Source organism: Lyngbya sp. PCC 8106, from assembly GCF_000169095.1.
Taxonomy (GTDB): Bacteria; Cyanobacteriota; Cyanobacteriia; order Cyanobacteriales; family Microcoleaceae; genus Capilliphycus.
On record NZ_AAVU01000035.1, the window covers coordinates 1 to 57,671 of the forward strand.

Below are 57,671 nucleotides of genomic sequence, written 5' to 3' on the forward strand. Positions count from 1 at the left end.
CTTATGTGTCGTGCAGTACCGAACTTGATCGAGAAGTATTTGCTTCTATCATCAACTCTTGATCATATTCTTTGTTGCCGTCTCCTTCATGCTATATTGGGCGGGGTATTTAGCCTTAATCGATGATTATACATCAATTAAAAGATTTTGGTAGATTTTTTCTAAAATCGGGTTTACTGCTGTCGGCTGACCTCCGGTGTAACGCTTCCCAACCCCCATAAACAGATTGTGGTTAAACTCATCAATACTGTACCCAGGCCAAAGCAGAATCCATAGCCTTGAGTTGCCACTAAAAATACACTTAGCAATGATCCAAAAATCGCAGAACAACCAATAACAGAATTATAAATCCCGATAGCTCCCCCTTCTTGACCTCGCGGAGAAAGTCGGGCTACAGATGTCGTCCCAGAAACCCCAATAACCGCCCAAGTTAAACCTGTTAAGAGGTGAGTCAAGGTAATAATGGCTAAACTATATTGACTAGAATGAAAGACCGCTAATAAGGTTAATATAATAAAAATACCAATCCTAACCCCTGACGCCCAAGCTTGTAAATGAATACTGTTTCGGCTTTGAACTAACCGACCCACACGAAGATAACAATAGGTTTCGACCAAAGAACGGGCGAGAGTAATCCATAAAACTTGATCGTTTGTCGCGCCTAAAATATCAGTTAAAAACAAAGGAAACGGAATATAAATAATTTGAATTGAAAGAAACAATAAAGCCGAAAAAGCATAATACAAACTCAGGGTAGTTTTTAAGTTTTGAACGACCAGCTGAAAAAATTGCGGACGGGTAACAAAATAAATACTTCTAGCCGGATAAAATAACACCCGTCGTTCAATTAATCCCACGGATAAACGACCGAGTAAAGCGGGAGTAAATTGTCGTTGGCGGTTAATTGGTTCACGGGAAGGTTCTTTGATCCACAAAAAACATAAAATTAAACTCAAAATTGTTCCAATTCCGGCTAAAACAAATAAACTTCGCATGGCTTCTGTCATCCCGAAAATTTCTGGGGAAACACTGAGCCAAACTCCGCCAAAAATTAACGCAATAATAAAACTCCAACCGCCGATTAAATAAAATCGCCCAAAATAGTCACCAATTCGTTCTTCAGGTACGGTATCCATAACTAACGCCGTCGCCGAAGGAATCACCGCAGCCATCGAAAACCCGCCCAATGTACACGCTTTCAAAACTTGATTAACATTATCTCCCGAACCCATTCCAAATAAACACAAACAAAACCCCGCAATTCCAATCATTAAAAAAGGGCGACGGCGTTTGACTCGATCTGAAAGATTTCCCCAAAAACTAAAACCAATCACCCCCGCAAAAGCAACTAAAGAGTTAACTTTTCCCACATCAGTCACGGTTCCCCCCGCAACTTGCACGACAAATAACGGCAACAAATTAATCAACAAACCTTCGCTAATTCGATAGGGAACCAGCGCAAAAAACCATCGGGGGGCAAAAGAGGAAATTCTAATTCTAGACACCAGGTTTTACAGTTATCAGTTTTTACAGTGACCAGTTTACAGATTTGAGGTGATTTGTGAAAACCTCGAACAAAAACCCAGTTTTTCCTTCCAGTTTCAGCTTTGTTGTCGGTTTATCCACCAACGTTTAACTAATTTTTCCATTTCTATCCAAACAAACATCAAGCTACTAAACCCGATACAAATAGCCAACTCTGTCCCGCTTAACCAATGGGTGCCGAAAAATTCTCGCAACGGCTCTACATAAATCAGCATTAATTGTAGAATAGTCGTTAGACTGACGGCCGCCAGTAGATAGGGATTAGAAAACGGATTGAGTTCCACGGTCAAACGAGTATCTGAACGCACCGCCCAAGCGTGACCCATCTGAGCCAAACACAAGGTTGTAAACACCATCGTTTTCCAGCGTCCTGAATCCCCTGATGTTTGTGCCGCCCCGTAAGCCCACATCATCAAGATAATCGTGAGAATGGAGAAAATCAAGCCAATTCGCACCATATAAACACCTAACCCGCGTGCAAAAATACTCTCACGGGGACTGTGGGGCGGACGTTTCATCACTCCCGCTTCAGCAGGTTCGAGGGCTAATGCCAAAGCAGGTAAACCGTCTGTAACGAGGTTCATCCATAAAATTTGCAAAGGCGTTAACGGCACTTCTCCCAAACCCAGTAACGGGGCGGCAGCAATGGTTAATACTTCCCCAATATTACTCCCCAAAATATACTTGACAAAGCGGCGAATATTACTATAAACCACCCGTCCTTCTTCGGTGGCTGCAACGATTGTCGCAAAGTTATCATCCAGCAAGATCATATCACTGGCTTCTTTACTGACATCCGTTCCAGTAATCCCCATAGCAATGCCAATATCCGCCTGTTTGAGGGCAGGTGCATCGTTAACGCCGTCCCCCGTCATCGCCACAAATTCCCCTTGTTTCTGCAACGCCTGAACGATTCTCAGCTTATGTTCGGGTGCTACCCTGGCATACACACTCACTTGTTTAACTTCCTGTTCAAGTTCGCTTTGGGTGAGTTGTTGTAATTGCTGACCGATTAAAACCCGATCATCCGAGGCCGAAATCCCCAACTGATGGGCAATAGAGACAGCCGTTAACTGATGATCTCCGGTAATCATTATCGGCCGAATTCCGGCTTCTCGACAGCGTTTAACCGCTTCTTTAACTTCCGGGCGAGGGGCGTCTAACATCCCCACTAAGCCTAACCAAATTAACCGATCTTCTGTGGTTTCTGCGTTAGTTGGTTCTGATGAAAACTTTTCTAAGGGTTTGTAAGCCAAGCCCAAAACTCGCAGTCCTTTAGCGGCTAATTGGTCATTTTGTTCGAGAATTTGTTGACGGTGTTCCGGCTGAAGCGTAATACTTTGACCCGCTGTTTGTACGAGATCACACCGTTGTAAAATCAGTTCAGGTGAACCTTTTGTAAAAATCTGATATTGAGCATTTTCTGTTCTCGATTCTCGGTGAGTATCCTGACAAATCACACTCATCAGCTTGCGTTCAGAAGAAAACGGAATTTCACTAATCCGAGGCAGTTGTTCGTTCCAAGTTGATTTGGAAATCCCCGCTTTTCCCCCTAACGCCAGTAACGCGCCTTCTGTCGGATCGCCGAGTATTGTCCAAGTATCATTTTGATGTTGGAGTTGAGCATCATTACACAACACACTCGCTACACATAACGGTTGTAATTCTTGTTGTTGTTCTGAGGTTAATGTCGGTTTCTCAAGCGGGTTTTCTTCATCTTCTGAAAACTGATGTAGGGGTTGGAATTCTCCCCAGGGCGCGTAACCTTCACCAGTTACCAAAAAAGTATGATTAAGCGTTCGTACCCACTGCACAACCATTTTATTTTGAGTGAGAGTTCCGGTTTTATCGGAACAAATTGTTGTGACTGAACCCAACGTTTCAACGGCAGGAAGTTTCCGAATTAAGGCGTTGCGGCGCACCATGCGTTGAGTCCCTATGGCTAGGGTAACAGTAACAACAGCAGGTAAACCTTCAGGAACTACCGCCACCGCCATACTCAGGGAAATTTCCAGTAAATGTTCAAAATATTCAAACCCCGTGCGAATGATTCCCCCAACCACAACCAACGCCACCAACAGCAGCGAACCCGTTACCAAGACATTTCCCAGTTGCGACATCCGTTGTTGTAGCGGTGTGGGTTCAGTTTCGACAGACTGCAACATCGCGGCAATTTGTCCCAGTTGCGTCTTCATTCCCGTTTCTGTGACTAATACCGTCCCCCGTCCACCGACGACTTCGGTACCTTGAAAGACTAAGTTAATGCGATCGCCGAGGGCTGTGTCTTCGCTGAGTTGGGTTTCGGCGCGTTTGTTGACGGCGGCGGCTTCTCCGGTGAGAGTGGCTTCTCGCACTTGTAAGTTTTGGGCTGCGATCAGACGTCCATCGGCGGCGACTTGCATTCCAGCTTCGAGGAAAATAATATCGCCGGGAACCAGTTGGGGGGATTCAATCTCGCTCATTTCACCCTCTCGCAATACTCGCACTTTCGGAGAAGACAGGGTTTTGAGGGCGGCTAGGGCTTTTTCGGCGCGACTTTCTTGAAAATAACCCAGTAAGCCGTTGAGAATGACAATGGAAAAAATAGCGATCGCATCTTTGGGAAAGTTGTTGTTGCGGAGATCGAGAATCGCTGAAACGATCGCAACGGCGATCAGCATCACTAACATGATATTGGTAAACTGATCCCACAAAATTTCTAAGGGTCGCCGTCCCTCGGTAGTTTCAATTTCATTAAGACCATATTCTTGCTGTTTTTGGGTAACTTGCTGAGAATTTAGCCCTTGTTTGGGGTCAGTGTTGATCAACTGCAATGTTTCCTCAATGGTTTGAGTGTGCCAAGTTGAAGCAGTTTGAACTGAGATGCGATCGCCAGACAGGGGGGAAGGTTGAGTCGATGCCATGAGGAGTTAACGGGTAGTTACTGAAGTCGGAATTGAGGGAGAAATAACTCGGTAAAATCGTTTTTTGGAAGCGATAGTATCAAGTCTTTGTTCTCGTTTAACCGATAATTATAGGTGATTCTGAGTAACGTTTACAGGAACCCTGATCATTCTAGGGCTGAGTAATCGATGATTGATTTGATTCTATTAGTCGAGCTGGAGTGACATCAAAGATCACTTTTAAAGACAGGGCTAACTCTTGCTCAAGAAGTTGTTCGACAATGGCGACTTCTTCAGGTGTGATCTGATTAGCGGTTCTGGCAACGACTAAGACTTCTGGTGTTGTTTTTCGCCAGTTTATACTAATTTTATCAACCTCGATATCGGGTCGATCAACTAAAGAACGAGTGACTAATATTTCGCGGATAGAGTTATTAACTTGGGCATGGTTAACCAGTTGAAAAAAACTAATTCCGAGGGGGATAGTCAGCAGAACAATTAACAAGATGGAAACGCCCCAAGAAATTGTCCGAGCGAGTTCACTACTTCTGGCGTATCCGGCTAAAACATAAACGCCTAAACAAGCTAGATTAATCCCGATTAAGTTAGTAAAATAGAGGAGACTTGATCCAGTCGCTGCATCCCATTCTCCCTGAGAAATTGCAATCCCAATCACACAAAGAGGAGGCATTAAGGCAACGGCAATTGCGGTTCCCGGAATGGCATCTCCAACTTGAGGACGAATTTTAGCATACCCACTGACACCGCCCGCCGCAATCGCAATTAAGAGATCAATTAAAGTGGGTTGGGTTCTTGATAAAATTTCTGATCCAAATTCGGGAATGCGAATAATTAAACCTACTAATCCTGAAAATATTATTGATATTGAGGTTGCCGCGAGGATAGAAGTAAAGCTCAATCGGAGAAGTTTTAAGTCTCCTTCTAAAGTAGCAAAAGGCATTCCTCTCAAGGGCAACATTAGGGGAGCAATAATCATCGCGCCAATAATCACAGCCGCACTATTAATCAGTAAACCCAATGTTGCAATCAAGCAAGAACTAATGGTTAAAACTAAGTAATTCTGGGTAAATTTCGCATCGTTTAGTAAGGATTCCCTTAATTTTAATAAGGGGATTGCTTCTAATCCAAAATCTTTAATCAGTTTATAGGCTTTTAACATAGAAGATTATTGATCCCTGGGTTAATTGAGTGGGTGTATAAAAATTAAATTTATTCTAGACTGAATTTTAGAAATTGACAATAGTGATCAGGATTTTAAATAAAATCAAGATTAGAATAGAATTCAATTTAACTTAATCAGATCTTAAAAGCCTGTTAATTTGGAAATTTGTTAGTTTTCATCTATCTTTTGATATAAATTTTAACCTTGAATTTTGAAATGATCATTTCACCCAATGCGAAAACGATTCTAGATTGTTAACCCTTGTATTTGTGTCTTAAACGGAGAAGATATTCCCATTGATAGCCAGCAGAATAGATAGATAGATAGATAGATAGAGATTGGGTTAAATGAGAGTCTATCTTTAGATCAAGGTCATTCTAGAGCGAGATTTATAAGATAGAGAAGGAGCAAAAACAAAAAATCAAATTTTTGCACTCCAGAATTCATTTATCGTCTTAAATAATCTAGTTGAAAGGAGAACCTAATGTTTTTTCATAAAAAAGAACTAATCGAAAAAGATGTCAAGATTGATGATCCGAATCCTCGTTATGCCGAACTTCTCTTAGAACAATTTGGCGGCGCAACGGGTGAATTATCTGCTGCTTTACAATATTGGGTGCAGTCTTTTCATACCGAAGATCCAGGAATTCGGGATATGTTGCAAGATATCGCCGTTGAGGAATTTAGCCATCTAGAAATGATTGGCCGACTGATTGAAAATCATACTCGAAATGCGGATCAAACTGAAGCTTTTAAGAGTACATTATTTGCAGTACGCGGTAAAGGGCCTCATTTTCTAGACTCTCAAGGACAAGCTTGGACAGCCGCTTATTTAAACGAAGGTGGCGATGTTGTCCGTGACTTGCGGGCAGATATTGCAGCCGAAGCAGGTGCGCGTCAAACCTACGAATCTTTGATTAAAGTTGCACCCGATAACCAAACCAAAGAAACTTTAGTTCACTTGTTAACGCGGGAGATTTCTCATACGAAAATGTTTATGAAGGCATTAGATTCGATGGGTAAACTCACTGATCCGTTCTTCGGAAATATTCAACCCGATGAAACCGTTGATATTTACTACAACTTATCAACAAACGGAGAAGATCATCGCGGCCCGTGGAATTCTGATGAGAATTTTCGCTATATTGCCGATCCGATGAAAGATAAAGTTCAACAATAATAATCAATCCTAAAAAGTGAACTTTGGGGGCGCGACGTTGCCCCCTTTTGTCTTAATTCAAAACTGCCATTTCAGGAGTTTGAACAACTTTATTTTCAGTTAAAGGTTGACGATTTTTGAGATCAAATTTATATCCTTCCGGCAGAATATGAAGTTTAATTCCACACAACGCTAAACCTTCATCTTTTAAAAGTTCTCCGATGTTGTTATGCGTGATTTTACTTAAATCTACAACAGTACAACTTCCATCTCCAACCACTTCAAATTGATGATCTCGCACAACAATAGCCGTATTTTCATCAATCCCTAAACCAATTAAATCTGGATGTCGCGCCACCGCAGTCACTAAACGTCCTAAACGTCCCCGTTGAGCAAAATGTTGGTCAATCACTGCTTCTGGAAGAAAACTCATTCCTGCTTCCATTTCCACAATTTCAATACGCGGATGAGTCTGTCCTTCTCCTTCTAAAATCATGTTCGCAGACATCATGCTTGCACCTGCACTTGTTCCCCCAACAACTAACCCTTCGGTGTATTTTTTTAATAGGGCTTGATGCAAAGCAGTATCTTTGATAATTTCTGTAATTCTGGCTTGATCTCCTCCGGTAAAAAAGACACCTGTAGCTTCATTTATAGACTCTAAGGCTCTTGATGTTTCTGCATCTTCTCGCTCGATTGTATCAACAATATGAACATTTTGAATCCCCAAACGTTCAAAAACTCGAATGTAGTCCTCACCCACTTCTCGGGGTGACTCAGTTGCCACCGTCATCACCACAATTTTGGCATCAATTCCACCCGCACAGCGCACAAATTCTCGTAAAATTTTGCAATCGCCTTCTCGATCTTCAGCGCCGCCAATAATCACCAGTTGTCCCTGATGTTGATTCGATGTCATAAAAAACTCCTGTTCAGCCCAAATGAGGCATAATCTCTTATTTAAGCACAAGTGATATCGTTTATTTCACAACCTAAAGGTAGAAATTAAGATGGTATTTATACCGATTGGGTAAGGGCAGTTTAGGACTCTAAAAAACGGCAGTCAACACCTTGCTGTTTTTAATTCAAGTCAAACTTTTAACTAGAACTTTAGAGACACACAAATTATCACTTTTGTCATCTATCTTGAGAAAATTTTTAAAAGCTTCTGATTCCCCTGAACTGAGTTTGAATGCGAAATTTGGCGATCGCAGTTATATTAACTGATAAAGGCGCATTTCTAGCCTGCTCTAACTCTCATCTCAAATAGGATTCATGTCTCAATCAACCCCAACTCGCAGATACAACTTAACAGAAGGTTCTGTCGGACTCAAACTTATCACCCTAACTTTACCGATGGTTTGGGGGGTTTTCTCAGTGATTGCCTTTAATTTAGCCGATACCTATTTTGTGGGTCAACTAGGAACCACTCAACTCGCGGCGATGAGTTTTACCTTCCCCGTGGTTATGGTGATGGGAAGTTTAGCAATTGGACTAGGAACCGGGGCGGCTTCGGTAATTTCTCGGGCGATTGGTGAAGGGGATCGTGACCGAGTACAACGATTAACCACTAATAGTTTAACATTATCTCTGCTGATTGTGGGGATTTTTATCCTAATTGGATTGGCAACAATTGACCCTTTATTTAAACTTTTGGGGGCAGGTTCTGAAGTCATGCCCTACATTCACGATTATATGCAAATTTGGTATCCAGGCATGATTTTTTTAGTCGTTCCAATGGTGGGAAATAGTGCCATTCGGGCGGCAGGAGATACCAAGATTCCCAGTCTAATTATGACTTTTGCGGCGATTGTAAATATTGTCTTAGATCCTCTGTTTATTTTTGGTTGGGCATTCATTCCTGGTTTAGGGTTAAAAGGGGCGGCGATCGCAACAGTTATTGGTCGTTCTTTAACGTTAATTGCCTCTTTAATCATTCTTCATTTCCGAGAACGAATGATTCTCTGGAGTCTGACCTGTCTGAGAAATTGTTGGGACTATTGGAAAGAGATCTTGTATGTGGGTTTACCTGCGGCATCTACAAATATGATCACTCCGATTTCTATCGGAATAATCACCAGTTTATTAGCAACTTATAGTCCAGAAGCTGTTGCCGGATTTGGGATTTCTTCTCGGGTTGAATCTTTTGCTTTAATTGTATTTATGGCACTTTCGGCGACTATTGGGCCGTTTGTCGGTCAAAACTGGGGGGCTAAACTCTATGGACGAGTACATCGTTCTTTGCACTTATCCTATTTATTTTGTATCGGCTTTGGAATTTTTATCGCGGTTATCCTTTCAGCCACTTCAGCACAGATTATCACTCTATTTGATACGAACTCTGAAGTCGTTAATACTGCCACTCGTTATTTATCAGTTGTACCCATTAGTTACGGAACTTATGGTATTTTTATCGTCGCCAATGCCGCTTTTAACGCCCTCGGCAAACCTTTTCCTGCGGTTATATTAACGTTATCTAGAATGGTAATTTTATATGTACCACTCGCCTATTTAGGGAGTTGGTTATTTGGGTTAAATGGTATTTTTGCAGCCGCTTGTGTCGCCAATCTTATTGTTGGTTTAGCTGCCGTTATCTGGACTCGTCGTTTATGCAGTTTGAAAGCAGATGAACCATTAGATATTTCGGCAATATCCCCCTCAAAACAACCTCCTCTCAATCTCTCAGAGGTTAACGATAAAACTCCCCGATAAAAAATCTCTCCATAGAAAGATATTAGAAACTGTAGTTTTTGTTAGAGTTTTACTGAATCGGAGAACACTGGAGATTAACTAAATTATGAAAAAATACGTGTGTAATACCTGTGGATATATTTACGATCCTGAAGAGGGCGACCCGGACTCAGATATAGCACCAGGAACTGCATTTGAAGATATTCCAGATGACTGGGTTTGTCCGACTTGTGGAGTGAGTAAATCTGACTTTGAACCGATGAGTTAATCTTTCATTCAATTAATAACTAAATCAATTAAAAGGGGGTTGAAAACTATCATTTAATCCCCAAGATTAGTGATCAGTAGGGTTAACTTTCCAGGATAAAATACACTCTCTCCTAAAATTAGATTTTCTTTTGAAGGGATGCCTGCAAAGTATTGATATTCGTTCTTAGGGTAGGAGGTAATAATAAATCCTCATCTTGAATCTCTAAAACGGGCTTTAGTGCTTGAATTAATTGATTTAATTTATGTTTAGGAATTTGACCTTTTTCTACAATTAAATTAAAACTAATTGCCTCTAAAAGAGTGGGGACATAGCTACGAAGTTCTAAATGACTCTGTTGATTTTTCACCACATTAACCAAAACATCAACAACTTCAGATGAATTGTGACCCATTTCTGTTAAAGCAGTTGCTGCATGGCTGCGAATTTCTAAATTATCTTGTTGATCTTTGAGGACATCAATAAAAACGGCAATTGTTTCCGGTGAATCTTTTGCAATTGTTCTCAAAGTAAAGGCAACATTTCGGCGAACTTCCAAGTCATCCTGTTGATTTTCAACGACTTTAATTAAAGGTTGAATTGCTGCGGGTGAACTCTCTTTGATCAGACTCAAAGCAAAAGCGGCAATTCGGCGAACCTTGCTCGTACTATTTTGATCTAATACCGTAACAATTAAAGGTTGAACTGCCTCTTTTTGGCATTGGATGACGTTTCCAAAGGGAGGGTCATAAAGTCTATTAACCGCTTGAAAATTTTCTATATTGGCTTGAATTTCTGCCTCTGTACAGGTTTGTGCGTTGCTAGGACTTGCAGAAAGCAACGGTAACGAACAGCCCAACACAATGAATGCGAGGTTAATTTTCTTCTGGATATTCACAACCATAGAGTTACCTCAGAGGTGAGATGGAGAGCGTTAAATTTTTCTGATATTATAAGTGCTGTTTCGTCGGAAGTTTATTATCTTACAAAAAGGCGTTAAAATATTTACTGATCAATATCAATACAAAAAACATGATTGCCCTGTCTGACCATCATTCCCTAACTCCAGAAGAATACCTCGAACTCGAAACTCAAAGCCCCATCAAACACGAGTATATTGATGGCGAAATCTACGCAATGGCAGGAACCACCGACACCCATAATACAATTGCAGGAAACCTGTTTACTCTGATTCGCACTCACCTACGCGGAACAAACTGTCGTGTTTATTTTGCGGATATAAAAGCTCGTCTCGAACAATGCAACTGTTTTTATTATCCTGATCTTCTCGTTACTTGTGATACCCGAGATCAAGAAACTTCTACCTATAAACGCTTTCCCAAATTAATTATTGAAGTGCTTTCTGAGAGTACCGAAGGTTTTGATAGAGGAGATAAATTCAACGATTACCAAACTCTAGATAGTTTGGAAGAATACGTTTTAGTTAATACTAAACATCAACGAGTCGAAATTTTCCAACGCCACAAGCAAGGAGAGTGGATTTTTAAAACCTATACTCCCAGTCAAGGCAGTTTTCCTCTCGAAAGTTTGAATTTAACGGTGTCTTTGATTGATGTCTATGAAGATGTTAGCTTTGAGAAGGATTCTACAGTTCCCTCAGAACCCTAATTGAAATCTCTCGCTGACAACTCAATTTCTTTCCAGCAGACTCATTCCCAAAATCAATTTCTGAGTAGTAAACTTGAGTTGAAATCAACTTCAGAGATGGATGATGAAAATTGCGATCGCACAACTCAATCCCACTGTCGGCGATATTACCGGAAACGCCCAACGCATTCTTGATGCAGCCAAACAAGCCACAGAAGCGGGTTGTCAACTCCTGTTAACAACAGAATTGGCTTTGGTGGGTTATCCGCCTAGAGATTTGCTCAACCGCCCCAGTTTTATCGAGGCTGCGATCGCCGAATTACAAGTCTTAGCGGCAAAAATTCCCCCTGAACTTACAGTTTTAGTCGGAACGGTACAACCGAATTCTGAGTTTGAAAAACAAGGTGAAAAGCCTTTATTTAATAGTGCCGCATTAATTCAAAATAGCCAAGTTCAGCAGTTTTTTCAGAAGCGTTTGCTGCCCACTTATGATGTATTTGATGAAGATCGTTATTTTGAAGGCGGAAAACAAAGCAAATATTTCACCTTATCTAATTCTACCTCATCTTTAAAAATTGGGGTAACAATTTGCGAAGATTTATGGAATGACGAGGAATTTTGGGGGCGACAAAACTATACTTGTAATCCGATGAAAGCCCTGGCGGAGAAAGAGGTTGATTTGGTGGTAAATTTGTCTGCTTCTCCCTACCAAGCCAGCAAACAAAAACTCCGTCAAGCCATGCTTGGACACAGTGCTAAACGTTATTCTACCCCGATTATTTATGCCAATCAAGTCGGGGGAAATGATGATTTAATTTTTGATGGGTTTAGTTTGGTTTTTAATAAAACAGGTGAATTAGTTCAGTATTTAACCGGATTTGAAACCGATTTTACGGTGGTTGAGTTTGATCTTGAAAAACGAGATGTCATCACTTCGGATTGGGTTAAATCTCTCGATCAACCTCAATCTTCTTTTCCTGAAAGTGAGGATGAAGAAATCTGGTTAGCGTTGGTTTTAGGTGTGCGAGATTATCTGCGAAAATGTGGGTTTTCTCAAGTTGTTTTGGGGTTAAGTGGGGGAATTGATTCGTCATTAGTTGCGGCTATTGCAGCAGAAGCGGTGGGTAAAGAGAATGTTTTGGGGGTGTTAATGCCCTCTCCCTATAGTTCTGAACATTCGGTTACAGATGCGGTAGAATTAGCAGAAAATTTAGGAATTAATACGAAAACTTTAGCGATTGCTGAGGCGATGAAAGCCTTCGATCAGGTCTTAGAACCTGTGTTTGCTGGAACTGAATTTGGCATTGCCGAAGAAAATATTCAATCCCGAATTAGAGGAACGTTATTAATGGCAATTTCTAACAAGTTTGGTCATCTGTTACTCTCAACTGGAAATAAGTCTGAAATGGCGGTGGGATATTGTACGCTGTATGGCGATATGAATGGGGGATTAGCGGTGATTGCGGATGTTCCCAAAATACGAGTTTATTCGATTTGCAAATGGTTAAATCAGCACTCAAATAAAGAGATTATTCCTAATAATATTTTAACAAAACCTGCCAGCGCTGAACTTAAACCGGGTCAAATGGATTCAGATTCACTCCCACCCTATGAGATTTTAGATGATATTTTGCATCGATTAGTGGAAAAGCAGGAATCTGTTTCACAAATTATTGCCGCCGGACATGATTCTGAGATCGTTCAACAAGTCGTTAAATTAGTTATGCGGGCTGAGTTTAAACGCCGTCAAGCCCCTCCCGGTTTGAAAATTAGCGATCGCGCTTTTGGTACCGGGTGGCGGATGCCGATTGCTAAAATCAGTAGTGGGATCTAAATCTGGGCGTTTAGACTGATAAATAAAAATTGATATGAACAGAAACCTATGCTATAACAGACGAGGTGAAAAAATTAATCACAGTTTGCATCTTAATGATTATGCTGGAATCTGTTTATATTCTGGGTGCTGTAGCCACGTTTGTAGTTAGTCTAAGTACGTTTATAGGCGATCAATCGACTCCCAAAACTCACGGTATGTCTTGGTTAATTTTGCTAGAGGCTACATTGTTCTGGCCGATTGTTCTTCCATTTGCTTGTTTGGAACGTCTTTTGAGTTAAAAATTAATCAATTTTTTATTTATTTTAGGATTTAGCATGAACGGCTAAGGCATAATCCCGAAACCGTTCTAGGTCTTCTTGAATCGTTGATTCAACGACTCGTCCCAAAAACAAATTATCCATCAGTTTACCCAAAATCCCCGGAATCGCATAGGAAAACGTTAGTTTAACAATACTACTCCCATGACGATCATAAAAACGAATTGCCCCTTGATTCGGTAAACCATCAACCGATTCCCACTGAATAACTTGATAGGGAACCTGTTTCAAAATCCGAGACAACCAACTAAATTCAAACCGCCCTGCTGCCAATTTCCACCGGGATAATTCTGGATTATCTTCGAGAATTTTAACCGAGTCAATCCACTTCATCCACCGGGGCATTTGTTCTAAATCAGACCAAAGACTCCAGGCTAATTCTATCGGAATTGGAACTTCAACTTGAACACTATGTTCTAACCAGTCTGCCATTATATTTTCGAGTTTATAGAGTAGATTTTTAAAGCAAGAGAGGGAAAGAGACAAGCATTAACAAACGTTAAAGATTCAAACTTTCCCGAACCATTATCAGTTAACCTGTTGTCACCACTGAGGGTTTCATCAAATTAGCTGTATTATTTAAAATCGCTTGTGCGGCTTGAAAACCGGAAATTGTCGCGCCTTCCATGCTATCAATATAATCCTGTTGGGTGTAACTTCCAGCCAAGAAAAAGTTAGCAACAGGAGTCTTTTGAGGCGGACGATAAAGATCCATTCCCGGCGCTTCTCGATAGAGAGATTGAGCCAATTTAACCACACTATACCAGGTCATGTTAAGTTCTCGGGAGGAGGGGAATAAATCATGCACCTGTTTGAGAACGTGTTGGGCAATTTCTTCGTTACTTTGTTTGATAAACGGATCTCCGGGCGTTAATACTAATTGCAACAATGAACCTTCACCTTGACGATAATAATCCCCCGGACTGGTTAAGGCTAAATCAGCAAAACAAGAGAAATCAGCATCGGCAGTATACAACAAATTATCAATGCCAACCGCCCGTTCTAACTGTTGGCGTTGCTGAGGATCTTTGAGTTCTGTGACCCAACCATCAAAGCGCAATTGTACAGTTGCAACCGGCACCGTATCAAGCTTATAAATGTTATCAAACTCCGACCATTTGCGCCAATCTTGCGGTAATACTTTCTGCACTCCCGGAACATCACAAGCACAAACATAAGCATCCGCTGTGATCGTTTCTTGGGTTTCTCCTGAAGCGACAACCATTCCTGTTACATAGGTTTTGCCCTCTATTTCTGTCGATAGAATCTCTTTAATTCGCCGTCGGGTGTAGATTTTTGCGCCTCGTTCTTCGAGATAATTAATAATCGGTTTATGAAGATATTCATGGGGCGAACCTTCCAACATTCGCAACACCGAAGCCTCAGTTTTTGCTGCAAAAAATTGAAAAATAGTCAGCATACACCGGGCGGATATATTTTCCGTATCGATAAAACCCAGTGCATAGGCAATCGGGTTCCACATCCGCTTTAAACTACCTTCTGAACCGCCATGACTGCGGAACCAATCGGCAAAACTAATCCGATCTAATTCTCGAATTATTTTCATCGCCCCCTCAAAGTCTACCAGTCCACGAACGAGAGGACTTGTACCTAAAGCGAGGGCATTTTTAAACTTATCATAAGACGAAAGCTGAGAGGTCGTAAAAAAGGCTTTGAGTCCGTTAAACGGGGCGCCTGTAATAAAGCGAAAATCTAAACTTCCGGTCATTCCCCCACGGTTAATAAAAGTGTGAGAATGCTCTTTTAACCGTAGGTTTTCAAAGGCTCCTACCTTTTTCATTAAATCAAACAGATGGTAATAACAACCAAAAAAGACGTGTAATCCCATCTCAACATGATTGCCATCGGGATCAACCCAACTGCCAACTTTACCGCCTACAAAGGGACGAGATTCAAAAATTTCAACTTGGTGTCCAGCCTCGACAAGATCGACGGCTGTGGCCATACCTGCTAAACCTGCTCCAGCGATCGCAACCCGCATTCTGCCCATCCATAACCTATTGTCTTCACAGATTGTAACAAAAAATGAGAATCTAAACACTCTCGGGCTGGGTCTGGAAAAATCTTTTGTCTGTTCCCCCCAAACCTCCGCGAGAATACTGTTTCTTTGGAACCCCCTTTCTTGGTACAATTAGAGCCGGGCTTACACCGAAGCGGATTTGTTAGCCAACCCCGATCCCATTTTAGCCGCATAACTCTTGATCGTCAGTCAGTTTGAGGTGACTCCGACGCAGTTTACATAAGCATTTGAGCCGATCCGCCTCGTTATTTTTACGGTGGTGTTGCCCTCCAAGAGAATGGTGTGATAGGATTTACTTAAGTAATCAGGGAACAGTAACAGCATTGTTTTGACGCATCTACAGAAGAGCAACTTTAACTGTTTGAGAAATCCAAATTTTGGGATAAAGTTTCACAGCTCCCGTTGGATTGATCATTAATATCTGGGATATAAAAGAGCATCAAACCCGCGCATTAATAGATGGGCAATGGCATTGTTTTAACGCATCTATATATCGGCAATGGCATTGTTAAAGAATCAGACAGTTTGGGACAAATTTACACGATACCCAAGCTAGATCTGTCGTTTTTCTCTGGGATATAAAAGAGCATCAAACCCGCGCACTAATCAATCAGTAGCGGCATTGTTTGACCCGTCTATTAATCGGCAAAACAATGGCATCGCTTGAGAGAACCACGGCTTTTTTTGAAAAGCAATGGTGCTGATTCCTTGTGCTTCAAAAAATTGGCGAGTTATACCATTTCTCTAAAGTTGAGATACCGATGGTTTAGCTGAAACCCCTGGTATATATACTTCTGACTTCTGACTTGGTGACTTTCGCGATCGCGGTATTACCCTTCTTCTGAAAAATTTCTGATTTTTTTTATTCAACGAGAGTGCTACCCATGTCTCAATTCAATATTTTCAACGGTCCGTCTTTACGCTTGGTTCAGACCATTCAGTTTTCTTCGATTTCTCTCAACCTCCGGAAAACTATTGTTTTTATCGATGCCAATGTAGATCGCTATCAATCTCTCTTGGACGAGATCAAATCAGAAATAGAAGTTCAAATCATAGATGGGGATCGAGACGGCAGTCAATTACCCCGACCCGCTAACGCTGAGGTCGGGGCTTGTATCTGGACTCCACCTCAACTCTAAGAATCTTTGCAGATTCTTAGCTTTGGTTTCTTCGTCCGACACATCGGGGGATACTGACAAAATCCCCGTACTTGCCCAGTCTTGCCGAACAAGCAATGTTCTCATGGCTACATTTCGCGCTCCCACCAAATCAGCATGGAGTGTATAGCCACAACACTCACATTTAAAAGTTAGACCCTGATTGGGTCTATTTTTTTTGGAGATATATCCACATCTGGGACACATCTGAGATGTGAACTGGGCTGGTACTTTTACAGCTAAAGACTGATTCAACACCGCCTTGTAGTCAATGAAGGAATGAAGTTCAGCAAAAGACCACTTCGCTTTATTGCGATTAGCCTTGCGCTGCTTCTTACTCGCTTTTTTCCCAGATTTAGAACGAGTTCGTTCTCTAATGTGCAAAAGATCCTCTAATCCAATTAAGCTGTGAGGTTGAGTAATCTGTTTACTGATTTGGTGGTTCACGTCAGAGGTAAACCGTCTCTCTCTGCCAGATAACGCAACTAATCTGCGCGAGGGCTGACCGAGTGCCTTTCCTCTGCAAGGATTTCCTGGTTTTGTGATAGCGATTAGCTTTATGTCTAATCGCTTTACCAGAAAAGAACTGACTGCTGTTGTCTGTTTTGGCGGACACAGCTAAAAAACGTTGCCCGACATCGATACCTTGCACCTGTTTAATGGTGTAGGGGTCGATATCGGGCAAGTCTATTTCTAAGCTGACTAACAAGTAATAGGTTCTCGATCAAGCAGTATAGTAGATTTTGGCGGAACCAATTTTTGCTCCCTGTTTAATCCAGTCAATGTGCTTGTTGTAGCCAGAATATTTAACAACAATGCGACCTGACAGGGTAACTAAACTCACCTGATTATCTTTTTTCCAGGAATAATCTCGTTGGTAATTGAGGGTGCAGGTTCGGGAAGAAAACTTGCAAGGGTGATCTAACCCCTTAAACAGTTTCTTCGTCTTCCCGTCTTTAATCGCTTGCTGGTTTTGTTTGAATTTTGTCCACTGCGTTTTGTAGGTTGCACCGACTTGGCGAGGGACGTTACACGACATCTGGGCAGGAAGCTTAAATAAATCCCTGATGTCGTAATAGACGAGTTTCTGGAGTTTCGTTCCATTACTCAGTTTGTTGTTGGCGTAGGCTACCCGAGAAGCGTAGCTCAGTGCATCCCGATAAGCCAAAGTGACCTGTCTCACAGCTTCTTTTTGCTCTGGAGACAGGTCTAATTTTCACTTGGCGGTCACAACTTGCTTCACAGATAAACCTTCACGAAATGTTTTCTAGCTTAACGAAGGTGAAGCTGAATTGTCAAGTAGCAATTTTCGGGGCATCGAGTCCCTCAATTGCTGCGCTATTCCTCCCCACGCCGTTTCGCTACGCTTCACTGAGCGTGGGGACTCCCGCGCTTTCGTTGAACGGTTCGCCAAACTGACCGCAGCAGAGGTGTACGCATCAAATACCGTCGTGGGTTCGCCCGAACGGGGTGGAAGTTGGCAACTGACAAGCGTTGCAGGAACGGGAAACATCGACCTCTCGCGTTTGGCGTTTTCTTCCAAAGTGTTGGCAGAATATCCAGGTGTGTTCGCGCAAACGATCAATCCAACGGGAGGCGCAGAGGGTAGCGAAGGCTTGGAAATAACGATCAATGACGACGGAACCTTCCAAGTTGTCCGAGACGGTTCAGAACAGATTTCCGCATTTAAGACGAGTGTCGGAATCGCTTTTGCGGTGGGGGACACGACCTATATCGGCAACAACCCAAGCGGGGAAAGCGGCGATTTTAACGATAACCCCTTGCTACGGTTGCTCGATCAATCCGAGGTCTCCGGTGGGGGAACCGCAGATAACCCATACGCGGTGACAACCACCCTGTACACGGATATCAATGAAAACGGCAGCTACGACCCGGCTACAGAGTTTCAGATTGAATGGGTCGCCAGCTACGTCGCTCCCAACGATTTCTTCTCCAACGGGTTTAACGTTACCGCTCCTGCGGGAAACAACCGCGAGATCAAGCTCTATCAACACTTTGATTCGCAACTCGGAGATAACGACGAAGGGCCTGCCTACGGCTTAACAGATTCAAATACTGCGATGGAAAGCCGCAACGAAAATCCGAAGTTCATCGGGGTACGGCAAAACGCAGGAGAAGAAAATGAAATCGTTATGGGATTTGCCGAAAACGAACCCGAATTTTCCCAGTGGTTCTCAGGTGATTATAGCTCGCCTTATGCTCTGATCGACAACGGGGGCAATCTCAACAACAACTTTAATTCAACCTCCGCAACAGATAATGGTGTTGCCATTCAGTACAACCTCGGACGTCTAACCGAAACGGAGACCATCTCCAACTTTGTTACTTTCTCTTCCGGGGGGGCGACGGAACTGGCTTCCAACAACCTCCCGACCATCACCTCGCCAGCAACGGTAAACGTCAGCGAAAATACCACCACCGTCACCACCATCACCGCCACCGATGACGACGGCGACCCCCTCACCTACTCGCTCCGGGGTGCAGATCGCTCCCTATTTAACATTAATTCCACCACCGGACAGATCAGCTTTGTCAACCCTCCCGACTTTGAAAATCCGGGGGATAGAGACGGCGATAACGTTTATACCTTGCGAGTCACCGTCGATGATGGCAGGGGTTCAACCAGTCAAAACTTAGAAATTACCGTCACCGACGTTGATGACGACATCCCCGCCAACAACCTCCCGACCATCACCTCGCCAGCAACGGTAAACGTCAACGAAAATACCACCACCGTCACCACCATCACCGCCACCGATGGCGACGGCGACACTCCCAGCTACTCGCTCACCGGCGGTGCAGATCGCTCCCGGTTTAACATTAATTCCACTACCGGACAGATCAGCTTTGTCAACCCTCCCGACTTTGAAAATCCGGGGGATACAGACGGCGATAACGTTTACCAGTTGGAAGTTAGCGTCGATGATGGCAACGGCGGAAACGTCACTCAACCCTTAGAAATTACCGTCACCGACGTTGATGACGACATCCCCGCCAACAATATCCCGAACATCACCTCGCCAGCAACGGTAAACGTCAACGAAAACAGCAACACGGTGATCACAATTACCGTCACCGATGGCGACGGCGACACTCCCAGCTACTCGCTCACCGGCGGTGCAGATCGCTCCCGGTTTAACATTAATTCCACTACCGGACAGATCAGCTTTGTCAACCCTCCCGACTTTGAAAATCCGGGGGATACAGACGGCGATAACGTTTACCAGTTGGAAGTTAGCGTCGATGATGGCAACGGCGGAAACGTCACTCAACCCTTAGAAATTACCGTCACCGACGTTGATGACGACATCCCCGCCAACAATATCCCGACCATCACCTCGCCAGCAACGGTAAACGTCAACGAAAACAGCAACACGGTGATCACAATTACCGCCACCGATGGCGACGGCGACACTCCCAGCTACTCGCTCACCGGCGGTGCAGATCGCTCCCGGTTTAACATTAATTCCACTACCGGACAGATCAGCTTTGTCAACCCTCCCGACTTTGAAAATCCGGGGGATACAGACGGCGATAACGTTTACCAGTTGGAAGTTAGCGTCGATGATGGCAACGGCGGAAACGTCACTCAACCCTTAGAAATTACCGTCACCGACGTTGATGACGACATCCCCGCCAACAATATCCCGAACATCACCTCGCCAGCAACGGTAAACGTCAACGAAAACAGCAACACGGTGATCACAATTACCGTCACCGATGGCGACGGCGACACTCCCAGCTACTCGCTCACCGGCGGTGCAGATCGCTCCCGGTTTAACATTAATTCCACTACCGGACAGATCAGCTTTGTCAACCCTCCCGACTTTGAAAATCCGGGGGATACAGACGGCGATAACGTTTACCAGTTGGAAGTTAGCGTCGATGATGGCAACGGCGGAAACGTCACTCAACCCTTAGAAATTACCGTCACCGACGTTGATGAAGCTCCCACAATTTCCGGTACTCCGGCTATCAGCGTCGATGAGGATAGTCCTTACACCTTTACACCCGTTTTTAGCGATCCAGACGGCGATACTCCCAGTTTTTCCATCGCCAACCAACCCAATTGGGCTATCTTTAACAGTACAACCGGAGAACTATCGGGAACCCCAACCGACGGCGATGTGGGTATCACCGAAAATATCATCATCAGCGTTACCGACGGAAGCACAAGCGTTGCACTGCCTCCGTTCAACCTGACCGTCAATGATATTCGCGAACCCGAACCCGTTCAACCCCCGCAACAAAACCAGTCCCCAACCGCAACCGATGAAAATGTAAATGCTCCTTTTGAAACCCCGATCGAGTTTAACCTCACTGATAACATTACCGATCCGGATGAAAACGTTGACCTGACCCAAATAGACCTCGATCCGGCAACTCCGGAACTCGACCGGGAGATCGTTTTACCCGGGGGAACCTTTGCCGTTAACGATCAAGGTCAATTGACATACTCCCCGCTCGTTTACGAGCGGGGATTCTTGACACTTCAACGAGTCCTGCTACCAAGGTAGTCTTACAGTCCCTCTATGTCCGTTTAGAGTCTCCCAATGCCCTATGGCGACTAATATGTATCGTTTTTTTTTGAAATATTAACAATACTTTTCGCTTTGCTTCCAGGTTGGATTTTTAACCATTGCCCTTCGGTCTTTCCCTATTACTGGAGCAGTCCCGGTTTCAACTCTGATCTGATGAGTATATATCGCTGCACTCTTAGGTGGGGATTTCAACCACTTAAATTATCGCACAAGCCGTCCTAAAAGAACGGGGCTTGTATCCCAATTTCTCGGTCACCTTTAACCCGGCCAATAACTTTAGCGGTGTTGTCACCCTTCCCTACACCGTAGCCGACCGGTCGGGAGCAACTTCTCAACCCGCCAATATTTCCGTTACCGTCAGTCCCGACTCCAACCAACCGCCTACAGCCGAGGACGTTGAAAATACATCCATTCTCAACAACAGCCCCGCCATTCCTTTACCGTTGTCTGCGGCGAACTTTGCCGACCCCGATGGTACAGTAGAACGGATTAACTTTTCAATACCCAACTCCGGACAAGGTACACTGTTGCTCGATGGTGTGGCGGTAACAGACCCCGCTGGGGTTCAACGGTTAACCCCAGATCAACTCGATAACCTCAGCTTCCAACCCAATAGCGGGTTTGTCGGAAACGTCACCTTTACTTACACCGTGACAGACGATGATGGCGCTAATTCTAACGTAGCTAATATCACCATTCCCGTTAGCGCCTTCTCCGTTCCCACCCTTCCCCCAACTCCCTCTATTCCCCCAACCACCCCTGAACCTTTTGAACCCCCCGCTAATTTACCGCCTGTCGTCGAAGATCAAATCACGACTGTTCCCAATGACGGAAATCGTTTTCCAGTCCCCCCGTTAAAAGGGAATGACCGAGATGGTCGGGTTAATTTCTACACCATCACCGAATTACCCCCGAATGGTACTCTGTTTCTCAATGGCGAAGAAATCACCAGCTTAGAACAAGTTCGGCGTCTAACCCCCTCTCAAGCTGAACAACTGAGCTTTGAACCCAATCCGAATTTTACAGGAGAAATTCGCTTCTCTTACACCGCCACCGATGATGACGATACGGTTTCTAACGTGGGGACTGTACGCCTGACGTTGGAAGAGGACAGTTCAATTCCTCGGGGTGAACCCATTGATGATGGCGGTTGTGACTGTCCTCCTTTGCCTGAGTTTGGTACTGTTCCCCTACCCGAACGTTTAAATTTGACTCCGAGTCTGTTTAATGCCTTCGATAACGTTATTGATGGCAGTGATAACGCTGATGATATCGTCGCCGGTTCGCTCGGTAGTGATGTGGTGTTTGCCTTTGGGGGAGATGACCGCATTGAAGCTTTTGACGGCAACGATACGATGTATGGCGGTGTTGGTAATGACCTCCAATTTGGCAACCAAGGTAACGATTTTATCCTGGGAGGAGACGGTCGGGACACCCTGATCGGTACTGAAGGCAATAACGGCTTGGCAGCGTCGGCTAATGTTGAGGATAATGATACCCTTCACGGTCACGGCAATGATGATTTAATGCAAGGTGGCCCCGGTGCTGACCTGATGTTTAGCGGCAAGCAAGATGACTTCGCCTTCGGGGGCAAAAACGATGATATGATTTTCGGAGATCAAGGTAATGACACCCTGCACGGCGATCAGGGCAATGACACTCTTATTGGTGATACCCTTGATGAAAGCGAGATCGAATCTGAACGCGGTCTGAGTGGGATGATTGATTTGCTCTGGGGGGGGGCCGGTGATGATTTCATCAATGGCGGTCGCAGTAATGATACCCTCAGCGGTGGGGTTGGAAATGATACCGTTCGCGGCGGGAAAGAGGATGATCTCATCTACGGTGAAGCCGGCGATGACCTGATGTACGGGGATTTGGGCAATGACCAACTCTGCGGCAACGAGGGCAACGACACCCTCTACGGCGATATCAACGATAACCAAACCATTAGTGATGCCCCCGGGCGGGATACCATTTGTGGCGGTAGCGGCAATGATATGTTGTTTGGCGATCGAGACCAAGATCGCCTTTGCGGGGGAGAAGACGGCGATACTCTCTACGGCGGTTCCGGGGAAGATACCCTCGCCGGAGAACAGGGGGATGATTGGTTGTTCGGCGATGAAGGCGATGACCTGATTTCTGGCGGAACGGGTCGCGATCGCTTTATTCTCTTCTCCGGTGGCGGTACGGACACCATCCAGGATTTCCAACTCGCTCAGGACTCGATCGCTTTGGGCGGCGGTTTAAGCTTTGAAGCGTTAACCCTGACTCAAGATGGAACCTCAACTGTGATCGGTCTCGACGGCCAGCAGTTGGCGATTCTCAACGATGTACAGGCGAGCGCTTTGAGCGAAACTAACTTTACAGCTTTTGTCGGCTAGTCTGTTGTGCCATCTTTGATCTCTAAACGGCGACCGTCAGATCAAAGGCGATCGCCGTTGTCTTGGAATTTCATCCGCTTCTTAATTGAATTCTGTCTTGATTTTCAGCCGTATATAAAAATATTTAGATCGCCCGTCAAAACCATCGCCAACTTCTCCGTGAAAATACTGAAATTAAAATGCGCGGAGATACAAACAAAATAGTGACCAGTTTGACAGTGACCAGTTTTTCAGTGACCCGTGACCCGTGAAGAGTACACACTGATAACTGATAACTGATAACTGATAACTAACTGCCTGTTGCCTCTTTCCTCCCTACTCCCTGCATCTTCTCAACTGTCGAGTCGGGGAAGTTCGAGGGTAAAGGTAGAACCCACTCCGACGATACTTGTGGCCCGCACATAGCCTTGATGGGCTTCGACAATTTGTTTAACGATCGCCAACCCCAAGCCAAAGCCGCCTGTTTTGCGGGTTCGGGCTTGATCGACCCGATAAAAGCGATCAAAAATATGGGGTAAATCTTTGGGCGGAATACCCATTCCGGTGTCTGTTACCGTAATCATTACCCAACGGGATTCATAGATTAATTTTAGGCTGATTGTTCCTCCCGAATTTGTATATTTAAAAGCATTATTGAGAAGATTTTCAATGGCTTGACGCAGTAACTCGGGTTCGGCGCGAATTAAAATAGACTGTTGGGGAAGTTGAGTCAAAAAGATGAAATTTTGGTCTAAGGCTAAGTCTTGATAAAATGTTGCTAAATCCGTCAAAATTTGAACGATATTAACGGTTGGCAATAACTCGGGATTGAGTTTACCTTCGTGACGGGCTAACAGCAATAAATGACCGATTAAAACTGTCATTGATTTGGTTAAATTAACGATTTTTTCTAGGCGTTGGCGGGGAATTTCATCGCAAGTTGGGGCGAGTAAACCGACTTGGGCGTTGCTGAGAATGGCGGCTAAAGGGGCGCGTAATTCGTGGGAAGCATCGGCGGTAAATCGGCTTTGGGCTTCGTAAGATTGACGAATGGGTTGCATTGCCATTCCGCCCAACAACCAACCGGTTAAACCAATAATTCCCAACGTGATCGGCACTCCAATACTTAAAAATAAACGCAGGGTGTTTATGGTGTTTTCTAAGGGTTCTAGGGAGGTTGCGACTTGCAAATAGCCGATCAGTATTTGATTGTGTATGACAGCGAGGGTTAATTCTCTGACTTGAATATTTTGATAAATCGTTAAGCTTTTAAAGCCGGAATTTAAGCGGATAGTTTCGGTGGGTGTTTCTCCAACAAACTGAACCAGTTTCCCTTCTCGATTGTACCAGCGAACATATTTTAATTCATTGCCAAACCCGGAATTATTCCGCAACATTAATAGGTTTTCAAATTCTAGTTTGGGTTGGGCTTGGCGGGTGTTCAATTCAACCGTTGAAGCGAGGGCGTTGGTTCGATCATATAACGCACTATCGAGCGATCGCAGTTGGTGGCGAGTTTCGATATAATAAATAAAATGGGCAAATAGAATTAAAATTCCCCCCATTGACCAAGTAAACCAACGGGCTAAATTCCGACGACTTTGACTAAACATTGGGCTGATTAATTCGGTATCCTAAACCGTAGACTGTTTCTATCCAGTTGGCTGCATCCACTTGTCCTAAACGCTGTCTTAAACGTCTGACGAGGGTACTGACTGCATTACTTTCGGGGGGGTTATCCCATTCCCATAAAGATTGTTCGATTTGATCTCGGCTTAAAACTTGGTTGGGATGGCGGAGAAAATATTCTAAAAGTTGCGATTCTCTAACCGAAAGTTGAACCTGTTTTTCTTCTCTTTGTACGCACAAACGGGCTAAATTTAATTCTAAATCCCCCAATTTTAAACTATCTCCCAACCAGTGGGGAGAACGTCTCCCCAAAGCGCGAATTCGGGCGAGAAGTTCGAGTAAATCTATCGGTTTAACCAGGTAATCATCCGCCCCGCTATCTAACCCAATTACTTTGTCAGCAGTGGTATCTTTAGCGGTTAAAAGCAAAACGGGTGCTGTTTTTCCCATACTTCGATAGGTGCGACATAGTTCAACTCCAGAAACAGCGGGTAACATCCAATCAAAAATCAGTAAATCATAATCGGTTTCGCCCATTAACCATTGGGCGGTGTCTCCCGTTTCAACTCCATCCACAATATGTCCGGCTTGGGAAAGGGCGGTGCGGATGGGTTCTAATTGTTCTATATCGTCTTCAACTAATAGGATTCTCATCAGTTGTTTATCTCGTTACTCTAGTTTATCAGACAATTGACCGACAATAAAAAATTGTCTTTTGTCCTGAATCTCCCCCGATAAATATCAATTTATCTTGTTAGATTAGAATTAGAGAAACACCTGTTGAGCCTTGCCAAAGCTACTGTCCAAACTGGACGGAAAAAGTGCATAATAATTAAAAGTAGCACAAAAATTTCAGAGATGATTATGAAATTGAGAGATTGGCGAAAAATAGCCTATTCAGTGGGTTTAGAATTTTGGTTTCCCTTACCGTTAATTGGTTTAATCTTCTGGGTGGGAACGGGTTGGACAACCGCTGCTGTGTTGGGTGAAGCCCCCCAAATTGAGCGGATATCTGTGGAAGGGGAAACATTACCAGAAGTTGAACTGGTGGTGAAAGGACAACTGATTTCTATTGAAGCTAAAATTTACGAACAAAGAGGTTATACCAAAGTCGATATTGATACCGATAGTCCCACCTTAAAAGAGTTAGAATTTGAGTTTCCGGTGACAGATGTGGCGGGTGTGGAAGCGGAACTTTCTCACACCCTAAACTTATCTCCCGCACAGCTTCGGACTTTAGTTCGTTATCAAATTTACGACTAATTTTTTCTAAGATCAACCCCCTGTCATCTTCCTGTCATTTTTAATTTTTAAAGTAACATCATCGAGTTCAGAAAGGCAGGACAAGAGATGATTGAACCCAATCCCTTAGCAGGTTTATTTCCCGGAGCAACTGTTACCGGAGTTGTGGGGGGTTTTGTAGACAATGGAGACGATTTTACTTTAAATTGGTCGGGCGGTACTACCATTGTCGATCCCAACCCAATAGACGCCGATCAATTGGGTTTAATGATCGGGGAAAGCGTTAACGTTTTTGTGGGGGAATTTGACGGTTTAGAAATCGATAGCCCCTCCATTACTCGCCCCGATGGTTCTGTCGTTTTGGGCGGAAATCAACCCGTACTTCCCCCAGAAATTCCCGCCGATCCTTTGATTGGAAATCCTCCAACTGTTCCTGTGGGTATTCCTCCAATGGTGGCTACAACGGTGACAGGAACGGTAATTAATTTAGTTGATAATGATGAATTTCTGCTTGATATTAATGGCAGTCCATTATTAGTTGATGCCAATTTACCCGATGCACAATTTTTACAATTAGTTCCCGGTGAAGTTGTCAATGTTGCGGGTGTATTGGATGATGAAGACTTCGATACCTTTTCAGTAACTCGTGCTGATGGTTCGCCCGTAATTCCGACTGCGGTTGTTCCTCCAACTGTTCCTGTGGGTATTCCTCCAATGGTGGCTACAACGGTGACAGGAACGGTAATTAATTTAGTTGATAATGATGAATTTCTGCTTGATATTAATGGCAGTCCATTATTAGTTGATGCCAATTTACCCGATTCACAATTTTTACAATTAGTTCCCGGTGAAGTTGTCAATGTTGCGGGTGTATTGGATGATGAAGACTTCGATGCGTTTTCAGTAACTCGTGCTGATGGTTCGCCTGTAATTCCGACTGCGGTGATACCTCCGGTTGCTCCGACGGTTGTTCCTCCAACTGTTCCTATGGGTGTTCCTCCAATAGTTCCCGGTTCAACTGTTACCGGAACGGTAATTAATTTAGTTGATAATGATGAATTTTTGCTTGATATTAATGGCAGTCCATTATTAGTTGATGCCAATTTACCCGATGCACAATTTTTACAATTAGTTCCCGGTGAAGTTGTCAATGTTGCGGGTATACTCGATGATGAAGATTTCGATGCGTTTTCAGTAACTCGTGCTGATGGTTCGCCTGTAATTCCGACTGCGGTGATACCTCCGGTTGCTCCGACGGTTGTTCCTCCAACTGTTCCTATGGGTGTTCCTCCAATAGTTCCCGGTTCAACTGTTACCGGAACGGTGATTAATTTAGTTGATAATGATGAATTTCTGCTTGATATTAATGGCAGTCCATTATTAGTTGATGCCAATTTACCCGATGCACAATTTTTACAATTAGTTCCCGGTGAAGTTGTCAATGTTGCGGGTATACTCGATGATGAAGATTTCGATGCGTTTTCAGTAACTCGTGCTGATGGTTCGCCTGTAATTCCGACTGCGGTTGTTCCTCCAACTGTTCCTATGGGTGTTCCTCCAACTGTTCCCGGTTCAACTGTTACCGGAACGGTGATTAATTTAGTTGATAATGATGAATTTCTGCTTGATATTAATGGCAGTCCATTATTAGTTGATGCCAATTTACCCGATGCACAATTTTTACAATTAGTTCCCGGTGAAGTTGTCAATGTTGCGGGTATACTCGATGATGAAGATTTCGATGCGTTTTCAGTAACTCGTGCTGATGGTTCGCCCGTAATTCCGACTGGAGTAGCTGGACGCGGTGTAAATTACGACTGGGATGATGACTGGGATGATGATGACGACTGGGATGATGACTGGGATGATGATGACGACTGGGATGACGACTGGGATGACGACTGGGATGACGACTGGGATGACGACTGGGATGACGACTAAAACTTTTAATTAGGTTTGATTGATTGGCAAAAAAACCCAGTTTTTCGGTTATTATAAAGATTTGACATCCTCTCCGTCGTAAACAACGGAGATTCCAAACATCACTGTCTGGGCTTCCTCTTTCCACGAGCTGACTTACTAGGTTGAGTTTCCCCAACAGAGCAGAGGACGTTCTCTCGGGAGGCGTTAATTTCCGTCTGCCCGACGGTATTTTAAAAACAGATATTAAGCGGAAGAACGGATTAAGTTATCTGTAGGACAGCATAAATCTCTGATACTCGCAGTTAAATTAATCCGTTAATCGATTTCTTATCCGTTTCTTTATTTGATAGTTGTTTTAATGCAGATTTCAGTATATTTCTGGCGGCATTTTCATCTCGGTCAGCAATATACCCACAGTGAGGACATTTGTGAGTCCGTGTGGCAAGAGTTTTTACAACTTTCTCGCCACAATTTGAACAGTTTTGAGAAGTATACGCGGGTTCAACAGCAATAACTGGAACCCCATAAACCCTCCCAAAATATTCTAACCATTCTCGAAACCTGTACCAAGCTGCATCGCTAATTGACTTGGCTAGATGATGGTTTTTAACCATGTTGCGAATCCGTAGGTTTTCAACCGCTACCAAGTCGTTAGACTGTATGACGTGTTGGGCTAGTTTACAAGCCCAATCGTTACGCCTGCGTGAAACCTTGAGATGCGCTCTACCTAATTTGTTTCTGGCTTTTTGGCGATTTTGACTTCCTTTTTTAGTTCGAGATAATCGACGTTGCAGCTTTTTCAGCTTGCGTTCATCTTTTCTCAAAAACCGAGGATTGTCTATTTGATTACCAGAACAATCTGTGTAGAAATAGTTTAAACCTACATCTAATCCTGTTTGTTTTCCTGTTAGTTCTTTTTTCTCCTCTCGTTCATGGTCTATCAGAAATTGAGCATAATACCCGTCATGTCTTCTAATTACCCTCACTCGTTTGATTTGTTCGAGTTGATGAAAGTGCAGGTTTCGGCTTCCCCAAAGCTTAAATGTACCCGTTTGAAACTTGTCAGTAAACGTTAAATAACGCCTATCTTCCGAAAGTTTCCATCCTGATGTTTTGTATTCAACAGACGCTCTAACTTGATACTTTTTAAACTTTGGGAATCCTTTGGAGCCTGGTATTTTCTGCTTACAATTCCGATAAAATCTTTCAATTGATGCCCAAGCTCTTTCTGCGTGTGCTTGTCGTGCCATTGAGTTTAACCTTGATGCCCAAGGAAACTCTGGATTGTCTGACAACAGTTTGCAGTGCTTGTAGGCATCGTTGCGGCTTTTAACTTGACCATCTAACCATGCTCTGATGACGCTGTTGCGAACAAATAGACCTGTCCGAATGGCTTCATCCAAGCTTCGGTACTGGCAATATGTTCCTTGCAGCTTCATTTCATATACGAGCATAATTTATCTTCGTCGCTTACGATAAGCCATCATAGCACAAACATAATCCGTCGTGAACGACGGGGCTTTTGACCCGCTTTTTTTGGTAAAATCTTGAAATAACCTACAGAAAACTGGGTTAATCTGTTGGGAAATTGGAAGTCAAAAACGTTTCTAAATTTGTTCAATTTACACTAGAACGAAGTCGGCACCAATTGTAACGGCCCGAGTCCTAACTCTTGAGGAGAGAGCGATCGCACTTCTAAGAGTGCCATCATATCTTTAAACCCAGGCTGACCCCGTGAGGCCCCGGTTAATCCCATCGCAATAATTAAACCACACCAGCCCTGAGTGTTCTGACATCGTTGTTCCCATTTTTGACGGGCTTGTTGATGGGTGGGGTCATCTTCCATAAATTCACCCAAGAGGTGTAGATCTCCATTTTCCGTTCTCAAAATCCCTAGATCGTAATTACAACCTGCCATCGGATCTTCGCCGGGATTAAAACAAATTCCAGTCAATCCTCCGGCTGCTTTTAACGTCTGAATCAAGGTTTGGGCTTTCGGTTTAGAAGTTTGAATTAAAATCACGGGTAAACCCTCACCGTCTTGGGGAATATCGATTTCTGAGGCTTGATGAAACTGGATGTGATTTCGCAAATATTCTGCGGTGTCCCAAGGCATTACACCCAAACTCAAGAAAGACTTTGGTGGCACCAGATCATCGTGCAAAATCGGCATTTCTAAATCTAATTCGTCTTCATCCTCACTGTCGGATGTGCTTGCCATGTCTAACAGTTCGCTCGCGACTTCTGGCAGAGTTGCCACTGTTACCATGATTTGCTTTTTCTGGGCATCAGACTTGAGAAAAGGGATGCGATAGCGACGAGAAAGGGCTGGAAACTGGTGAGACTTGAATTTTTGCCGAAAGTCTCGCAGAAAGCGATGCAAGGCTTCTAGGGTAACTAATACTGTTGCGGCTTCTTCTTCGTAGAGAATAGAACGTAACCCTTCTAGCGGATGTAAATTGCCAAAGCTGGGTTGAATTTCGGAAACGGACAGATCGGCAAAATTCTCGTCATCCTCATCTTCATCGTCTTCAAAGTCCAACATGGACTCATAGGTGACAAATAAACAGTCTTGAGTTAGGAAGGCTTCTTCGAGGTTATCGTGCGGTTGATGTTGCACCACTCGCTCCCGAAACTGTTTTAAGGAGTCCAAAGAGCGATACATCAATATGCCATAATCCATCCCTAATTTACCCAAGGTGGAAATATAGAGGGTGGTGACATCAAATTCATTGAGTTCGATGGAGATGATTTGGTGTTCGCCGAGTTTTTCCCAGGGAGCATCCTGCCAAATGGTGTAGGCTTTTTCTTGCAGAGCAGAAGCGTGTTGAGGCGGTAACTGAGGCGGACGGTTTTCTGCGACTTCTTGAAGTCCGCGAAAGATTTCATCAATTAGGGGTAAATCCGGGACATATTCAATCGTGATCTCAAGATCTTGGAGAACCCCCCGCAAGAAAAATTGAATTTCGCGATCTTTGACCACAATTTTTTGAGGACGAGCCGCAGGAGTCGGGCTTTGAGGATGTTCCATCGCTCGCAGTAAGGTTCGCACGGTTACTTCTGGCCCCAGGTCAGAACCGACCATATCCATCGCTCGTACCATTCCTTGAGAGCCATCGACCCAAATAATACATTCGCTACTACTGCCTGAGTCCTCTCCTTCGAGCTTAGAACTGGACTCCGAAGACACCGAACGGCGATCACCTTCCCACACACTAGGAATTTGAGGTAAGTTTTGTAGCCGACGTAGAGTTGTGAGATTGAGACGTGCCATCTAATACAATGTTCCCATTGGCAATATTAATCTTTGGGGGCTTCCTCATCAGGAAGGGTTCCACCCAGTTAGACTTTTAACATTTATTGTAAGCTTAGGCTTTGACACTCTCGTTGACAAGCTTGATGCTGGTCTGGAGATTTTTGATTTTTACCCGGTTGACTCAACTCGGATGAGCGAGAAGTCTAATGCTCGCTACGACTGAGTTCACAAAGATTTGAGAAGGATTTGAGTTTGACCGAAAAAATTGGGATACAAGCCCCGTCCTTTAGGACGGCTTGATGCTAAACTTTCTTTTGTGGAAAGGGTAATCAACCACACTAAAAACCCAGTCGCCGAAAAGGCAGCGCACCTTGACGCACTGAAGTTATGGGGTTCCGTACAGGAAAGCTTGTACGGGTAAAAGGCGCAACGCAACAAGTACAGAGAAACCAAGATTTTAGGTTTTGAACTGTAGGGTAGGGCATACCCAAACAGGCTGCTGAAATGGAGCAAAACGCTTGAGGAGAGTCCATCTCTGGTATAGATAGGTCGCCCTATCTGTATTAAGTGGACTCGCTGAACCAAGAATCCCCGCCGTTTACGGCGTGGGAGTGTCAATTCTACAGACATCGAGACCTCAGAAAGATTTCTAGATTTGACTTTGTTGTTTTTTTACTATCAACAGACAACAATTGGTTTGATTGAGATCGAGTCAGCCTGACCCGCAATTAGGGGTCGAGGGGGGCTTTACAACCTCCGACTCCCATTCAAAACCGTGCTTGCTACTTTCACAGCACACGGCTCCTAGTACAAGTTATCTGTTATCATCAGAACATCCGGTTTCTTTTGAGTTATAAGACCCATCGGTTGCCGTTTTAATGTCGTGACAATGGCGATGTAATAATTGCAGATTTTTGTATTCATCTTTACCGCCTATTGACGTTGGGATGATATGATCGATTTCTACAATATCATCTGGGGTGAAATATTGTCCAGATGATTTACATTTGCCTTTTTGCTTTTTGAGCAAATTTGCTACTCGTTTGGGAACATCGTAGGATGTACCTTTTCTTGTACTCCAGTAAGTCCAGTTTCCGTCGTAGGGTGATGCTTTAGGTCTTATAGTTACGTGACGTTTAATAGTTGTTTCAGCATGGCTTAGTAGTTTATAACCATCTTTGGTTTCAAAACTCCATGCCCTATTACCGTTTTTCCTGAAGTATTTCCTCAGTTTATCGTAACTAGCTTTACCGCATCTGCTAACTGTCCATGCTCTTAATCTTTGCCATGTAATATGGTCTAAAGAGGAGAATGTCTCTTTGGAGGCAATCTTGGAATGGTAATTGCACCATCCTCTAATTACAGGGTTTAGGCGTTTGATTAGTGCGTATTGGGGTGCAGTTTTGTAAGTTTTAATAACTTCCTTAACCTTATCCGCGTGAGCTTTAATTGCCTTCTTGCTAGGTTTTATTATGGTTTTGAACCCTAATAATTTTGAGTTCGCACTACCAGTCTTACCGGAGTGGTGTTTCCCCACTGGGTATTGTCTGAAGTTCCACCCTAGAAAGTCGAATCCTGGTTTAACCTTTATGCCTTTTACCTCAATTTCTCTTAGTGTGTGGCATATACGGGTTTTGGCTGTTTTCAGTTCTAACCCAATAGGTTTTAACCATTCTTCGATGGCGATTTGGCACTGTTGAATAACTTCTAAATGTGGGCTAATTACCACAAAGTCATCTGCATACCTAATGATTTTTGCGTAGTTTTTATTGTTGTTTGTTCTTTTTGGAAAGAATTTCTCAACAAGCCTACTCATTCCATCCAGTGCGATGTTAGCAAGTAGAGGACTAATAACACCTCCTTGTGGGGTTCCTGCCTCTGTTGCTTCAAATATGCAGTTATCCATAACTCCAGCTTTTAACCATTGTCTGATTTGGGCTTTTATTGTTGATGGACAATCGATTTTGGACAGTAGGTGTTCATGGTTAATCTGGTCGAAACACTTTGCGATGTCAGCATCTAAGATGTAATATTCACCTTTGTTGATACTTTGGAAGATTCGTGACATTACGTCATGGGCTGAACGTCCGGGTCTAAACCCGTAGCTTTCCCCCTCAAATCTGGCTTCCCATTGTGGTTCCAATGCAGATTTTACCAAAGCTTGCCTTACTCTATCGTGTATAGTCGGGATTCCTAAAGGGCGTTTTTCATCCTTGGATTTGGGTATCCATTTCCTTCGGAGTGGTGCCTTCTGGTATTTGCTTAGATTTTTGGCAAGTTCTGACCGTTGTTTGGGTGTAATGGATTTAATTCCATCTACCCCGGCTGTTTTCTTACCCTGGTTATCTTGAGTAACCCTTCTTATTGCTAAGAGTTTGGCGTAATACGACTTAACTAGGAGCTTTTGAAGCTTTCGAGCTTTCGCATTTTGACCCGATATTGATGCCTGGTAAATTCTCTTTTGCAGCTTAAATACTATCCGTTGAACTTTCGCCCAATTGATTGTATTCCATGCAGTCGTAGTCTTGGTTATACTCGTTTTCACCGTTTTAACTGCTAATTGAAACTTTACCTAACAACTTGACCGGAATCTATCAGCGTATCCTAAACATTACATCTAGGCTTTAGCTTCTGACTCCATCTTTCGCCCTCATAACATTCGCCTTAGATTTGTGGCTACCTATCAGTATTCGACCTCTGTAGGAGTAGATGAGGGGTTTTAACGTTCCTTGAAAACGGGGTTATTGCCTTTAGAATCGTCCTGTCCGCCGGGGTACTTTTGGGAGTCTGTGTAAGTGCAGTAATAAATTCTTACCTCTTTGTATAAGTATTACAAAACTTATACCTTTTCCCCTTGTTCTTTTGAACGCAGCGTAATCAAGTCAGTTTCGCTACTTAATAATCACGACGGTTCTAGCCAGACGTTCACTTTCGTTATTCTTGGGCAATTGGCTAGAGAACTCCTTTGGTATTTGACTTATACCTGATTTCCCGTTATTCCCAGCTTCAGTGTTTTGATAATCAGTCTGACACTGTGGAAATTGCCTTAACTCTTTTGGATTTGTTTATTACTTCCTGTTGGGGTTCATATCCAATTCCATTGACTCCGAGTTTGACCTTCCTTTAAGGTCACATTTTCAAAGTTAAAGTGGATTATGTTTTTCAATAACCACTTCCCTGCTTACGTTTCGGGTTTTATTCCTCAACTTTGGCAGGAACGTCTCGCACTAATTCAAATAGTTTAACATCTGATGCACTTTTCGGTGATCCTGTATCATCAGGATTCTTTTGGAGGTGGGGAGATAGGGCGGAGGGGAGATGGGGTGATGGGGAGAGGAGTTTTTTCCGAGGAAAAATAGCTTTTTATTAATAAAAATCCTCCCGACCTCCCGACCTCCCGACCTCCCGACCTCCCCAGGGCTGTTTCATTCTAAGTTAAAAATTGCCGGGGTTGATGGGGTGAAAGGGTGATGGGGTGATGGGGAGAGGAGTTTTTTCCGAGGAAAAATAGCTTTTTATTAATAAAAATCCTCCCTACCTCCCTACCTCCCGCGCACGGGTTCGCCACTCCCCTCAACGCGGGGAACCCGCGCACGGGGGTGGACTCACTACCTCCCCACCTCCCCACAAATCAAGTTTTCGGGCAACGAAACGGCCCTGCCGACCTCCCGACCTCCCCACTTCCCAACCTCACGACCTCACGACTTTTGACTTCATTATGCTCGGCTTCTTCAAGAATTGGTAAAATACAAGCATATAGAGAAGAATGACCACTGTAAATTAAGGAGTCGGGACAATCCATGACACAAACCGCTCAGTCTCAAACTCAAGGAATTCAGATGACCGATACTGCGGTCAAACAAGTTCTCATGCTCCGTGAAAAGCAAGATAAAGATCTTTGCTTGCGCGTCGGTGTCCGTCAGGGAGGATGTTCTGGAATGTCTTATGTGATGGACTTCTGTGATGTTAGCACTATTCGAGATGATGATGATATCTTTGATTATCAAGGGTTCAAAGTGGTTTGCGATCGCAAGAGCATTCTCTACATCTATGGTTTAGTGCTTGACTATAGCGAGGCTTTAATTGGTGGAGGATTCCAATTTACTAATCCTAATGCTGCTCAAACTTGTGGCTGTGGAAAATCCTTTACAACTTAGAACGGTTGGAAAATTCCCCAAACCTTCCCAATTGTAAACTTTTGTTTGCAACTTCTAAGAACTGCACAGTTTGAGTGACGATAGGTAATTGGCAAGATCACATCAGCCTGATGCTTGCCTTTTGCCTATTGTTGTCTAACTGGGCTGAAATGATTAATGATTATTGTGTGCAAGATTGTTGTATAGCACTACGCAAATTGGTTAGGACATTTCTAAATTCTGAAACCCTTTCATAGTCTGCTGATCCGGCGTTCCCTGTTCCCTATTCCCTAGCGCGTAGCGCTATATGTTTGATCTTATGAAAACTCCTGAAGAACTCTTTAAAGAAGGTTTTGACCGTTATCAAGCTGGGGAAGATCCTCAAACTATTATTCCTATATTTCAGGAAGTTTGTGATCGCGCTCCCAAAAATAGTAATGCTTTGACCAGTTTAGCTTGGTTATATTTACTCACCAATAAACCCTCATCCGCCTATAAAGCGGCGAAGTCAGCCGTTAAACTCAATCCCCACGATCCTCAAGCTCGGATTAACTTAGCGGTGGCGATGCTTGATCTCGAGAAAAAAGGCGTTCGTCCTCATATCGAAATTGTACAACAAATGATTATGGCGGACTCAGAATGGCTCGATGAAGTGAAGAAAAATTTTGATGACGGTTTGACTCGAAAACCGGAGTGGAAAAGCCTGGTTCGCGTTCAAAAATGGTTACTAGAAGTTTAAAGATTGCAAGTAAGTATATTTACCTTTTTTCGCGTTGAGGAGTACAATGAATTTTAGGGCGAAATTGATATCAATAGATCAGAGTTCAAAGCTTGACTGAACTAGGGTTGAAAGATGATTGATGGTTTAAGGATAATGTCGAGTTGTTTAGGTTTTGTAACAATTAATAACATAAATTCACCCAAAATTCAGTCAACCAATGATAAGATTTGGAAACTTCAGATATTAACAATCTTGATTCACGGTTGACAGTAATTTTAGATAAAGCAAGGAGTTGTGAAAGCTATGACTATCGATAATCAAGTCCACGTTAAAGCAGAAACCCGTAACCATAAAGGTTTTTTTGTACAGCAAGCCGCTTACCAGCTCAAGAGTATTGATGATTCAGGCTGGGCGCTGATTTGTTTAGATGATGCGGTTTGCTACTATGTTGATCCCGATAACTTAGAAGCAGACTCAGACGATGATTCAGAAGAATCTGAGAGTTAAATAACATTTCACTGATAAATACTCATTAAAAGAGATTTACTTTTGACATATAGACTGGGTTGGGATAGCTGTACTGAAATCAGGTATGGCTATTTTTTTGCGAAACCGAAAAGGTGTAACATAGTATTAAGATAGTCAAATTTCAAAATACAGTTTTCCCCAGTGCAGAATACTGCTTCTTCCTCCGCTCTGATACCCGTCGCTGAATACTTTAAACTGCTTTCTGAAGTGAGTCGCCTGCAAATCTTAAACTGTTTGAGATCTAGAGCGATGAATGTTACCGAGATTTCCGAAGCCACGGGTTTAGGACAAGCTAACCTTTCAAAACATCTGAAAATTCTGACTCAAGCGGGGATTTTGTCGCGTCAACCCGTTGGAGTCAGCGTTTACTATGAAATTAATGATCCCCTCATTTTTGAACTGTGCGAACTGGTTTGCGATCGCTTAAGTGATCGTATCCAACAGCAAGCTAAAGAAATTCAGCAACTCAAAACCCTACATTCTAGCTAGCCGCGCGCGATCGCCCGAGTTGATGAAATTAGGATTTGATCTGTTGGTTGTAAGGTAATTTTGCTAATAACAACGCTAAACCACAAGTATTCGTAATTCCCGCAAACATTAACCCCGCACCGACAAAACCACTCAACACTAAAAACCCAGGAGAAACAAATGCACCTAATAAGGTTCCCGTCAACACCAACGAACCTGCAACAATTTGCACCTGACGCATAAGACTCAGGGGTGCTTTTTTGTTAACTTTTGTTTGATAACCCTCAGCTTTCCAAGCATTGAGTCCCCCTTCTAAAGTGGCAAGATTTTCAACTTCAAAGCCACTGGCGGCTAACTGTTGAGCGGCTTGAGTCGAACGACGTCCACTCAGACAATAAACCACGACCTTTTTACTGTCATTGGGAATTTGACTGGGATCGAATTTGGATAACGGGACTAAAATTGACCCCGCAATATGTTCGCCTGCGTATTCGACAGGTTCACGCACGTCTACTAACGTTACCGCTTGTTGATCGAGCCACTGCTTAACGATAGCGGCTTCTACCGCTTCGCCTTGATGAATTTTTGTTGTGCTACTGGTCATCATCTGAAGTTCTCCACGTTGTTTTTTCAAGCCAGATTACAAGTTATTATATTTTCATATTACCATATAGTAAAATAATGACACCATTTGCAGGTCAGTTCCCATGGTCAGAAAACAACAGCTAATTTTCTCGGGCTTTTTAATCTTGATTTTGTTATTAACGCTTAACTTGAGTGACTCTCAATCTGCTGAAGCTGTAATCAGACAACAACAAGAAACACCTGAACAGGTTCTTTATCAATCTCGCCATACTTTACGGGATAATACGGGAAACTCCTGGCAAGTTATCCTGTTTAAACGAGTAAAATCTGGTGAATTGCGTGAGATTAACTTACGTTTAGTAGGGTTTCCGGGTGAGGTTGAATTTGCTCATGTCAAACCTTTGAAAATTAAGGATGCTGACAAGATTTTACAGGCGAGTGATGTGTTTACCGAAAAATCTCCGGCTCCAAACGTGGGTCAATATGATTTAAAACCAATTTTATCTCAACTGTCAAGTAAACGTTTAATTGAATTGGAATTACCATTAGAAAAAGAGCGAACCATTAAAGTTCCTCCTGCTGTTATTTTAGAATGGCAAAGCATTTAACAGCTCATCTGGCAAAGAGGCAAAACTGTAAACTCTAACCTGTAAAAGATGGGTTAAAAATTGCGCTAACCCATCTTATAAATTAGTTTTTGGGGCGTACTCAGAAACAAGATTGCTAAACTCGCCCCTTCTTTGCTGATGCTAACTAACTTTTGCCATTAGATTTCGCTTTAGAATTCGCCTGAGTTTTGGCTTCTAGACTTTCTAAGCGACTCTTTAATTCTTGATTGTCTTTTTTAACCTTATCGAGTTCTTGACGCAGTTGTTTGAGTGCTTGATCAGAACCGACATTTTTCTGCACCTTTTGAACCGCTTCTTCTGCTTTCCGGCGAACTCGTCCATCAAGGGTTTGATCGGCTAAATCATTTAAAACTGCAATCGCTTTTGGCGTTTCCATCTGTTGTAAGGCGACAACAACCGCAACTTGAGTCAGGAAAAAATCTTCTTTTGAGAGTTCTTCCAATCGCTGTAAAATGCGTTCAAGGTTAATGTTGTTTTGACCGGATGAAATCGTCCCTAAAGCTCGAATAGCAGCCAAACGTAAGGCTTGATGAACCGTAGGATCAGTATATTTTAAGATTAAATTCAGAGCAGGTTCTGAGGTTTTCATCCGACTTAAACCGGAAATCGCTGCTGAACGTAATACCTCATTCCACCCTTCTCGTTCTTGCAATACCGATTCTAACAGTTTGATTCCCCCTTCTTCGGTGAGTGTTTCATCAGGATTTCCAGCTACCATTTCACCAATAGCGGCAATGGCTGAAGCTTCAACGTAGTAACTCGCATCTCCGTTGTCAACGATGGATTTTACCGCTTGATAGCTGGCGGGTATTTTGATTTTAGCTAAGGCGTTAACAACCGCCCGACGCACTCTCGGTTCAGAATCTTCTAAGCCAACAATTAACCCCGCAAAGGATTGATCCAGTTTAATTTTATTGAGTTGTTTGGCGACTTCAACCCGTACCCCCCAAAAAGGTTCGTCTTTGATGGCTTTGGAGAGGGCTTTTACAACTTCTAATCCCCCTTTTCTCGCTAATGATTCCGCCGCAAAAATACGAGAAATCGGATCAGGATCAAATTGTAATTGGGCTTTGAGTTCAGCAACAGGATATTCTAAACTCACCGTTTTTAGAGTATTATTTCCCGCATCAAAACTAATGAATTTTGGTTTTTCAGTTAGGGGAAAATAGAAGCTTTGTTCGGCTTCATGGATACGAACTGTAAAGATCTGAAACTGCGGTGCAGGTTGATCTGGAGATTTAGATAAATAGCCGAATGCTATCGGAATTTTTAAGTCAAATAAATTGCGTTCACTGACTTTTTCACTGTTTTTAGCTTGCTTTTGCTTAACGGTAATTTTAGCCAGTTTATTTTCGCCATCCCAACTATAAGATACTTTATAATCTGGATGACCACCCCGATATACATATTGATCAAATAAAAACAGTAAATTCCGTCCAGTCGATTGGAGAATAGCTCGCAGTATATCAACGGTTTCTACCGTTTTGTGAGCATTATTCTGAACAAAGGTATGAATCGCTTTGGTAAACAATTCATCGCCGAGTTCAGTGCGAATCATGTGATAAACACAAGCCCCTTTTTCGTACAGATGACGATCATAAAGTTCAATGGCTTCTCGATAAATATGAGTGACAATGGGGCGACGATACCGAGAACGATCTTCTGATAAGTAATTCCGGGTTTCATTCAGTCGATAATAAGCGGCTTCCTCTTTTCCATATTCCTGTTCTGTCCACAAGACTTCTGAATAAGTCGCCATTCCTTCCTTGATCCAAGCATGAGACCAATGTTCAATGACCACTAAATCACCAAACCATTGATGAGCGAGTTCGTGAGCGACTAAACTTTCCGTATTGCGGTTATCAATTGCTGCTTTTTCATCGAGTAAACAGCGATCTGTTAACAAAGTTGTTGAGGTGTTTTCCATCCCGCCAAAGATGAAATCATCGACACAAACTTGAGCATATTTCGGATAGGGATAGGTGTAGCCAAAAGCTTGAGAGAAAAACTCAATCATTTGAGGGGTTTTTCCCATGCTACGACGAGCATCTGCTTCCCGGTTTTTTTCAACGTAATAAATCACAGGAATATTATTCCAGTGATCTTGAATTTCCGCAAAATCACCCACCGCTAATGTCATTAAATAGGTGGGATGAACTTGTTTTTGTAACCAATGATAGATGATCTTTTCACCCTGAGTTTCACGGCTGAGAAGTTCGCCGTTAGAAATAGCGATAAAAGGCGGAGTTACTTGCACCCGAATTTCTGATGTAGCGAGTTGTCCGGGATAGTCGAAGCAAGGAAACCAAAAACGGGAGTCTTCGTCTTCGCCTTGCGTCCAAACTTGAGTCGGTTTATGGGGATAATGGGCGTTTGGACTGATAAAATAGAGTCCCCGCTGAGGTTCATCAACACCGTAGGTGATGGCAATCTTAATGGGTTTGTCCGCTTCTGTCGGCTGATTGAGATAAATCTCAAGTTGTTCACCATCATAGTCGAAGGATTGATCAACTTGATCAAGTTTCACCGCCTCAATTTCTAAGTCAACCGCATCGAGCCTCAGTGTTTCAATTCCACTTTGCACGGGTTTTAAGGTAATGGTACAATCCCCGTGAAAGGATTTGTTGGGAATATCTAACACCAGGTCAAGAAAAATGTGTTCAACTTGTCCAGGGCGGTCAGGGTTGTAGTGTGGACGAGCGCCAGGTAGCTCAAAGGATTTTTGGCTGTCGGTCTCGGTATCAAAATAAGAGTGCAACATTTAGTAACTCTGAAGCTACAGTAAAAAAACAAACAAAACACCTATGTTTGTTGCTCTATTATAGATGAAATATTGCAGTTTATGTTTTAATTTGTTGTTGCCATCTGAGTCGGTGAACGGTCGGGTCGCTGCTGGTGATTTTAGCCTGGATGATCACCGGAGATCTCTTTGAGATTGATGGGGTCTGAACTCTATACCGTTTTGAGGATTTGATCCTATTTTTGTCAAGATCGAAAAACCCAGGTTTAAATGATTTGAGGTTGATTTATTGGAAAAAAAGAAAGAGAAAATGAGCTATTTTTTATTCTGATCAAAAGAAAATCTAGGGACGGGAAACAAATTTGATCGGATTCTCTGATTTTTTTAAAGGTTCTAAAAACTTATGGTTTTCCACAGTCAAGGTCGATTTCGATAAAATTTAGACCCAAAAAACTTGACAAAAAAGTTATTTTATAGTAAAAAAATGTCAACAATATTTGATAATTAGGTTGCAACTAAGCCAAACCCCGCTTAAAATTTAAACTTTAAAAGCTCAAATCAAGGTTCACAAAGGATGAAGCTGGCAGCACGAGTCGAGCAGGTTACACCGTCCCTGACGTTAGCAATCTCAGCCAAAGCTAAAGCGATGAAGGCTGAGGGAATAGATGTCCTCAATTTTAGTGTGGGAGAACCTGACTTCGACACACCTAAACACATTGTCGCTGCGGCTAAGGAGGCGTTAGACGAGGGCAAAACCCGTTATGGGCCAGCAGCCGGGGAACAGAAGCTAAGACAGTTAATCGCAAAATCCCTCAGCCAACAGACAAGCCTATCCTATCAAGCCGAGAACATCATTGTCACCAATGGCGGTAAACAGTCGCTGTACAACCTGATGATGGCGACGATAGAAGCCGGAGATGAGGTGATTATTCCGGCGCCGTATTGGGTGAGCTATCCTGAAATGGTGAAACTCGCAGAAGGAAATCCTGTCATTGTTCCGACTTATGGAGATACCGGATACAAAATTACCCCCGAACTTTTGCGTCAGTCAATTACCTCAAAAACGAAACTATTTATCCTGAATTCTCCTTCTAATCCGACGGGAATGGTGTATTCTCCCGATGAAATTCGAGCCTTAGCAAAAGTTATTGTCGAAGCAGGAATTTATGTGGTAGCCGATGAGATTTATTGTAAAATAATCTACGATGATGCTAAACATCTGAGTATTGCTGCCGCTCATCCTGAGAGTTATAAATACACTTTTATTAGTAGTGGTTTTGCCAAAGCTTACGCAATGACGGGGTGGAGATTAGGATATTTAGCGGGCGATACCCAAGTCATTAAAAGCTTAACTCGCATTCAAGGTCATAGCACTTCCAATGTGTGTACATTTGCTCAATATGGGGCTATAGCTGCTTTAGAAAATTCCCAAGAATGCGTTGAAGAAATGCGATTAGCTTTTGCAAAACGGCGAGAAGTTATGTATGAAATGCTCAGTAATATTTCAGGAATTAGCTGTATTAAACCCGATGGTGCATTTTATATGTATGTGAATATTGGCAAGTTAGGCATCACTTCAGTTGATTTTTGTAATGCCTTATTAGAAGATAAACAGATTGCAGGTGTTCCGGGAATTGCTTTTGGAAATGATGATCATATTCGCTTATCTTATGCGACTGATTTAGGAACGATTGAGACGGGAATGAAACGCTTAGAAGAATTTGTGCGTTCACATCTTTAAGAAATAGGAAATAGGGAATAGGCAAAAGGCACTCATGCAAAAGGCACTCATGCAAAAGGCAACAGAGAAGATTCATAATTCATAACTGTTCCCCGTTCCCCGTTCCCTGTTCCCTCTTTCCTAACGCGAAATCTCAAAATCCTGTAAACCTTTGGGAGACTCCTGATGAACAGACACCTGTTGAACAACAGCCGCAGGTGGGCCTTGATGACACCATTCGATCATTGATTTTACATCAGGTTGTGAGCCTTCCAATACCGCTTCGACGCGACCATCTGACAAATTCCTCACCCAACCGTTAACGTTGCGTTGTATCGCCGCTTCACGAGTCGAAAACCGAAAGCCGACCCCTTGGACTCGTCCCGAGATGATCAGGCGAACACGTTGAGTTGATGAGGGTGATGAGTTTGGCATTAATGATATAATCAATTAGCTTTCTTCTAGGTCTTCTAATAAAATGGTGTTGAGTAAATTCAACTCGGAAGATGCCATAAAATAGCAGTTATTAAACGCTGATTCTAACGAAGAAATTGACGGACGGCCAGCCACCGCAGCCCAAGGAAAATCCCGGTATTTAGCAATCACAGGCATGACTGACCCTTGAGGGGTTAATGTCCGTCCCAAGGCATTTCGCCAGGTTTCCGAATCTTCTAATTCCTGTTTTCTTTTAAACCCATCATTAGCAGAATCTTCTCGCCAAAATTGGGGATAATCTAGGGGTAAGGCAATCATCACATCGTTGGATTGAATCTCTTCTAGTATAGAATATTCTCGCCATTCGGCGTTATTTTCACGCAGTAAAATTTTATAGAGATCGCGAGCGGGGTCACGCAGTTTTCGCGGGATTTTTTGAGACTCTCCTTCTCCTATTTGATTGAGTATACCCATCAATCGCTTTCTAGCTTGACGAATTGAAGCTTGAGACTCAGAGAAACTGTATTTTTGTTGATTTTGGCGATCGCCCCAATCTTCCCACCAAAACGCCCCCAAACAAGTGAGATAATCGGGAATCTTGGTTGTATCATTGACTTTTGGTAACAGGGAACTTGAGGGACGAGAAATTGTTTTAACTAATGCTTCAAGCGTCGGATAATTGGCGAAAGAAACCCGATCAACTTGAGTCGTTCGTCCTGTTAATTTAAAATCTTTAAACAATTCTTCTACCAATTGTTGACCTTTCCTCACAAGTCCTTTTAACTCCGAAGGATAACTTTGATCACACACAAAAACATTAGCCTCTTGCAAAAACTGTTTAATCTCATCAGAAATTAACTGAATTAACTCATCATCCCCAATACTACCAACCGGAACAAAAGCCAACCGTTGTTTTTGCAGTCCTGCATCTCCTTTAATTCGAGTCAAAATCGTCGAACGCAGCATTAATAATAACGTTAATAAATCGCTGGATTGACGCAACCATTGACGTTGTTTATCGACGGTTTCACTGGGAATAAAAAAGTCATTAATCAGTAACACAACCCGCCGAGAAATATTTTCACCCGAACATTTTTCACCCGTTTCTGGATGGGTATATTGTCCGCGTCCGCGATAAATTAACTGGGCAATTTCCATTAATGAAGTTTCTACACTAAAACGGGGAAAAGAGGCAATAATCCAATCAGCTTTTGGAAAAGAAACCCCCCTCGACCCGGAAGAAGTCATTAAAAAGACCTTGACATTATCCCGCTGGGGTTCGGTGACTAACCGCAGGCGTTCACGGGGTAAAACACTTTGGTCTAAAACTTGAACTTCATCTTTTGAAAATAACCGTTTATTTCCCTCGGTTAACATTCCCTTGAGTTGGCGTAAAAATGCTTTATCTTGAGCAAAAAATATAATTTGTTGCGCGTTATTTTCTAACCCTTTTTTAATTTCTTGCCAAGCATTATTTAAAAGAACAGTATCACTCTGTTGACGAATAGCTGTTTTAATACTTTGTTGTTTTCCATCACGGTTTAATTCTGGGGTAATTATCGACAGACGAATACTATAATCAATTGTTAATTCTGTCGCCGGATAACTATTGCTCATAATATGTAAAGCTGAGTGTTTTTTTCCGCCTATTTTTAATTCAGTTCCCGTTACCCGAAACGCTTCATCACCCCGGCTCGGACTAATCAAAACTTTATCGGGAACACGCTTACCCGCTTCCATAAAATTCTTCAGAACAATTTCATTACTTAAAGACGCATCTGCAATAATTAAAATTACCCGAAACGGTGAATTTTCAGGGATTCCAATAAACTGTTGTTGTAACCATCTGGCGATTTCATTAACAAATAATGCTCCGGCTCCATCCCCCGCTACTTCATCGACCATCACAATAATTGTCGGAACCCGTTTGGCAAATTCTAGACGTTCATTAATTCCGGGTCTAGTATCAACAGGATTGCGAAATAAGTTGCTTAACGCTTCAATTGTCGTCCCCTTGCTTAAATTTCGATAACCTTGTGTCGCTACCGTTAAAACAACTTGTTGAACTTGGGGGTTTTCTTTCAATAAATGACGAGTTGCAGTCGCCAAAGTTCTTAAAACTCCAGGACTTATTTTTGTATTAACTCGCTCATCCCGTTCATTTAGAGATTCTTTATAGCGTTGACTGGTAGCAATATCATTATTAATTTCTTGTTCTTCTTCGGGATTAATACAAAGGGTATTAATAGCAGGATCTTTGAAATGCTCAACCCCATTTACAACAACAAGACTATCAATATTTCTCGTGTTTTCTTCTTGAGAGGCTATTTTCTGCTCATAGTAGGTTTTAGCGGAACGAATCAGTAAAGAGTTAGTTGTGACTGTTAATATTCCCGTCTTTTTACCCTGTTCTTCGGCTAAATCTTGGGTAACATTTTGGTTGATCACAACACGAGGACTCGCATATAAAAATAAAAATCCTTCGCTTTGTTCTTTCAAAAAAGAGACAACCGAAGCGGTTTTCCCAATCCCCGGATTTCCTTCCAAAGCGATCACATTTAATTGCCCAGATATTGCCGAAGCTAAACCTGCTTTGATCACCGATTTATGAGCATCTCTAAGCGTTAAACTAGGTTGAGTTAGATAGGGTTTAATCGCGGAACGGGGAGAGGTTTGAAAGTAAGTTTTCAGCTTTTCTGTTTCTTCAATGGCGTCTACAATCTGCTGTTTTTCAAAGGTTTGCATGGGTTGAAAGAAGTCTTCTACCTGCTCACTAAAATCCATGCTTAAATCTTTTTCAAAGCTGGGCGTTTGCTTAAAATAACTTTTCGCTTGCTTCTTTAAAGAAGGAGGGAGAGACTTTAAAAGTCTATTAAAAACGACTTTAATTTCAGCGTTAAAATTTTCTGGACTTTTCTGTTTGATTAGATGTTCATAAGCTTCACCCAAAGATTTCATTAACTGAACTTGGGGATTATTCTCAGAATTAAAATTAGCCGATAAACTTTCAACCCCGTTTGATGTAATCGCCATTGCTCGAGTCATACAAGAGTTTTGTAACCGCTTTTTCCTTTGCAGCAAATCAACTAATTTATGCGTATAGGAAGACGCTTGAGATAATTTATAAAGGGGTTTATCTTTCCCACTAAACACAAAAAGATGTTTTTCTAATTTAGAACTAACTTGCAGTTGATCGCCTTGAACTTCTGCACAAATCCGCGAAAAACTTCCTCTCGCATCTAGATAACGAGTATAACGGTTAATTTCTTGACAATGAGCCGTTTCTAAACGAAAGTCTTCTAATTCTAAAGGAGCATTAAAAGAAAACTCAAAACAGAGAAGAAAATCCTGTGAGGATTGACGTTTTTTGAGTTGTTCTTCTGTGGGAGATAGCCAGAGTAAAAAGTCCGCTCGTCCTGGCTGTCCTTGCTTGACTAAAGACTGATCAATAAAATCCGAAATGTTAAAAGCTTGATGAAATTCTTCAGCCGTTTTCTTGGGTTCCAAATCTCTATTATCCGTTTTTCCGGGTAACGTCAAAGGACACCATAACGCCTCTAATTTCATCCGGCGAGAGGGTTTATAATGATTCAGACATTCTCGTAAGCTACTCCAGCCTAAACCGTACCCTAAAACCAATAAATGGCGTAAATATTCTTGAATCCATTCTTCAATATAAATATCGTGAACAGGTAAAGTTTTTGTCTCTTTTAAAGCTTGAATTAGGTGTTTGCTGAGTTGACTAATTTTAACATTTCGCCAAGGTTCGAGTTGGGGATGTTCTTCGTTTAAGAATTTACTATGCAGTAAATGAGCGAGGACACCCCGTTGAACGGCGATTTCAAAAACTTGTCCCCAAATTGAAGCTTGTTCTAAATTACTGTTCATCGCGTTGTCCTCCGACGAAGTACCTGAGCCATGCGAGTCAGTATCGCTGGATAACTTAATAAGACTTTTCCTTGACGCCGTGAGTGTAAAATTTTTGCTTCTCCTGCGGCTTCAGTGGTATTCGGAGAAATCCAACCAAAGGGGTCAAGAACGGGAATAAATTGTTGATTCTGTATACCCCGTTCGGCTTCAATAAAATGGAGTCCTCGCAGTACAGTTAATAAGCAAGGATGAACGCTAGAATTTTGTTCGGGATCGATTAAATGTTGACGCGATTTTTCCGTCCAATTAATATTACTAATGCGAGAATCGGAGAGCATAAAATAAACACAAAATCCCGATTGTGGTCTTTTTGATTCGTCAATGGCGTGGAGGGTTGCAAAGGTATAAACCGGAATAATATCGCGTAACCCCATTTCATTAATCTGCTCAGAAAAATAGGTGTGATCGCTGGCTCGTAAAATTTCAAAAGCGGCTTCGTTGTTCTTCTGGCGTTGTCGCATTCTGGTTCCGGGAAAGACATCTCGCAGCAGGGTATATATGGTTAAATCGGGGAAATCTTGGTAGAGTTTTTGCAGAAAGTTTTTATCCGCTAAAGGGGTATTATAATCTGCTGTTCTGTTAATTCGACGACTCCGATAACTATGAGCTAATAAAATAATATGTTGACAACCTTGTTTTTCTAGATAGGCGACTTCTTCTTTAATGAGTCGTTGTTCGCGGAGTTCTTCTTCGCTAGAAACAATATCAGATTGCATTCGTTCGGCTTTGAGTTCGTAGCCAACGAGGGGGTTTTCGATAGCGGTAGCGATGTAGCTTTGACTTAAAATTATATCATTTTTCTGGGGATTTTTTGGGCTTTCATCGCAGGGGCGGCTTTTATAGGAAATTAAACCCAGTTTGGAGACGGAGGGTTTTTCAGGAGTAGAAATGGCAATGGGAAATGCACTGAATAAGGCGGTGAATACTCCTTTTTTTACATGGGTTGCATTTTTCTTTTTCAGGTTTTGTAAGACTAGCCCCTGCATTCGGGTGGGATTATCTTGGGCTAACAAGGACTCCAGGGCTTGAGCCGCAGCATAGATATATTGTTCGCCGCTTTGATCATCATTTTCTTGGCTTTCTTGTAGTCGTAAAATTGAGGTTGTAAAGGATAAGTTTTCGGTGTTTTTGAGTTGTTTGACGATACACCACAAACAAGTATAAATCAGAACTGCAAAGGCGGTTACTGCTGCTGAATGTCGTTGCTTTGCTTCATCCTGTTGTTGTTTCTTTTTATTGCTTCTCTGTAATGTTCGGGTTTCGTATTCAATTTGAATGGCTTTGGGTAAAGCCCAGTCACGGGCTTTAATAGCAATTGGACAAGGTTTGTATTTTTTGGGTTGATTTTGCTTCGCTGTTTCCGGTTTACTCTGCTCTTTTTTTTCTGTTTCCTCGGCTTTCCATTCATAGGGAACAAAAATCACCTGTAATAATTTTTCGGGTAAACACCGTTTAATCTTTACAGATTGTCCCTTGTCTTTGATGACCAAATTTCGTTCTAATAATTCAGTTTCTACTTTAATTGAAAACAGGAGATTGGGAATTAATGACGGATTTTCATCGATTTCGATTTGTTGTAGCCAAGCAATTTTGTCCTGTGTGTCTGAGTTTGATGTCACTAATAAATCAGGGGTTCCGGTTTCGGCAATTTCGAGTCTGTCCCAGTTAACAATTCCTTTTTTCAGACCAATAAATTGTGTGGCTGTTTCTCGGTCAACTTGGGAGATAATTTGTTCCCCTTGGCTTTTGAGAATGCTAATTAAAGCTGCTGCTATTTTATTCATTGAGTCATCACGATTGCTCAGTTCTTGAATAAAACCCTCCATTTCTTGTCTCTGAGTTTCTTTGATTTTATCAACTAGTTTTTCCAGTCCTCTTTCAATTTCTTTTTGAGTTAATTTTCGGTCATTACTCGGAACAACAACGGATAGAAAAAATAGTTCCGAAAAGCAATTTCTGAGCCGATAGTGAGAGAGATTCTCCGCTTCTGATAAATCTTCTTGGATTCTCTCTAAGCGGGCTTTAAAGGCTGATTTTCCTCGCTCTGGATTGTTTCCATTGATCCGAAAACGATAACTAATTTCGCGAGTAATATTATTATCGGTTGACTCGGAGTTAGCTTGTCTATTTTCAAAAATTTGGGTTTCCCATTCCGGCCAAACAGCCAGACAAGAGAAGAATCTAGTATTATGAATATAATCGAGAAAATTAATTTCCGCCATGGCTCCATATTTGGCGGTGAGATCGAGTGTTAATCCTTGGTTTTTGACAATTTCAACAAAGTGCTTGATTCGTTGAATATATTCTGCTAAAAGTTGTTTATTCTGGTCTTTACTGTCTTTGGCTTTGTTCGCGATCGCCTCCATAATTCTAAAGGTAATATTTAAACGAACCCTCGATAAAGCCTCATCCTCTAAAAATTCAAGAAAGCGTCTAATTTGACTTTCAACTCGGTTATGTTCGGCTTCTAAACTAGCGATCGCTTCGTCGATTTCATCTTCATCTGCATCTCGATTGGTTTCGAGTTCATCGGCGATCGCATCGCACATTCGCTTAAAATAATTACTACTATCAATCCGTTCTACTGCGGAAATAATTTTCGCAACTTCAACACCGCGATCGCTTTTAGATTGGTTGCGATCGTCAAAAGCTAGGGGAATTAAATTCGCCTGACTGATTCCCGAGGGAAAATAACCACTAACCCGTTTCGCCAGGTTTTCCAACTCTTCTTTGACATTATCAATGAGGAAATCTTCTAACTTCACATCAGGGGGAAGTGCGTTTTTTAAAGCTTCTAAAATGCTCTCTCGCAGTCGATCAACCCCGTTGGGAAGTTGTTGTTCATTTCCTTCGCTCAGTTGACCCCCAATGCGACTCTCAAAGCCATATCCTGGCGGATCGAAATCCTTGACAAAATTACTGTCTTGTGACTTAAATTCTTTGAGGGAAAATAGCCGCAACAATACTCCCGAGGTGCAGATTCTCAATCGTTTTCGGTGTTGATCGTAGTAAAATAGAGGCCGTTGTTGAGGATTGTCAGGAAGTTCTGAACTCTGGGATTTGACGGCGATCGCTTTTTCGAGCAAACTAACTAAAAGCGCAAGATTGAGGGAAGCTTGCTGCTGTGAAGCCTGTAGGGACGCACCCTGATTTGAATCTTTCATTGTTTGGGGTCTCCTGATTATTCTGCCTGTTCAGACAGCTTCATCCTGCTTGAGTTGACCCAACCCCAGAGAATGGTATCTAAGCCCAAATTTTATTACAGTTTTTCTACCTTGTCAATCCCCGGATAGAAGAAAAGGAAAAGACCCAGCCAATTGCCCAAGAGTCAGGGGTTTCAATGGAACTGCTGTTTATGCCTTCACCTGTTTAAGTGAATAAATTGATGCAAAAGTAACGCCAGATTATTATTATAATGACTTATTGTCAACAGGGAGGCAGATATGGAAATTCTCAACCTAGCTATTATGTTAATCGCTGCGGCTTTTGCGGGCTTAGGGGTTGGTTTCTGGTGGTGGGATAAACGGTTAAAAAGGCAAAAACGAGCCTATGAAACCCAAATTCGCCAACAAGTTGAACAGCTTGAGAAAGAACATCAAAATCGGATTAAAGAAACGGTAGAATCTCTACGACTGGAGTATGAAACTGAACTCAGACAACAAAGCGAAGAAACTGAACGCTACTATCAGCAAAAACTCAATGAGGCGAATGAATCTTGGCGAGATCGATTAACGACAGAACAGCGTCAACTCAATGAACAAATTCAAGTCCGAGATGTGGAACTCGATGAGATGAATCAATCTCTCACCCAGTATGAAACGCAACTGGGACAAGTGAATCAACAGTTGGTTGATAGTGAACAGGAAGTTCAACAAATCAACCAATCTCTGAAGGCTTATGAAGCGAAACTCGGACAAGTTAGCCAAAAATTAGAAGTGAGTAAGGTTCAAGTTCAAGGGATGGGTGAAGCGATTAATTTGTATGGAACTCAACTCAAAAAACTGAATGAAGATAGCGAAACCACTCAAGCGGATATTCAAAGTCGCATGGGATTTATTGAACAACAACATCAAACAGAAATTCAACAGTTACGACAGGATTTAGAAGCGACTCAAGAAAGTCAAGTTCAAAATGCGATCGCGGGTTTAGAACAAGAGTATCGAGTCAGTATTCGCACCGGAACGGATCAATTGGTTCGTTCGATGCAGGAAACTCCCGAAACCACGCCAGAGTCGCAGTCATCAATGGCTGTTCCTCCGGTGGAAACCCAACCGGAATTGGTGATCGAAGAACCAATGCTACAGATGACGATCGCAGATGAAAAGGTTGAACAGGAAACAGTTGAGGAAAACCCTAATGAGGAAAATATTAGAGTTGAGAATGAGCCTGATGCGGTGATGTCTGCAAATGTACAAACCTCGTCTTCATCTACTAATGAAGCGGTTAATACTTATATCATTGAAACGATTAATCATTGGGGAGATTCGGGTTTACTTTCAACGGTGCCGCAACTCTTAAATTATGCTCAACACCAAAATGATCAAGTTCGTGAACAGTTAGCGATCGCATTGGGTAAAATTGCCTCTACAAATGGTTTAAGAACTGAGATTCAACAAGCGATTCCAACGTTAGCAAAACTGAGTCAAGATCCGAATCCTCAAGTGCGTCAAGATGCAGTCAAAGCGTTAGGTGCAATTAAGTCAGAAAAGGTTATTCCCTTTTTACAACGTGCGTTACGGGATTCTAGCTATACTGTTGTGCAAGCTGCAACCGTAGCATTAGAAAAGTTCAAATCTTATCCCGTCAAACAAAAAGCGAAACCTCAAAATCTGTCTTTGCAAAAACATAATCCTAGAGAACAATAAATGGATTAAATATTATCTGGATTTTTCCTTAATTCTTGTAATTGTGTGGCGAGTCGTTCGGCTCGTTGCATCTTTTCGTGCTATCAACATTGAGTACAAGGAAAAAATAAGGCTCTCAAAAATCCTGATTTCGAGTTTGTTCACTGCTTTAATAGATGAACAGATTACCTCCTGTAAAAAAGTCCCTGCGATCGCCCCATGCTGATGCAACGAATCAATTCACAGGTTCATCGCTAGGCAGTGACGATTGCTTTTGGTGGGTATACCCTCATCAAAGATTAAATCAGTTGATGCCATAGTCAGTTACCACTCTGGTGTCATCGAGGTTAATGAACTCTGCTTTTTTAGGTTTTGTTGTCATCAACTTTTCCCCAATTGTTCAAATTATTGCTCCAACTTTATTATAGTTGTTCTCGGCTTCATTGCCAGGAGTGAAATCTCACTAAAATGAATGGCATCAATAATTGTATGAAGTCTTCTCAAAATTTTGAGTCACAGACTAGGTAAGCAAATTAGATCCTTAAAAATTAACACTTTGATAATGCTCTTATGTCTACTTCAGTAATTCTTTTGTTTTGGGCTGTGGTGTTTCTACTGACAATTCCGTGGTTAGTGAAGATTTTTACCGGAAGAAGGGAAGAAGCAATTTCTGAAATTATCTTTCTATTCATTGGTTTGTTAACTTTATGGTTTGTCGGGGGTGCGATTGCGATTGTCGGGGGAAAATTAGATTTTATCTTTCAAACTTGGTTTGCTCAGGTTCGACTCTCGGAAACTCAAAAACAACTGATTCAAGGAGCCGCTTTAGTTGTAGCGGCTATATTCATACTCAATATCGAAAAAATTTTACTCGGGTTAAAACATCTATTCTCTCGGATTCTGACTTGGATTAGAAAAGACTAAACATCGGGATAAGCCATCTGACGAGGAACAACAATTTGATCGAATTCTTCGGCTGTAATATAACCGAGTTCTAAACAAGCTTGTTTTAAAGTTAGATTTTTTTCATGGGCAACATGAGCAACTTCAGCAGCTTTATCATAGCCAATTTTGGGACTGAGTGCGGTGACTAACATCAACGACTGTTCGACATATTGATTAATTTTTCCGATATTCGCTTGCAAATCAACCAGCAAAAAATCGGTGAAATTATTACAACTATCTGCTATAATATTAATAGATTGAATGAGATTAAATATCATCATGGGTTTAAAGACATTTAATTCAAAATGTCCTTGAGATCCGGCAATTCCAATCGCTGTATCATATCCGATCACTTGAGCGGCTACCATTGTCATCGCTTCGCATTGAGTCGGGTTAACTTTTCCCGGCATAATTGAGGAACCGGGTTCATTTTCGGGTAAGATTAATTCTCCCAAACCACAACGGGGGCCACTCCCCAAAAAACGAATATCATTGGCAATTTTCATCATTGAACAGGCTAAGGTTTTTAACGCTCCACTCGCCATCACAATTGCATCATGGGCTGCCATTGCTGCAAATTTATTGGGTGCAGAAACAAAGGGTAATTGGGTGATTTCACTAATAGATAGAGCTACTTTTTCGGCAAATCCTTTCCCGGCATTTAATCCTGTTCCGACGGCGGTTCCCCCAATTGCTAATTCGTATAAATCGGGTAAAATACTCTCAATTCGCTTTAAATTGGCATCTAGTTGTGCCACATAACCAGAAAATTCTTGTCCTAACGTGAGCGGAACAGCATCTTGTAAATGAGTCCGACCAATTTTGACAATTTCGGCAAATTCTGATGATTTTGCTTGCAGTGCATCTCGCATTTTTTGGACTTTGGGAATCAGTCGTTGATGAATAGCAATGGCGGCGGCGATGTGCATTGCGGTGGGAAAAGTATCGTTAGAAGATTGTGACATATTGACATGATCATTGGGATGAATTGGGGTTTTACTTCCCATTGTTCCCCCGGCAATTTCAATCGCACGATTGGCAATCACTTCGTTAACATTCATGTTGCATTGAGTTCCGCTTCCTGTCATCCAAACCCGGAGTGGAAAATTCCCATCTAACTTTCCGGCGATAATTTCGCCCGCTGCTTGTACGATCAATTTTGCTTTGTCTTCAGGAAGTTTACCTAACTCTTGATTGGTTAACGCTGCCGCTTTTTTGAGAATACAAAACGCCTGAATAACTTCGGGCGAAATATAATCATTTCCTATCGAAAAATAACGAAGCGATCGCTGTGTTTGCGCTCCCCAGTAACGAGTTGCAGAAACTTCGATTTCTCCCATACTATCCCGTTCAACTCGCATTGTATTTGTAGCGTTTTCTGGGTTCATTGTTTGTACTTCTCCGAAGACGTGCAGATTTATAGCTAATCTTATTTTTTATCACAAAACGGGAGAAGCAAATGATTAAGATAATCTGAAATTTATGAGTCTGTGATGGGTTAGTGATCTGATAACCCATCCAACTGTTTTAATATTGTTTCATGGCTCGTTCCATTTGGCGTTGGTCATCCCGCTTTTTCATCGTGTCTCGTTTGTCGTGCAGTTTTTTACCACGTCCTACCGCAATCTCGACTTTAACTAATCCGTTTTTAAAGTACATTTTAGTCGGAACTAACGTTAATCCTTTTTGTTCGACTAAACCGATTAGCTTGTTAATTTCTTTTCGATGCAGCAATAACTTGCGAGTGCGGCGAGGTTCGTGATTAAAATAAGCACTGGTTTCGTAGGGTGAAATATGAACATTAATCAGCCATGCTTCTCTATTGCGAACTAACGCATAACCATCCTGCATATTGACTCGCCCTGCTCGAATTGATTTAACTTCTGTTCCTTGAAGCTCTATTCCAGCTTGGTAAGTCTCTAACAATTCATAGAGATAGCGGGCTTTACGATTATCGGTAATAATTTTGCGTCCGCCACTGTCATTTTTACTCATATCAACTCCACCTCAATTTTATATCAACTCTTAAAATCTACCAAGAGACAGTTGTTTGCTCCGAGAGAACTATGACTTGCGTATTAGACAAATCAGATTCAGATGAACAAACTCTCTCTTAAAGGAGATGATATCACTCACTGAATATTTCTATTATATAAGTATAGCGTTTAAAGTGATTTCATCAAAAAAATTGTGAATTCACGGTGAATGAAAAGTACAAGATCAGGAGGATTTATGATCCACGAACAATTACAAAATCTTAAAAAGACCAAGCTACTCGGTGCAATCTGTGGAAGTTTACTATTAGGATTACCTTTTGTTCCCAAAGTGGCTTCAGCTCAACCTACTACAGATTTAGAGTATTGCTTTGATGACTTTTATCAAGAACCTTTGAATAGCATGGTTAGGGTTCCGCCTGGATGTCCTGACAACGATTATACTCGGGAAGTTGGGGTCAAGGAAGAATTAGAGACAGAAACCAATACTAGCCAGAGGGAGATGAATACTAACACTCGACAATATAATCGACAATATAACCGTCCGGGTCAAGTCGGTGTGATTCAACCGCCTATGCCTACTCGTCAAATGAGAACAATGGGTAATATTGATATCAATGGGCGCACTGTTGATGTGAGTCTAAATAATGATACCAATGCTGGGGTTACTTATCAAGTCATCGGACATACGGATGACCGATTACTCTACGAAGGAAATGAAACAGAGTTGTTGAATCTACCTTTACCCGTAACCATTACCGTTTTACGAGAAGATGCAGGGTTGATTGACATTCAAGATATGATGGCAGAGAATGGAGAAGTTCAGTTTAAATTGCAAGAAGAAGGTAATTTAACGGGAAGTGAAAAAACAATTCGGATTCAAGAAGATGGTACTGTTTTTGTATACTAATCAATTGAATTGTTTGAGAGAGAAAGAGAATGCAAACGCTTCTAACGCTGGAGGTTCGTTGGTTTGAATCGGGTAAAATTCCACAAGTGATCGAAAAATGGTTTACAACGGCTTGTCCGGGTGAACTTTCCAGAGGTGTAGAGGAGCGTGAAGATCAATATTTTTATACGCCAGGGTGTGAATGCCTTAATTTAAAGTTACGTGAAGGAAAATTAGAATTAAAATGGCGTCAAACTCAACTGGAAATCGATTCTTTTCAAGATAGTAATTGGCAAGGTCGTGTTGAACGGTGGTTAAAATGGAGTTATCAAGACTCTATTTCTGAAAATTTAATTCAACTATTAGGAACAGGCGACCAACCGATTGTCAAAATTGGAAAAAAGCGAAGACAACGTTATTATCAAGATGTTGAATGTGAACTGACTCAACTTACATTTGATCAATATCAATCTTGGTGGAGTTTAGGGTTTGAGATGGAAGAAACTCAGACATTAGGAAGAACTCATTTTCAAGAAGTTGTGAGTAAAATGATTAAAAGTTATCCTGAAACAGCCTTTGATATTGTTAATTCTAATGCTTATCCCAGTTGGTTATTAGAACAGGTTTTTTCGAGTCATCTTCAAGATAAAAGTAACTATTAATCCCTAAAATAAAGAATCTAATTTTGTTGACAACCTGATTTATATTTAAAGCAGAATGATTAGTTTCATTCCAACTTTCATTCCAACAATTCAAAATATCCAAACACCCAAACCTCTGCCCATTAACGCATCCATGCCCCAACCCGTTCCCGCACCACCACCCCAACCGGTTCCCGCACCCGCACCTCAACCCGTCCCCGCACCGATACCCCAACCCGTCCCCGCACCCATCCCCCAACCGTTGTAAATTCCCCAGAAACTCCCCCGAACGCGCCCGTTTAACGGTGGAGTTCCTGACATTAAAACCCATTCTTTAACTTGCTTGGGCAATAAAGTTGAAAGCTTGAAATGGATACTGTAAAGCCCTATTAAATTGTTCAAAGTTCAAGGGTTTGTTGTCGGCAAGAAAATCTTTAATCAAGAAGATAGAATAAGAATTTTCTCCGGTTAGGAAATCGAAAATTTGATCGGCAGTAAAGCCAAAAGAAGAGAGTCCCGAACGAGTACACTCGAAAAGCAAAATGGGACGATGACGAACTAATGTATTAACAGCACCCCGAAGCACTGCTAACTCCCCTCCTTCCACGTCAATTTTGAGAAAATCTACTCGATGCTCTGGACTTAAAACCTTATCGAGGGTTTCGCAGCGAATCGTTATTTTCTCAATGTTTTCGTCCTTTTTAGAGTTGTGCTGGCGAAGTCCGCTAAAACCCGAGCGAGAGGTATTTATATAAAAAGTAGCTTCGCCCGGTGTATCGCTTAATCCTATTTCTTTGATTTCAATTTCAGGAAATTTCTGTTTG

Annotated in this window: 44 protein-coding genes (1 of these 44 running past the window's edge); 22 read left to right on the forward strand and 22 right to left on the reverse strand. The window is 42.3% G+C overall.

The window, feature by feature from the left end:
- Positions 1-173: 173 nt before the first annotated feature.
- From L8106_RS20605 to L8106_RS20615, 3 genes are all read right to left on the reverse strand, one after another.
- Positions 174-1,505, reverse strand: a complete 1,332-nt coding sequence (locus tag L8106_RS20605) for an MFS transporter (RefSeq protein WP_009786377.1) — start codon at positions 1,503-1,505, stop codon at positions 174-176.
- 96 nt (positions 1,506-1,601) lie between these two features.
- Positions 1,602-4,448 carry a cation-translocating P-type ATPase gene (locus tag L8106_RS20610; RefSeq protein ID WP_009786378.1) on the reverse strand — a complete coding sequence of 949 codons (2,847 nt, stop codon included), beginning with the start codon at positions 4,446-4,448 and terminating at the stop codon, positions 1,602-1,604.
- Positions 4,449-4,599: 151 nt separating this feature from the next.
- Entirely contained in the window at positions 4,600-5,607 is a 1,008-nt protein-coding gene (locus tag L8106_RS20615) for a DUF389 domain-containing protein (RefSeq protein WP_009786379.1), read from the reverse strand.
- A 487-nt stretch (positions 5,608-6,094) separates the two neighbouring features.
- On the opposite strand from L8106_RS20615, the gene L8106_RS20620 reads away from it, so the two are divergent.
- Complete coding sequence (locus tag L8106_RS20620; protein ID WP_009786380.1) at positions 6,095-6,790, forward strand: manganese catalase family protein; 696 nt, start codon at positions 6,095-6,097, stop codon at positions 6,788-6,790.
- Positions 6,791-6,842: 52 nt separating this feature from the next.
- On the opposite strand, the gene L8106_RS20625 is transcribed toward L8106_RS20620, so the two are convergent.
- The gene (locus tag L8106_RS20625; RefSeq protein WP_009786381.1) at positions 6,843-7,688 is read right to left on the reverse strand and encodes a cyanophycinase; all 846 of its coding nucleotides are present in this window, start codon (positions 7,686-7,688) and stop codon (positions 6,843-6,845) included.
- Positions 7,689-8,044: 356 nt separating this feature from the next.
- Between L8106_RS20625 and L8106_RS20630 the strand changes: the two genes are divergently transcribed.
- Together L8106_RS20630 and rd are read left to right on the forward strand one after the other, a co-directional pair.
- On the forward strand, positions 8,045-9,481 hold the full coding sequence (locus L8106_RS20630) for an MATE family efflux transporter (protein ID WP_009786382.1): 1,437 nt from the start codon (positions 8,045-8,047) through the stop codon (positions 9,479-9,481).
- An 85-nt stretch (positions 9,482-9,566) separates the two neighbouring features.
- Positions 9,567-9,728: a rubredoxin gene (gene rd / locus L8106_RS20635; RefSeq protein ID WP_009786383.1), complete on the forward strand. Its 162-nt coding sequence runs from the start codon at positions 9,567-9,569 to the stop codon at positions 9,726-9,728.
- A 118-nt stretch (positions 9,729-9,846) separates the two neighbouring features.
- On the opposite strand, the gene L8106_RS20640 is transcribed toward rd, so the two are convergent.
- Positions 9,847-10,611, reverse strand: coding sequence for a HEAT repeat domain-containing protein (locus L8106_RS20640; RefSeq protein ID WP_009786384.1), 765 nt, complete (start codon positions 10,609-10,611; stop codon positions 9,847-9,849).
- Between the two features lie 128 nt (positions 10,612-10,739).
- Here L8106_RS20640 and L8106_RS20645 point away from each other — a divergent pair, with 128 nt between their 5' ends.
- From L8106_RS20645 to L8106_RS20655, 3 genes are all read left to right on the forward strand, one after another.
- Positions 10,740-11,336 (forward strand): Uma2 family endonuclease, encoded by a 597-nt coding sequence (locus L8106_RS20645; RefSeq protein WP_009786385.1) that lies wholly within the window; start codon positions 10,740-10,742, stop codon positions 11,334-11,336.
- A gap of 103 nt (positions 11,337-11,439) precedes the next feature.
- Positions 11,440-13,149, forward strand: coding sequence for an NAD+ synthase (locus tag L8106_RS20650; RefSeq protein ID WP_009786386.1), 1,710 nt, complete (start codon positions 11,440-11,442; stop codon positions 13,147-13,149).
- 101 nt (positions 13,150-13,250) lie between these two features.
- On the forward strand, positions 13,251-13,430 hold the full coding sequence (locus L8106_RS20655; RefSeq protein ID WP_039896850.1) for a hypothetical protein: 180 nt from the start codon (positions 13,251-13,253) through the stop codon (positions 13,428-13,430).
- A gap of 24 nt (positions 13,431-13,454) precedes the next feature.
- Here the strand turns inward: L8106_RS20655 and L8106_RS20660 are convergent, their stop codons facing one another.
- Together L8106_RS20660 and zds are read right to left on the reverse strand one after the other, a co-directional pair.
- Entirely contained in the window at positions 13,455-13,901 is a 447-nt protein-coding gene (locus L8106_RS20660; RefSeq protein ID WP_009786388.1) for an SRPBCC family protein, read from the reverse strand.
- Between the two features lie 100 nt (positions 13,902-14,001).
- Positions 14,002-15,471, reverse strand: a complete 1,470-nt coding sequence (zds, locus tag L8106_RS20665; protein WP_009786389.1) for a 9,9'-di-cis-zeta-carotene desaturase — start codon at positions 15,469-15,471, stop codon at positions 14,002-14,004.
- A gap of 923 nt (positions 15,472-16,394) precedes the next feature.
- On the opposite strand from zds, the gene L8106_RS20670 reads away from it, so the two are divergent.
- Positions 16,395-16,649, forward strand: coding sequence for a DUF4347 domain-containing protein (locus tag L8106_RS20670; RefSeq protein WP_009786391.1), 255 nt, complete (start codon positions 16,395-16,397; stop codon positions 16,647-16,649).
- Here the strand turns inward: L8106_RS20670 and L8106_RS34575 are convergent.
- Together L8106_RS34575 and L8106_RS33855 are read right to left on the reverse strand one after the other, a co-directional pair.
- Positions 16,590-17,114, reverse strand: coding sequence for a zinc ribbon domain-containing protein (locus L8106_RS34575; RefSeq protein WP_009785161.1), 525 nt, complete (start codon positions 17,112-17,114; stop codon positions 16,590-16,592). The genes L8106_RS20670 and L8106_RS34575 overlap by 60 nt on opposite strands.
- A 277-nt stretch (positions 17,115-17,391) precedes the next feature.
- A complete protein-coding gene (locus tag L8106_RS33855; protein WP_009786392.1) occupies positions 17,392-17,850 on the reverse strand; it encodes a transposase in 459 nt (152 codons plus the stop codon).
- Positions 17,851-17,959: 109 nt separating this feature from the next.
- Between L8106_RS33855 and L8106_RS29865 the strand changes: the two genes are divergently transcribed.
- On the forward strand, positions 17,960-21,205 hold the full coding sequence (locus L8106_RS29865) for a cadherin domain-containing protein (RefSeq protein WP_071941430.1): 3,246 nt from the start codon (positions 17,960-17,962) through the stop codon (positions 21,203-21,205).
- A gap of 257 nt (positions 21,206-21,462) precedes the next feature.
- Positions 21,463-23,613 carry an Ig-like domain-containing protein gene (locus L8106_RS29870; RefSeq protein ID WP_009786394.1) on the forward strand — a complete coding sequence of 717 codons (2,151 nt, stop codon included), beginning with the start codon at positions 21,463-21,465 and terminating at the stop codon, positions 23,611-23,613.
- Between the two features lie 332 nt (positions 23,614-23,945).
- Here L8106_RS29870 and L8106_RS20690 read toward each other — a convergent pair whose 3' ends face one another.
- Positions 23,946-25,205, reverse strand: a complete 1,260-nt coding sequence (locus L8106_RS20690) for a cell wall metabolism sensor histidine kinase WalK (protein ID WP_009786395.1) — start codon at positions 25,203-25,205, stop codon at positions 23,946-23,948.
- Positions 25,198-25,875: a two-component system response regulator RppA gene (gene rppA / locus L8106_RS20695; RefSeq protein ID WP_009786396.1), complete on the reverse strand. Its 678-nt coding sequence runs from the start codon at positions 25,873-25,875 to the stop codon at positions 25,198-25,200. The genes L8106_RS20690 and rppA overlap by 8 nt, the downstream gene beginning before the upstream one ends.
- 210 nt (positions 25,876-26,085) lie before the next feature.
- Here rppA and L8106_RS20700 point away from each other — a divergent pair, with 210 nt between their 5' ends.
- Both L8106_RS20700 and L8106_RS20705 read left to right on the forward strand, forming a co-directional pair.
- On the forward strand, positions 26,086-26,484 hold the full coding sequence (locus L8106_RS20700; protein WP_009786397.1) for a hypothetical protein: 399 nt from the start codon (positions 26,086-26,088) through the stop codon (positions 26,482-26,484).
- An 87-nt stretch (positions 26,485-26,571) separates the two neighbouring features.
- The gene (locus tag L8106_RS20705) at positions 26,572-28,404 is read left to right on the forward strand and encodes a hypothetical protein (protein WP_009786398.1); all 1,833 of its coding nucleotides are present in this window, start codon (positions 26,572-26,574) and stop codon (positions 28,402-28,404) included.
- Between the two features lie 284 nt (positions 28,405-28,688).
- On the opposite strand, the gene L8106_RS20710 is transcribed toward L8106_RS20705, so the two are convergent.
- The 3 genes from L8106_RS20710 to ltrA form a co-directional block, all read right to left on the reverse strand.
- Complete coding sequence (locus L8106_RS20710) at positions 28,689-29,840, reverse strand: RNA-guided endonuclease TnpB family protein (protein ID WP_009786399.1); 1,152 nt, start codon at positions 29,838-29,840, stop codon at positions 28,689-28,691.
- A 173-nt stretch (positions 29,841-30,013) separates the two neighbouring features.
- The gene (locus L8106_RS20715; RefSeq protein ID WP_009786400.1) at positions 30,014-31,660 is read right to left on the reverse strand and encodes a DUF6930 domain-containing protein; all 1,647 of its coding nucleotides are present in this window, start codon (positions 31,658-31,660) and stop codon (positions 30,014-30,016) included.
- Between the two features lie 796 nt (positions 31,661-32,456).
- Entirely contained in the window at positions 32,457-34,187 is a 1,731-nt protein-coding gene (gene ltrA, locus L8106_RS20720; RefSeq protein ID WP_009786401.1) for a group II intron reverse transcriptase/maturase, read from the reverse strand.
- Positions 34,188-35,442: 1,255 nt separating this feature from the next.
- Between ltrA and L8106_RS20725 the strand changes: the two genes are divergently transcribed.
- From L8106_RS20725 to L8106_RS20740, 4 genes are all read left to right on the forward strand, one after another.
- Positions 35,443-35,799 carry an iron-sulfur cluster assembly accessory protein gene (locus tag L8106_RS20725; protein ID WP_009786402.1) on the forward strand — a complete coding sequence of 119 codons (357 nt, stop codon included), beginning with the start codon at positions 35,443-35,445 and terminating at the stop codon, positions 35,797-35,799.
- A gap of 298 nt (positions 35,800-36,097) precedes the next feature.
- Positions 36,098-36,517 (forward strand): M48 family metallopeptidase, encoded by a 420-nt coding sequence (locus tag L8106_RS20730; protein ID WP_039896841.1) that lies wholly within the window; start codon positions 36,098-36,100, stop codon positions 36,515-36,517.
- 285 nt (positions 36,518-36,802) lie between these two features.
- Positions 36,803-37,006, forward strand: coding sequence for a hypothetical protein (locus tag L8106_RS20735; RefSeq protein WP_009786404.1), 204 nt, complete (start codon positions 36,803-36,805; stop codon positions 37,004-37,006).
- 162 nt (positions 37,007-37,168) lie between these two features.
- Positions 37,169-37,516: a helix-turn-helix transcriptional regulator gene (locus tag L8106_RS20740; protein WP_039896842.1), complete on the forward strand. Its 348-nt coding sequence runs from the start codon at positions 37,169-37,171 to the stop codon at positions 37,514-37,516.
- Positions 37,517-37,544: 28 nt separating this feature from the next.
- On the opposite strand, the gene L8106_RS20745 is transcribed toward L8106_RS20740, so the two are convergent.
- Positions 37,545-38,129, reverse strand: coding sequence for a rhodanese-like domain-containing protein (locus tag L8106_RS20745; RefSeq protein ID WP_232228542.1), 585 nt, complete (start codon positions 38,127-38,129; stop codon positions 37,545-37,547).
- Positions 38,130-38,202: 73 nt separating this feature from the next.
- Between L8106_RS20745 and L8106_RS20750 the strand changes: the two genes are divergently transcribed.
- Complete coding sequence (locus tag L8106_RS20750) at positions 38,203-38,688, forward strand: DUF3122 domain-containing protein (protein ID WP_009786407.1); 486 nt, start codon at positions 38,203-38,205, stop codon at positions 38,686-38,688.
- A gap of 145 nt (positions 38,689-38,833) precedes the next feature.
- On the opposite strand, the gene L8106_RS20755 is transcribed toward L8106_RS20750, so the two are convergent.
- On the reverse strand, positions 38,834-41,470 hold the full coding sequence (locus L8106_RS20755) for a M1 family metallopeptidase (RefSeq protein ID WP_009786408.1): 2,637 nt from the start codon (positions 41,468-41,470) through the stop codon (positions 38,834-38,836).
- 553 nt (positions 41,471-42,023) lie between these two features.
- On the opposite strand from L8106_RS20755, the gene L8106_RS20760 reads away from it, so the two are divergent.
- Positions 42,024-43,190 (forward strand): pyridoxal phosphate-dependent aminotransferase, encoded by a 1,167-nt coding sequence (locus L8106_RS20760; RefSeq protein WP_009786409.1) that lies wholly within the window; start codon positions 42,024-42,026, stop codon positions 43,188-43,190.
- A gap of 120 nt (positions 43,191-43,310) precedes the next feature.
- Here L8106_RS20760 and L8106_RS20765 read toward each other — a convergent pair whose 3' ends face one another.
- From L8106_RS20765 to L8106_RS20775, 3 genes are read right to left on the reverse strand one after another with little or no spacing between them, the layout of a single operon-like run.
- Positions 43,311-43,604 (reverse strand): acylphosphatase, encoded by a 294-nt coding sequence (locus L8106_RS20765; protein ID WP_009786410.1) that lies wholly within the window; start codon positions 43,602-43,604, stop codon positions 43,311-43,313.
- A gap of 15 nt (positions 43,605-43,619) precedes the next feature.
- Complete coding sequence (locus L8106_RS20770) at positions 43,620-47,492, reverse strand: helicase C-terminal domain-containing protein (protein ID WP_009786411.1); 3,873 nt, start codon at positions 47,490-47,492, stop codon at positions 43,620-43,622.
- Positions 47,489-50,698, reverse strand: a complete 3,210-nt coding sequence (locus L8106_RS20775; RefSeq protein WP_009786412.1) for a hypothetical protein — start codon at positions 50,696-50,698, stop codon at positions 47,489-47,491. The genes L8106_RS20770 and L8106_RS20775 overlap by 4 nt, the downstream gene beginning before the upstream one ends.
- A gap of 279 nt (positions 50,699-50,977) precedes the next feature.
- On the opposite strand from L8106_RS20775, the gene L8106_RS20780 reads away from it, so the two are divergent.
- Both L8106_RS20780 and L8106_RS20785 read left to right on the forward strand, forming a co-directional pair.
- Positions 50,978-52,399 carry a HEAT repeat domain-containing protein gene (locus L8106_RS20780; RefSeq protein WP_009786413.1) on the forward strand — a complete coding sequence of 474 codons (1,422 nt, stop codon included), beginning with the start codon at positions 50,978-50,980 and terminating at the stop codon, positions 52,397-52,399.
- A 549-nt stretch (positions 52,400-52,948) separates the two neighbouring features.
- Positions 52,949-53,302: a hypothetical protein gene (locus tag L8106_RS20785; RefSeq protein ID WP_009786414.1), complete on the forward strand. Its 354-nt coding sequence runs from the start codon at positions 52,949-52,951 to the stop codon at positions 53,300-53,302.
- On the opposite strand, the gene fumC is transcribed toward L8106_RS20785, so the two are convergent.
- Both fumC and smpB read right to left on the reverse strand, forming a co-directional pair.
- Entirely contained in the window at positions 53,299-54,711 is a 1,413-nt protein-coding gene (gene fumC / locus L8106_RS20790; protein WP_009786415.1) for a class II fumarate hydratase, read from the reverse strand. The two genes, L8106_RS20785 and fumC, sit on opposite strands and share 4 nt — an antisense overlap.
- Before the next feature lie 139 nt (positions 54,712-54,850).
- A complete protein-coding gene (gene smpB, locus L8106_RS20795; protein ID WP_009786416.1) occupies positions 54,851-55,318 on the reverse strand; it encodes an SsrA-binding protein SmpB in 468 nt (155 codons plus the stop codon).
- A 210-nt stretch (positions 55,319-55,528) separates the two neighbouring features.
- On the opposite strand from smpB, the gene L8106_RS29875 reads away from it, so the two are divergent.
- Genes L8106_RS29875 through L8106_RS20810 form a run of 3 tightly spaced genes read left to right on the forward strand, consistent with a single transcriptional unit; the run spans position 55,529 to position 57,115 of the window.
- Positions 55,529-56,227, forward strand: a complete 699-nt coding sequence (locus L8106_RS29875) for a hypothetical protein (RefSeq protein WP_156803772.1) — start codon at positions 55,529-55,531, stop codon at positions 56,225-56,227.
- 29 nt (positions 56,228-56,256) lie between these two features.
- Positions 56,257-56,868 carry a hypothetical protein gene (locus L8106_RS20805; RefSeq protein WP_009786418.1) on the forward strand — a complete coding sequence of 204 codons (612 nt, stop codon included), beginning with the start codon at positions 56,257-56,259 and terminating at the stop codon, positions 56,866-56,868.
- Between the two features lie 55 nt (positions 56,869-56,923).
- Positions 56,924-57,115: a hypothetical protein gene (locus tag L8106_RS20810; protein ID WP_009786419.1), complete on the forward strand. Its 192-nt coding sequence runs from the start codon at positions 56,924-56,926 to the stop codon at positions 57,113-57,115.
- A 66-nt stretch (positions 57,116-57,181) separates the two neighbouring features.
- Here L8106_RS20810 and L8106_RS20815 read toward each other — a convergent pair whose 3' ends face one another.
- Positions 57,182-57,671: the 3' portion of an FkbM family methyltransferase gene (locus L8106_RS20815; RefSeq protein WP_039896846.1), read on the reverse strand. The gene runs 308 nt beyond the window's last position; 490 of the gene's 798 nt are visible here — the last part of the coding sequence; the start codon falls outside the window, past its right edge; it ends in the stop codon at positions 57,182-57,184.

Excerpts from the sequence above, each read along its gene's own strand:
- L8106_RS20610 (WP_009786378.1), bottom strand. The coding sequence starts at position 4,448 with ATGGCATCGACTCAACCTTCCCCCCTGTCTGGCGATCGCATCTCAGTT.
- L8106_RS20615 (WP_009786379.1), bottom strand. The coding sequence starts at position 5,607 with ATGTTAAAAGCCTATAAACTGATTAAAGATTTTGGATTAGAAGCAATC.
- L8106_RS20620 (WP_009786380.1), top strand. The coding sequence starts at position 6,095 with ATGTTTTTTCATAAAAAAGAACTAATCGAAAAAGATGTCAAGATTGAT.
- L8106_RS20625 (WP_009786381.1), bottom strand. The coding sequence starts at position 7,688 with ATGACATCGAATCAACATCAGGGACAACTGGTGATTATTGGCGGCGCT.
- L8106_RS20630 (WP_009786382.1), top strand. The coding sequence starts at position 8,045 with ATGTCTCAATCAACCCCAACTCGCAGATACAACTTAACAGAAGGTTCT.
- rd (WP_009786383.1), top strand. The coding sequence starts at position 9,567 with ATGAAAAAATACGTGTGTAATACCTGTGGATATATTTACGATCCTGAA.
- L8106_RS20640 (WP_009786384.1), bottom strand. The coding sequence starts at position 10,611 with ATGGTTGTGAATATCCAGAAGAAAATTAACCTCGCATTCATTGTGTTG.
- L8106_RS20645 (WP_009786385.1), top strand. The coding sequence starts at position 10,740 with ATGATTGCCCTGTCTGACCATCATTCCCTAACTCCAGAAGAATACCTC.
- L8106_RS20650 (WP_009786386.1), top strand. The coding sequence starts at position 11,440 with ATGAAAATTGCGATCGCACAACTCAATCCCACTGTCGGCGATATTACC.
- L8106_RS20655 (WP_039896850.1), top strand. The coding sequence starts at position 13,251 with ATGCTGGAATCTGTTTATATTCTGGGTGCTGTAGCCACGTTTGTAGTT.
- L8106_RS20660 (WP_009786388.1), bottom strand. The coding sequence starts at position 13,901 with ATGGCAGACTGGTTAGAACATAGTGTTCAAGTTGAAGTTCCAATTCCG.
- zds (WP_009786389.1), bottom strand. The coding sequence starts at position 15,471 with ATGCGGGTTGCGATCGCTGGAGCAGGTTTAGCAGGTATGGCCACAGCC.
- L8106_RS20670 (WP_009786391.1), top strand. The coding sequence starts at position 16,395 with ATGTCTCAATTCAATATTTTCAACGGTCCGTCTTTACGCTTGGTTCAG.
- L8106_RS20690 (WP_009786395.1), bottom strand. The coding sequence starts at position 25,205 with ATGTTTAGTCAAAGTCGTCGGAATTTAGCCCGTTGGTTTACTTGGTCA.
- rppA (WP_009786396.1), bottom strand. The coding sequence starts at position 25,875 with ATGAGAATCCTATTAGTTGAAGACGATATAGAACAATTAGAACCCATC.
- L8106_RS20700 (WP_009786397.1), top strand. The coding sequence starts at position 26,086 with ATGAAATTGAGAGATTGGCGAAAAATAGCCTATTCAGTGGGTTTAGAA.
- L8106_RS20705 (WP_009786398.1), top strand. The coding sequence starts at position 26,572 with ATGATTGAACCCAATCCCTTAGCAGGTTTATTTCCCGGAGCAACTGTT.
- L8106_RS20710 (WP_009786399.1), bottom strand. The coding sequence starts at position 29,840 with ATGCTCGTATATGAAATGAAGCTGCAAGGAACATATTGCCAGTACCGA.
- L8106_RS20715 (WP_009786400.1), bottom strand. The coding sequence starts at position 31,660 with ATGGCACGTCTCAATCTCACAACTCTACGTCGGCTACAAAACTTACCT.
- L8106_RS20725 (WP_009786402.1), top strand. The coding sequence starts at position 35,443 with ATGACACAAACCGCTCAGTCTCAAACTCAAGGAATTCAGATGACCGAT.
- L8106_RS20730 (WP_039896841.1), top strand. The coding sequence starts at position 36,098 with ATGAAAACTCCTGAAGAACTCTTTAAAGAAGGTTTTGACCGTTATCAA.
- L8106_RS20735 (WP_009786404.1), top strand. The coding sequence starts at position 36,803 with ATGACTATCGATAATCAAGTCCACGTTAAAGCAGAAACCCGTAACCAT.
- L8106_RS20750 (WP_009786407.1), top strand. The coding sequence starts at position 38,203 with ATGGTCAGAAAACAACAGCTAATTTTCTCGGGCTTTTTAATCTTGATT.
- L8106_RS20755 (WP_009786408.1), bottom strand. The coding sequence starts at position 41,470 with ATGTTGCACTCTTATTTTGATACCGAGACCGACAGCCAAAAATCCTTT.
- L8106_RS20760 (WP_009786409.1), top strand. The coding sequence starts at position 42,024 with ATGAAGCTGGCAGCACGAGTCGAGCAGGTTACACCGTCCCTGACGTTA.
- L8106_RS20765 (WP_009786410.1), bottom strand. The coding sequence starts at position 43,604 with ATGCCAAACTCATCACCCTCATCAACTCAACGTGTTCGCCTGATCATC.
- L8106_RS20770 (WP_009786411.1), bottom strand. The coding sequence starts at position 47,492 with ATGAACAGTAATTTAGAACAAGCTTCAATTTGGGGACAAGTTTTTGAA.
- L8106_RS20775 (WP_009786412.1), bottom strand. The coding sequence starts at position 50,698 with ATGAAAGATTCAAATCAGGGTGCGTCCCTACAGGCTTCACAGCAGCAA.
- L8106_RS20780 (WP_009786413.1), top strand. The coding sequence starts at position 50,978 with ATGGAAATTCTCAACCTAGCTATTATGTTAATCGCTGCGGCTTTTGCG.
- L8106_RS20785 (WP_009786414.1), top strand. The coding sequence starts at position 52,949 with ATGTCTACTTCAGTAATTCTTTTGTTTTGGGCTGTGGTGTTTCTACTG.
- fumC (WP_009786415.1), bottom strand. The coding sequence starts at position 54,711 with ATGAACCCAGAAAACGCTACAAATACAATGCGAGTTGAACGGGATAGT.
- smpB (WP_009786416.1), bottom strand. The coding sequence starts at position 55,318 with ATGAGTAAAAATGACAGTGGCGGACGCAAAATTATTACCGATAATCGT.
- L8106_RS29875 (WP_156803772.1), top strand. The coding sequence starts at position 55,529 with ATGAAAAGTACAAGATCAGGAGGATTTATGATCCACGAACAATTACAA.
- L8106_RS20805 (WP_009786418.1), top strand. The coding sequence starts at position 56,257 with ATGCAAACGCTTCTAACGCTGGAGGTTCGTTGGTTTGAATCGGGTAAA.
- L8106_RS20810 (WP_009786419.1), top strand. The coding sequence starts at position 56,924 with ATGATTAGTTTCATTCCAACTTTCATTCCAACAATTCAAAATATCCAA.